The organism is Moritella sp. (assembly GCF_013215705.1).
Lineage (GTDB): Bacteria > Pseudomonadota > Gammaproteobacteria > Enterobacterales > Moritellaceae > Moritella.
In genome coordinates this window covers 1-57671 of the sequence record NZ_JABSQR010000028.1, presented here as the reverse complement: position 1 = coordinate 57671, position 57671 = coordinate 1, and the positions used below count along the sequence as shown (strand labels likewise).

General features: G+C 41.1%; 55 protein-coding genes and 1 pseudogene (1 of these 56 running past the window's edge). 27 read left to right on the top strand and 29 right to left on the bottom strand.

Features of this window, described 5'->3' with window-relative positions:
* From nqrF to HRT96_RS17125, 7 genes are all read right to left on the bottom strand, one after another.
* On the bottom strand, nucleotides 1–795 hold the 5' portion of the coding sequence (gene nqrF, locus HRT96_RS17155) for an NADH:ubiquinone reductase (Na(+)-transporting) subunit F (RefSeq protein WP_293159168.1). It extends 426 nt beyond the left edge of the window; the window shows 795 of its 1221 coding nt (coding positions 1–795); it begins with the start codon at nucleotides 793–795; the stop codon falls past the left edge of the window.
* Nucleotides 796–843: 48 nt separating this feature from the next.
* Complete coding sequence (nqrE, locus tag HRT96_RS17150; protein ID WP_293159166.1) at nucleotides 844–1452, bottom strand: NADH:ubiquinone reductase (Na(+)-transporting) subunit E; 609 nt, start codon at nucleotides 1450–1452, stop codon at nucleotides 844–846.
* A 3-nt stretch (nucleotides 1453–1455) separates the two neighbouring features.
* Nucleotides 1456–2085 carry an NADH:ubiquinone reductase (Na(+)-transporting) subunit D gene (locus HRT96_RS17145; protein ID WP_293159164.1) on the bottom strand — a complete coding sequence of 210 codons (630 nt, stop codon included), beginning with the start codon at nucleotides 2083–2085 and terminating at the stop codon, nucleotides 1456–1458.
* Nucleotides 2078–2851, bottom strand: coding sequence for a Na(+)-translocating NADH-quinone reductase subunit C (locus HRT96_RS17140; protein WP_293159162.1), 774 nt, complete (start codon nucleotides 2849–2851; stop codon nucleotides 2078–2080). Before HRT96_RS17140 ends, HRT96_RS17145 begins: the two co-directional genes overlap by 8 nt.
* A complete protein-coding gene (locus tag HRT96_RS17135) occupies nucleotides 2844–4052 on the bottom strand; it encodes an NADH:ubiquinone reductase (Na(+)-transporting) subunit B (protein WP_293159160.1) in 1209 nt (402 codons plus the stop codon). The genes HRT96_RS17140 and HRT96_RS17135 overlap by 8 nt, the downstream gene beginning before the upstream one ends.
* A 2-nt stretch (nucleotides 4053–4054) precedes the next feature.
* Nucleotides 4055–5395, bottom strand: a complete 1341-nt coding sequence (locus HRT96_RS17130) for a Na(+)-translocating NADH-quinone reductase subunit A (protein WP_293159198.1) — start codon at nucleotides 5393–5395, stop codon at nucleotides 4055–4057.
* A 413-nt stretch (nucleotides 5396–5808) separates the two neighbouring features.
* The gene (locus HRT96_RS17125; protein WP_293131431.1) at nucleotides 5809–6120 is read right to left on the bottom strand and encodes a BolA family transcriptional regulator; all 312 of its coding nucleotides are present in this window, start codon (nucleotides 6118–6120) and stop codon (nucleotides 5809–5811) included.
* A gap of 73 nt (nucleotides 6121–6193) precedes the next feature.
* On the opposite strand from HRT96_RS17125, the gene HRT96_RS17120 reads away from it, so the two are divergent.
* On the top strand, nucleotides 6194–7321 hold the full coding sequence (locus HRT96_RS17120) for a methyltransferase (protein WP_293159158.1): 1128 nt from the start codon (nucleotides 6194–6196) through the stop codon (nucleotides 7319–7321).
* A 1-nt stretch (nucleotide 7322) separates the two neighbouring features.
* Entirely contained in the window at nucleotides 7323–7883 is a 561-nt protein-coding gene (locus tag HRT96_RS17115) for a YajG family lipoprotein (protein ID WP_293159156.1), read from the top strand.
* Nucleotides 7884–8031: 148 nt separating this feature from the next.
* On the opposite strand, the gene HRT96_RS17110 is transcribed toward HRT96_RS17115, so the two are convergent.
* Nucleotides 8032–8556: a peptidylprolyl isomerase gene (locus tag HRT96_RS17110; protein ID WP_293159197.1), complete on the bottom strand. Its 525-nt coding sequence runs from the start codon at nucleotides 8554–8556 to the stop codon at nucleotides 8032–8034.
* A 350-nt stretch (nucleotides 8557–8906) separates the two neighbouring features.
* Here HRT96_RS17110 and HRT96_RS17105 point away from each other — a divergent pair, with 350 nt between their 5' ends.
* Both HRT96_RS17105 and HRT96_RS17100 read left to right on the top strand, forming a co-directional pair.
* Complete coding sequence (locus HRT96_RS17105; RefSeq protein WP_293159154.1) at nucleotides 8907–9248, top strand: hypothetical protein; 342 nt, start codon at nucleotides 8907–8909, stop codon at nucleotides 9246–9248.
* A 182-nt stretch (nucleotides 9249–9430) separates the two neighbouring features.
* A complete protein-coding gene (locus tag HRT96_RS17100; protein ID WP_293159195.1) occupies nucleotides 9431–10756 on the top strand; it encodes an MFS transporter in 1326 nt (441 codons plus the stop codon).
* An 85-nt stretch (nucleotides 10757–10841) separates the two neighbouring features.
* On the opposite strand, the gene HRT96_RS17095 is transcribed toward HRT96_RS17100, so the two are convergent.
* Nucleotides 10842–11324: a YajQ family cyclic di-GMP-binding protein gene (locus tag HRT96_RS17095; RefSeq protein WP_293146155.1), complete on the bottom strand. Its 483-nt coding sequence runs from the start codon at nucleotides 11322–11324 to the stop codon at nucleotides 10842–10844.
* 150 nt (nucleotides 11325–11474) lie between these two features.
* On the opposite strand from HRT96_RS17095, the gene HRT96_RS17090 reads away from it, so the two are divergent.
* Both HRT96_RS17090 and HRT96_RS17085 read left to right on the top strand, forming a co-directional pair.
* On the top strand, nucleotides 11475–11822 hold the full coding sequence (locus HRT96_RS17090) for a VanZ family protein (RefSeq protein ID WP_293159152.1): 348 nt from the start codon (nucleotides 11475–11477) through the stop codon (nucleotides 11820–11822).
* Complete coding sequence (locus HRT96_RS17085) at nucleotides 11815–12717, top strand: 2-dehydropantoate 2-reductase (RefSeq protein ID WP_293159150.1); 903 nt, start codon at nucleotides 11815–11817, stop codon at nucleotides 12715–12717. Before HRT96_RS17090 ends, HRT96_RS17085 begins: the two co-directional genes overlap by 8 nt.
* A 105-nt stretch (nucleotides 12718–12822) precedes the next feature.
* Here HRT96_RS17085 and thiI read toward each other — a convergent pair whose 3' ends face one another.
* Both thiI and HRT96_RS17075 read right to left on the bottom strand, forming a co-directional pair.
* A complete protein-coding gene (gene thiI / locus HRT96_RS17080) occupies nucleotides 12823–14277 on the bottom strand; it encodes a tRNA uracil 4-sulfurtransferase ThiI (RefSeq protein WP_293159148.1) in 1455 nt (484 codons plus the stop codon).
* Nucleotides 14278–14711: 434 nt separating this feature from the next.
* Complete coding sequence (locus HRT96_RS17075) at nucleotides 14712–15953, bottom strand: DNA ligase (protein WP_293159146.1); 1242 nt, start codon at nucleotides 15951–15953, stop codon at nucleotides 14712–14714.
* Between the two features lie 285 nt (nucleotides 15954–16238).
* Here HRT96_RS17075 and HRT96_RS17070 point away from each other — a divergent pair, with 285 nt between their 5' ends.
* Entirely contained in the window at nucleotides 16239–16472 is a 234-nt protein-coding gene (locus HRT96_RS17070) for a thymidylate kinase (protein ID WP_293159144.1), read from the top strand.
* A 126-nt stretch (nucleotides 16473–16598) separates the two neighbouring features.
* On the opposite strand, the gene HRT96_RS17065 is transcribed toward HRT96_RS17070, so the two are convergent.
* Entirely contained in the window at nucleotides 16599–17105 is a 507-nt protein-coding gene (locus HRT96_RS17065; RefSeq protein ID WP_293159142.1) for a hypothetical protein, read from the bottom strand.
* Nucleotides 17106–17422: 317 nt separating this feature from the next.
* Here HRT96_RS17065 and leuS point away from each other — a divergent pair, with 317 nt between their 5' ends.
* From leuS to lipA, 14 genes are all read left to right on the top strand, one after another.
* The gene (gene leuS, locus HRT96_RS17060; protein ID WP_293159140.1) at nucleotides 17423–20014 is read left to right on the top strand and encodes a leucine--tRNA ligase; all 2592 of its coding nucleotides are present in this window, start codon (nucleotides 17423–17425) and stop codon (nucleotides 20012–20014) included.
* A 218-nt stretch (nucleotides 20015–20232) separates the two neighbouring features.
* Nucleotides 20233–20907, top strand: a complete 675-nt coding sequence (gene lptE / locus HRT96_RS17055; RefSeq protein WP_293159138.1) for an LPS assembly lipoprotein LptE — start codon at nucleotides 20233–20235, stop codon at nucleotides 20905–20907.
* Nucleotides 20907–21944, top strand: a complete 1038-nt coding sequence (gene holA, locus HRT96_RS17050) for a DNA polymerase III subunit delta (protein ID WP_293146139.1) — start codon at nucleotides 20907–20909, stop codon at nucleotides 21942–21944. Before lptE ends, holA begins: the two co-directional genes overlap by 1 nt.
* Before the next feature lie 33 nt (nucleotides 21945–21977).
* Nucleotides 21978–22628 (top strand): nicotinate-nucleotide adenylyltransferase, encoded by a 651-nt coding sequence (gene nadD / locus HRT96_RS17045; RefSeq protein WP_293159136.1) that lies wholly within the window; start codon nucleotides 21978–21980, stop codon nucleotides 22626–22628.
* 101 nt (nucleotides 22629–22729) lie between these two features.
* On the top strand, nucleotides 22730–23059 hold the full coding sequence (gene rsfS, locus HRT96_RS17040) for a ribosome silencing factor (RefSeq protein ID WP_293146135.1): 330 nt from the start codon (nucleotides 22730–22732) through the stop codon (nucleotides 23057–23059).
* 4 nt (nucleotides 23060–23063) lie between these two features.
* Nucleotides 23064–23534, top strand: a complete 471-nt coding sequence (rlmH, locus tag HRT96_RS17035; RefSeq protein WP_006034552.1) for a 23S rRNA (pseudouridine(1915)-N(3))-methyltransferase RlmH — start codon at nucleotides 23064–23066, stop codon at nucleotides 23532–23534.
* Between the two features lie 5 nt (nucleotides 23535–23539).
* Nucleotides 23540–25396 carry a penicillin-binding protein 2 gene (gene mrdA, locus HRT96_RS17030; RefSeq protein ID WP_293159134.1) on the top strand — a complete coding sequence of 619 codons (1857 nt, stop codon included), beginning with the start codon at nucleotides 23540–23542 and terminating at the stop codon, nucleotides 25394–25396.
* Nucleotides 25396–26496 carry a rod shape-determining protein RodA gene (rodA, locus tag HRT96_RS17025; protein ID WP_293159132.1) on the top strand — a complete coding sequence of 367 codons (1101 nt, stop codon included), beginning with the start codon at nucleotides 25396–25398 and terminating at the stop codon, nucleotides 26494–26496. The genes mrdA and rodA overlap by 1 nt, the downstream gene beginning before the upstream one ends.
* Before the next feature lie 9 nt (nucleotides 26497–26505).
* Complete coding sequence (mltB, locus tag HRT96_RS17020) at nucleotides 26506–27501, top strand: lytic murein transglycosylase B (protein WP_293159130.1); 996 nt, start codon at nucleotides 26506–26508, stop codon at nucleotides 27499–27501.
* Nucleotides 27491–28282 carry a septal ring lytic transglycosylase RlpA family protein gene (locus tag HRT96_RS17015; protein WP_293159128.1) on the top strand — a complete coding sequence of 264 codons (792 nt, stop codon included), beginning with the start codon at nucleotides 27491–27493 and terminating at the stop codon, nucleotides 28280–28282. The genes mltB and HRT96_RS17015 overlap by 11 nt, the downstream gene beginning before the upstream one ends.
* Before the next feature lie 146 nt (nucleotides 28283–28428).
* On the top strand, nucleotides 28429–29595 hold the full coding sequence (locus HRT96_RS17010; RefSeq protein ID WP_293159126.1) for a D-alanyl-D-alanine carboxypeptidase family protein: 1167 nt from the start codon (nucleotides 28429–28431) through the stop codon (nucleotides 29593–29595).
* A gap of 93 nt (nucleotides 29596–29688) precedes the next feature.
* Nucleotides 29689–29958: a DUF493 family protein YbeD gene (gene ybeD / locus HRT96_RS17005; RefSeq protein ID WP_293159124.1), complete on the top strand. Its 270-nt coding sequence runs from the start codon at nucleotides 29689–29691 to the stop codon at nucleotides 29956–29958.
* 83 nt (nucleotides 29959–30041) lie between these two features.
* Nucleotides 30042–30698 carry a lipoyl(octanoyl) transferase LipB gene (gene lipB, locus HRT96_RS17000; protein WP_293159122.1) on the top strand — a complete coding sequence of 219 codons (657 nt, stop codon included), beginning with the start codon at nucleotides 30042–30044 and terminating at the stop codon, nucleotides 30696–30698.
* Nucleotides 30691–31656: a lipoyl synthase gene (lipA, locus tag HRT96_RS16995; protein ID WP_293159120.1), complete on the top strand. Its 966-nt coding sequence runs from the start codon at nucleotides 30691–30693 to the stop codon at nucleotides 31654–31656. Before lipB ends, lipA begins: the two co-directional genes overlap by 8 nt.
* Nucleotides 31657–31795: 139 nt before the next feature.
* Here the strand turns inward: lipA and HRT96_RS16990 are convergent, their stop codons facing one another.
* From HRT96_RS16990 to gpt, 5 genes are all read right to left on the bottom strand, one after another.
* Nucleotides 31796–32110 carry a hypothetical protein gene (locus tag HRT96_RS16990; RefSeq protein ID WP_293159118.1) on the bottom strand — a complete coding sequence of 105 codons (315 nt, stop codon included), beginning with the start codon at nucleotides 32108–32110 and terminating at the stop codon, nucleotides 31796–31798.
* A gap of 101 nt (nucleotides 32111–32211) precedes the next feature.
* Entirely contained in the window at nucleotides 32212–33468 is a 1257-nt protein-coding gene (locus tag HRT96_RS16985) for a glutamate-5-semialdehyde dehydrogenase (RefSeq protein ID WP_293159116.1), read from the bottom strand.
* A 10-nt stretch (nucleotides 33469–33478) separates the two neighbouring features.
* Nucleotides 33479–34582: a glutamate 5-kinase gene (gene proB, locus HRT96_RS16980; protein ID WP_293159114.1), complete on the bottom strand. Its 1104-nt coding sequence runs from the start codon at nucleotides 34580–34582 to the stop codon at nucleotides 33479–33481.
* Between the two features lie 187 nt (nucleotides 34583–34769).
* A complete protein-coding gene (gene crl, locus HRT96_RS16975) occupies nucleotides 34770–35180 on the bottom strand; it encodes a sigma factor-binding protein Crl (RefSeq protein WP_293159112.1) in 411 nt (136 codons plus the stop codon).
* Nucleotides 35181–35407: 227 nt separating this feature from the next.
* Complete coding sequence (gene gpt, locus HRT96_RS16970; RefSeq protein WP_293159110.1) at nucleotides 35408–35869, bottom strand: xanthine phosphoribosyltransferase; 462 nt, start codon at nucleotides 35867–35869, stop codon at nucleotides 35408–35410.
* Nucleotides 35870–36192: 323 nt separating this feature from the next.
* Between gpt and HRT96_RS16965 the strand changes: the two genes are divergently transcribed.
* Both HRT96_RS16965 and HRT96_RS16960 read left to right on the top strand, forming a co-directional pair.
* Nucleotides 36193–37650, top strand: a complete 1458-nt coding sequence (locus HRT96_RS16965; RefSeq protein ID WP_293159108.1) for an aminoacyl-histidine dipeptidase — start codon at nucleotides 36193–36195, stop codon at nucleotides 37648–37650.
* A gap of 278 nt (nucleotides 37651–37928) precedes the next feature.
* Nucleotides 37929–38330 carry a hypothetical protein gene (locus HRT96_RS16960; protein ID WP_293159106.1) on the top strand — a complete coding sequence of 134 codons (402 nt, stop codon included), beginning with the start codon at nucleotides 37929–37931 and terminating at the stop codon, nucleotides 38328–38330.
* Nucleotides 38331–38390: 60 nt separating this feature from the next.
* On the opposite strand, the gene HRT96_RS16955 is transcribed toward HRT96_RS16960, so the two are convergent.
* Genes HRT96_RS16955 through HRT96_RS16945 form a run of 3 tightly spaced genes read right to left on the bottom strand, consistent with a single transcriptional unit; the run spans nucleotide 38391 to nucleotide 42629 of the window.
* A complete protein-coding gene (locus tag HRT96_RS16955) occupies nucleotides 38391–39152 on the bottom strand; it encodes a phosphoadenylyl-sulfate reductase (RefSeq protein ID WP_293159104.1) in 762 nt (253 codons plus the stop codon).
* Nucleotides 39145–40833: an assimilatory sulfite reductase (NADPH) hemoprotein subunit gene (gene cysI, locus HRT96_RS16950; protein WP_293159102.1), complete on the bottom strand. Its 1689-nt coding sequence runs from the start codon at nucleotides 40831–40833 to the stop codon at nucleotides 39145–39147. Before cysI ends, HRT96_RS16955 begins: the two co-directional genes overlap by 8 nt.
* Nucleotides 40833–42629 carry an assimilatory sulfite reductase (NADPH) flavoprotein subunit gene (locus tag HRT96_RS16945; protein ID WP_293159100.1) on the bottom strand — a complete coding sequence of 599 codons (1797 nt, stop codon included), beginning with the start codon at nucleotides 42627–42629 and terminating at the stop codon, nucleotides 40833–40835. The genes cysI and HRT96_RS16945 overlap by 1 nt, the downstream gene beginning before the upstream one ends.
* Nucleotides 42630–42870: 241 nt before the next feature.
* Here HRT96_RS16945 and HRT96_RS16940 point away from each other — a divergent pair, with 241 nt between their 5' ends.
* Both HRT96_RS16940 and HRT96_RS16935 read left to right on the top strand, forming a co-directional pair.
* Nucleotides 42871–43644 (top strand): enoyl-CoA hydratase, encoded by a 774-nt coding sequence (locus tag HRT96_RS16940; RefSeq protein WP_293159098.1) that lies wholly within the window; start codon nucleotides 42871–42873, stop codon nucleotides 43642–43644.
* Between the two features lie 262 nt (nucleotides 43645–43906).
* Complete coding sequence (locus HRT96_RS16935; RefSeq protein WP_293159096.1) at nucleotides 43907–44257, top strand: DUF3802 family protein; 351 nt, start codon at nucleotides 43907–43909, stop codon at nucleotides 44255–44257.
* A gap of 82 nt (nucleotides 44258–44339) precedes the next feature.
* On the opposite strand, the gene ilvN is transcribed toward HRT96_RS16935, so the two are convergent.
* From ilvN to HRT96_RS16910, 5 genes are all read right to left on the bottom strand, one after another.
* The gene (gene ilvN, locus HRT96_RS16930) at nucleotides 44340–44834 is read right to left on the bottom strand and encodes an acetolactate synthase small subunit (protein ID WP_293134985.1); all 495 of its coding nucleotides are present in this window, start codon (nucleotides 44832–44834) and stop codon (nucleotides 44340–44342) included.
* The gene (locus HRT96_RS16925; protein ID WP_293159094.1) at nucleotides 44831–46558 is read right to left on the bottom strand and encodes an acetolactate synthase 3 large subunit; all 1728 of its coding nucleotides are present in this window, start codon (nucleotides 46556–46558) and stop codon (nucleotides 44831–44833) included. Before HRT96_RS16925 ends, ilvN begins: the two co-directional genes overlap by 4 nt.
* 359 nt (nucleotides 46559–46917) lie before the next feature.
* Entirely contained in the window at nucleotides 46918–48564 is a 1647-nt protein-coding gene (locus HRT96_RS16920; RefSeq protein WP_293159092.1) for a bifunctional diguanylate cyclase/phosphodiesterase, read from the bottom strand.
* Nucleotides 48565–48787: 223 nt separating this feature from the next.
* The gene (locus HRT96_RS16915) at nucleotides 48788–50596 is read right to left on the bottom strand and encodes a long-chain fatty acid--CoA ligase (RefSeq protein WP_293159090.1); all 1809 of its coding nucleotides are present in this window, start codon (nucleotides 50594–50596) and stop codon (nucleotides 48788–48790) included.
* A 223-nt stretch (nucleotides 50597–50819) separates the two neighbouring features.
* On the bottom strand, nucleotides 50820–50969 hold the full coding sequence (locus HRT96_RS16910; RefSeq protein ID WP_112715242.1) for a 2-isopropylmalate synthase: 150 nt from the start codon (nucleotides 50967–50969) through the stop codon (nucleotides 50820–50822).
* Between the two features lie 248 nt (nucleotides 50970–51217).
* Between HRT96_RS16910 and leuA the strand changes: the two genes are divergently transcribed.
* Nucleotides 51218–52783, top strand: coding sequence for a 2-isopropylmalate synthase (leuA, locus tag HRT96_RS16905; RefSeq protein WP_293159088.1), 1566 nt, complete (start codon nucleotides 51218–51220; stop codon nucleotides 52781–52783).
* A 36-nt stretch (nucleotides 52784–52819) separates the two neighbouring features.
* On the top strand, nucleotides 52820–53917 hold the full coding sequence (gene leuB, locus HRT96_RS16900) for a 3-isopropylmalate dehydrogenase (protein WP_293159086.1): 1098 nt from the start codon (nucleotides 52820–52822) through the stop codon (nucleotides 53915–53917).
* 162 nt (nucleotides 53918–54079) lie between these two features.
* Here leuB and HRT96_RS16895 read toward each other — a convergent pair whose 3' ends face one another.
* The 4 genes and pseudogenes from HRT96_RS16895 to HRT96_RS16880 form a co-directional block, all read right to left on the bottom strand.
* Entirely contained in the window at nucleotides 54080–54370 is a 291-nt protein-coding gene (locus HRT96_RS16895) for a PilZ domain-containing protein (protein ID WP_293159084.1), read from the bottom strand.
* Nucleotides 54371–54542: 172 nt separating this feature from the next.
* Nucleotides 54543–54753: pseudogene (locus HRT96_RS16890) on the bottom strand (urease accessory protein UreG); the annotation flags it as partial.
* A gap of 114 nt (nucleotides 54754–54867) precedes the next feature.
* The gene (locus tag HRT96_RS16885) at nucleotides 54868–56709 is read right to left on the bottom strand and encodes a hypothetical protein (protein ID WP_293159082.1); all 1842 of its coding nucleotides are present in this window, start codon (nucleotides 56707–56709) and stop codon (nucleotides 54868–54870) included.
* A gap of 90 nt (nucleotides 56710–56799) precedes the next feature.
* Nucleotides 56800–57671, bottom strand: an 872-nt coding sequence (locus tag HRT96_RS16880) for a hypothetical protein (protein WP_293159080.1), incomplete at its 5' end; no start/stop codon positions are given.

Here is a 57671-nt window from a genome sequence, read left to right as displayed (position 1 = left end):
CTCACCAAATGGACCTGAAATCGTTACTTTATCGCCAGCCTTTAAGCTAAAGATGTACGAAGACATCTTACCGGCAGGTAAAGAAAGATTACGCGGCGGTGGCGTAGCAATACGCACGTTAAGCATGATGATACCCGCTTCTTCTGGGCAGTTAGCCATAGAATAAGCACGGATAGTTTCTTCATCAACTTTAGACTCGATGTCAAAGAAGCCAAAGTGCTTCCAGTCACCACGATATTCTTCAGGAATATCATAATCTGAATATTTAACATGGTGAGCAGGCGCTTCAATTTGGATATAACCACCGGCGCGGAAAGGAACCACTTCGCCGTTTGGAATAGCCATTTTAAGCTCTTTAATGAACGTTGCTTTGTTATCGTTAGAGATAACTTCACATTCCCATTTCTTCACACCAAAGATCTCTTCTGGTAGTTCGATGTCCATGTCAACTTTTACGCTAACTTGACATGCTAAACGCTCGCCTTCACGAGCTTCACCTTTAGAGATGTGATCAAGTTCAGTTGGTAGAATATCACCACCACCCGATTTAACTTTCACACGACACTGGCCACATGTGCCACCGCCACCACAAGCTGAAGAAACGAAAATACCGCTCGCAGATAGTGAAGCTAGAAGTTTACCGCCTGCACCAGTAACCACCGACTTCTCAGGGTCACCGTTAATACTAATTGTAATATCACCTTCACTTACCAGTTTAGACTTAGCAAACAGAATTACTGTTACTAGTGCCAAAACGATAACCGTGAACATGACTACGCCGAGAATGATTTCCATCGACTTATCCTTTGCTCTTGAAACATGCTGACCGAAGCCAGCTGTTTGTTATAACTGAATACCAGAAAATGACATGAAACCTAGCGCCATAAGACCTGCTGTAATAAAGGTAATGCCTAGTCCACGTAGTCCATCTGGCACATCTGAATATTTCATTTTCTCACGAAGACCAGCCATCGCAACGATAGCTAACATCCAACCGAGACCACTACCAAAACCATAAACGACTGATTCTGTGAAGTTGTAGTCACGCTGTACCATGAAAGATACACCACCGAAGATTGCACAGTTTACTGTGATCAACGGTAGGAAAATACCCAGTGCGTTATATAGAGCTGGTAAGTATTTATCTAATACCATCTCTAAGATTTGTACTAGTGCAGCAATTACACCAATGAACGTGATGAAACCGAGGAAGCTTAAATCTGCTTCTGGGAAACCAGCCCATGCAAGTGCACCTGGAGCAAGTACGCCACTATAGATAACTTGGTTAACAGGGATTGAAATAGTAAGTACAGCGGTTACTGCTATACCAAGGCCAATCGCTGTTGTCACTTTCTTAGATACCGCAAGGAATGTACACATACCTAAGAAGAATGATAATGCTAAGTTTTCAATGAAAATAGCACGTACGAACAAACTAATATAATGTTCCATCGTTTACCCCTTTGGCTCAACTTGTTCTGGTTTCCACGTACGTAGAGCCCAAATCAATAAACCAATGATGAAGAATGCACTTGGCGGAAGTAGTAATAAGCCATTTGACTGGTACCAACCACCGTTTTGGATTAGTGGTAAAATTTCAATACCAAACCAAGTACCTGAACCAAATATTTCACGCACTGTCGCAACAGCAAGTAAGATAGCACCGTAACCTAAACCGTTACCGATACCATCTAAGAAACTTGGTAGAGGTTTATTCTTCATTGCATATGCTTCAGCACGACCCATTACGATACAGTTTGTAATGATCAGACCAACGAATACCGAAAGCTCTTTTGATAACTGGAACGCTACCGCTTTAAGTACTTGGTCAACAACGATTACAAGTGATGCAATGATCGCCATTTGCACAATAATACGCACGCTATTCGGGATCATGTTACGCACTAACGAGATAAAGAAACTTGAAAATGCTGTTACCAACATTACCGCTAGTGTCATCACTAATGCAGTTTCCATCTTAGTTGTCACAGCCAATGCAGAACAAACACCTAAGATTTGTAGTGCAATCGGGTTGTTAGTAACGATGGGTGAGGTAACAACTTCTCTTAACTCAGACTTAGCCATTGTTTAAGCCTCCGCTTTGCAATTTCTTCAAGAAAGGACCAAAACCATTGTCACCAATCCAGAACTGGAATGTATTTTCAACACCTTGGCTAGTTAGCGTCGCACCAGATAAACCATCAATACCAGACAAAGTCTTATCTTGACCACCACCTTTCACGACACGGATTGCAACATCACCATTCGCATCGAATAGTTGTTTGCCTTCCCATTTGGCTGTCCACAGAGGATTTAACACTTCGCCACCTAGACCCGGAGTTTCACCTTGGTCATAGTACTGAATGCGTATCACTGTTTTGCCATCTTTGTCGATTGCAACGAATGCATACATCGTTGACCACAGACCACGACCGTATACAGGCAGAACGTAAGATTCAACGTTACCTTGTGCATCTTTTACAAGATAAACATCAGCAACATTTGAACGTCGTTTAATACCAGCAACATCTTTACCTGTTAGGTCGGTACTTTTCGCTAGATCTTTTACGTTTTTAAGTTGATCAAATGTCGCAGCATTTTCTTCAACATACTCACCCGTACTTAAATCAACAAATTTAGCTTCAACAAACTGAGCGTAAATCTCGCCAACGTTCGCATTTTCTTCTAACTTGCCAGCAACAGAAAGTAAGTTAGTTTGCTTATCTAATGCCTTGTTAGCATTTTGAGCATCACGTAAGCCTACAGCTGCGCCAGATACGATGATTGAACATACTAAACACAGCGCCGTAACGACTGCGATAGTTTTCAGTGGAGTTTCTTTACTAGCCATTGCGTGCAAGTCTCCGTTTAATGTTAGCTTGAACAACAAAGTGATCAAATAGAGGTGCGAATAAGTTAGCAAATAAGATTGCTAGCATCATACCTTCTGGGAATGCAGGGTTAACTACACGAATCAGTACAACCATTAAGCCGATAAGAAGACCGTATGCCCATTTACCGTTTTCAGTAAATGAAGCTGATACCGGATCAGTCGCCATGAACATCATACCAAACGCAAAGCCACCGATAACTAAATGCCAATAGAATGGTACTTCAAACATAGGATTAGTATCAGAACCGATCATATTGAATAGTAAGCTTGTTGCTACCATACCAATAAATACACCAGCAACAATTCTCCAAGATGCAATACCTGCGAAAAGTAATACACTACCCGATAATAAGATAATTAACGCTGATACTTCACCTGTAGAACCTTGCATGTTACCAATGAATGCGTCAGCCCAAGTCAGTGAACTTGTTAGACCTTCGAGGCCGCCAGCAGCAGCAGAGCTTAGTGCTGTAGCACCAGAGAAACCATCAACCGCAGTCCAAACAGCATCACCTGAAATATCTGATGGGTAAGCGAAGAATAAGAACGCACGACCTGCTAATGCAGGGTTTAAGAAGTTCTTACCTGTACCACCGAATACTTCTTTGGCAATTACAACACCGAAAGTAATACCGACAGCGGCTTGCCATAATGGAATGTTCGCAGGCAGGATAAGTGCAAATAGGATAGATGTTACGAAGAAACCTTCATTTACTTCATGCTTACGCACGGCGGCAAATAAAACTTCCCAGAAACCGCCTACTATAAACACTGTCGCGTAAATAGGAAGGAAGTAAACCGCGCCATATAGCATACTTGCTATGACGCCGGCGCCCTCACCCATAGTCACGCCAAGCGCACTAAGTAAAGCAACATGCCAATCGTCGAATGGCGTTCCCGCACCTGATGCAATAGCCGTATTTGCTTGAGCACCAATATTGTACATACCCCAGAAAACCATAGGTAGGGCACACATCCACACTAAGATCATGATACGTTTTAAATCGATATTATCACGTACGTGTGTTTTACCTTTTGTTACAAAGCCAGGTGTAAATAAGCCAGTTGCAACAGCTTCATACAAGGCAAACCATTTTTCGTGTTTACCGCCTGGTTCGAAGTGATGTTCCATCCCTTCGATATAATTCTTAAGACCCATGCTTAACCTTCCTTCTCAATTGTCGCTAGACAATTACGTAGAATTGGACCAAAGTCGTACTTACCTGGGCAAGTAAAAGTACATAACGCTAAATCTTCTTCGTCTAATTCAAGACAACCTAACGTAATCGCTTCGTCTGTATCACCCGTTAACAATGAACGTAGTAACATCGTTGGTAAGATATCTAATGGCATAACGCGCTCATAGTTACCAATTGGCATCATTGCACGATCACTACCACCAGTGGTTGTAGTAAAGCTAAATTGACGTGCGCGGTTGAAAGCAGAAGTAAATACGTTAGTTACTGAGAATTTATCACTACCTGGTTTCATGTAACCAAGGAATTCTTTCTCACGGCCTTCAGCTAATACACTGATTTGGTTGTGGTAACGACCAATATAAGCATGTACACCGTCAGATTTAACACCGTTTAATACAGAACCTGAAATAATGCGATTGTCACCAGCATTAAGTTCACTTGCAGTTAATTCTGTAATTGATGCACCTAGACGAGTACTAATTAAACGTGGATTTTTCACCGCAGGGCCTGCGAGTGAAATAACACGGTCAGTATGTAGTTCACCAGTAGTGAATAACTTACCGAAAGCGATAACATCTTGATAGCCAATAGACCAAACAGTACGGTTTGTACCTGCTGATTCTAATAAATGGATATGTGTACCAGCAAGGCCAGCAGGATGAGGGCCAGAAAATGCTTGCTCTTCAACATTTGATGCCGTTGATTTAGGTAATATACCTTCCGCTTTACAAACGTAAACTTTACCGCTTGTTAAAAGTGAAATAACATTTAAACCATCAACAAATGCATCACTGTTTTGATTAATAATTAATGCAGCATCTGCAGCTAATGGATTAGTATCCATTGCCGTAACGAAGATTGCTGATGCGTTACTATCAATTGCAGGAACACGGCTAAACGGACGAGTGCGTAATGCAGTCCATAAACCTGAGTCTACAAGATTTTTAACCACTACATCGCGGTCAAGATTAGCAATTTCAGTTGAGTTGAACTGAGCGAACTTCTCACTCTCGTTACCGTCTACGTCAATCACTACCGATTGTAAGACCCGCTTAGCACCACGGTTAACTTCAGCAATTGTTCCTGCAGCGAAGGCAGTATATTTTACGCCTGGTGTCTTTTTGTCTTCAAAAAGAACCTGACCTTTCTTAACACGATCACCAACTTTAATTTTCATCGTTGGACGCATTCCAATATACTCTTCACCTAGAACAGCAACTCGTTTGATAGCAGGGCCATCATGAATCACTTGCTCAGGTTTACCTGCGATAGGTAGATCCAATCCTTTTTTTATCGTAATCATACTCACATGCACTACTTTTTTTAGGAAGATAAAGAACACTTCTGCTAACAAAAACCACACACGAAAATACCCACAAATAGGCATTCACAAGGTAGTGTGTTTTTATTAACAAAAAATTTGGGGTTATTCTAGCACTAATTTAAGACGATTGCTTGCACTTCATCATGTAACGGGCACTTACTAAAACAAACTTATTCCTGCATAACGAAGATCAATATAAAACAATTTAAAACAATAACTTAAGATTAATTAGAATATACTAAAAAATCCATTCAATGGAAAAAACTGTTTTGTTAGACTGATTTTAGTCATATCTAACCATATCTCAATTAATTGAAAAAACACGTTTGAAAATTAACATTCACCCACAACCGTTAACATATAATTAATCATTTATGTAAATTAAATGATTATTAGCCTAAACAATCAGGAGATTCTGGTATTTTTTGATCTTGATCATTTTTTTTAGCCCATTGTTCCGGCGTATAGGCATGAATTGATAGCGCATGGATACCCGCTTCAAATTGAGCTACCAGCGCCGTATTCACCATCCGATGACGCGCAATTAACATTTTACCGTCAAATTCGGTGGCGACGATCACTACTGAAAAGTGAATTTCAGTTCCTGGTGGCACATTGTGTTTATGGCTGTCACAAATCACGTCTAAATGTTGAATATCAAAACTCGCCAATAATTGCTGTTTAATATCGTTACCTAATGACATTTAAAACCTCTTCTTTATATATTTAGTAAAATAACAGTGTAAAATGCACGATCAACCTTAACTGGAACATACTATGAACACTGAACTATCTCTTGAAAGTACCGAATTATCTTTGTACCGCTACCCTAAACGTAGCGTTGAGCAACTGCAAGCATGGGATTCTGCCGATGAATATATTATTAATACCGTTGCAGATTTAACGCTTGCTAAACAATCTTCAGTACTTATCTTTAATGATAGTTTTGGTGCACTTACGTGTGCTTATAATCAGCATAACGTCACCACCGTGAGTGACTCATGGATCAGCCACGCGGCAATCGCGCAAAATCTAGATGAAAATGAGTTAAACACAGAACAAGTAAAAGTCCAAGACTGTCTTGCAGCCTTACCAGAAAATGTTGATTTAGTATTAATCAAGATCCCACGCACTTTGTCTCTATTAGAACACCAACTTGCCATGCTTAGCCACGTTGTTACACCAAACACGACGATTATTGCGGGTGCAAAAGCCAAAGATATTCATAATTCTACCTTAGCGTTATTTGAAAAATACCTTGGCGAGACGAAAACATCATTAGCGAAGAAAAAATCGCGTTTGATCTTCGCGACGATCACAGAAACGAAAGCATTAGAGATCCCAGCACCAGTGACTTGGGATGTGGCAAAAACAAATATCTCGTTATCTAATCATGCCAATGTATTTTCACGTAACAATTTAGATATTGGCGGCAACTTCTTTATGCAGTATTTACCAAAAGGTGAATATCAACATATTATCGACCTAGGTTGTGGTAATGGTGTTATCGGTATTACCGCTGCCCGCTTAAACCCACAAGCTAAAATCACTTTTGTTGATGAATCATTCATGGCAATTGCATCAGCGAAAGAAAATGCAGCGGCCAATATTGCCAGCCACGAACCGGATGTTGAATTCTTAGTAAATAATTGTCTTTACGATTACGAACCACACAGTGTGGATTTGGTGTTATGTAATCCTCCATTTCACCAAGAAAAAGCCATTACAGACCATATTGCATGGCAAATGTTTAAAGATGCCCACCGAGCATTAGCTTGGGGCGGCGCACTTTACATTGTTGGTAACCGTCATCTTGACTATCATATTAAACTTGACCGTTTATTTGATAATCATGAAGTTATTGCATCAAACGCCAAGTTTGTGATCATTAAGGCGCAAAAATAACATGCTGAAAAAACTACTATTAACTGCCAGTTTAGTATTATTAACCGCCTGCACCAGTGCGCCTCAACAAGTTAATATTACGACTGAGCTAGCACCACTGACAACGCAATATAGCGACACTCAGGTTAGCCTAACGAGCAAAGATATTCGTGATGCAAATTACTTGATTGCGATCCACAAAGTCGGTGAACCTGCACAGCTACTGAATAACCAAAGCTCACTGATTAACCTGACTACAGCCAAGCTACAACAAGGCTGGGAGCAACAAGGGTTACGGTTTTCACCACAAGCAGATATCGCCATTAATCTTGAGTTGCAAACGGCGCGGATCGATGTGCAACAAGATAGCTTCGAGCATCAAGCAGATTCAACGTTAGTTTTGATTATCTCAATTGAGAATCAAGGTCAAACACTGACAAAACAATTTCGTAGTGCATCGATATTAACGGGCGCGTTTAGCCCATCAATGAGTGATTTGGAAGCTAAGTTTTCTCAGCAATTATCGTCCCTACTAAACGATGTATTTAATGATCAACAAATCAGTGATTACTTAACGCATTAATGCTACTGATGACGTAATAGTTTTTACTATAATACGATACCAAAAAGCCTCGCAATTGATGCCTTATAGTAAGACACCCTGCGAGGCTTTTTATTTTCTTACGCTGTACTTGTAAGTATCGCTGTAACTCTATCTGTAATGCGCAAGACTACTTCAACATCGTAATGCTCTCAATCACAATGTTTGTTAATGGTACATCACTGTAATACTTCTTTTTACCTGTTGGTTGTTTTGCTATTTTATCCACCACATCCATTCCACCTACCACACGACCAAATACAGCATAACCCGCTTGTGATGGGCTTGAACCCGAACGATTTAAAAAGTTATTATTTTTGAGATTAATAAAAAACTGTGATGTCGCCGAGTTAGGATTGTTAGTACGTGCTAACGCCAGCGTGCCACGCTCATTACTTAAGCCATTATTTGCTTCATTAATGACTGGCTTTCCTGATATCTGCTTTTCTAGATTTTCATTAAAACCACCCGTTTGAGCCATAAATCCAGGGATCACACGGTGAAAAATAATGCCACTATAAAAATCACTTTCAACATAGTTGATAAAGTTAGCAACAGATACAGGCGCTTGTTCTGGGTATAGCTCAACCGTAATATCACCCAGATTGGTTTTGATTAGGGCTTTAGTCTCAGCTGCAAATGCAGTATTAACCATAAATGTTGAGCACAAAATTAACAGTAATTTGGTAAAAAAATGATTTAATCGCATGATGTAACTTCCATTCCGTGATAAAAATAAGCGTATTACTCGCACTATATCAGATGTTTGATATATATATCCAAGCTACCTCAAAGTGCACAATCAATAAGTTAAAAATTGTTGACCGAGTTTATGCCATAAAAACGAAATGTTGTTAATTTTTTAAGTTGATCGCTGACTAAAACCAATTTTTTGAGATCATTCACACTTTTCTCATCAGTCTGCATTAACAATACGCTACTTAATGACAGTGTAACTTTTTAGTCTAGGATTAAAATCAGATACTAACAAATAAGGATATTGGCATGGCAGCGAAAAAGTTCATTGACGAGAAATCTGGCATTTTAGCTGAATACCTAGACTTTTTTCTAATGAGGAAACTGAGTTATTCGCAATTAAACCATTTTCTATGGGATACATTACGAGAATGGGACAATTTGGATATTTACGATGAGTCTACCGATAGCTGCAAGGAAGAGGTTTTTTGGTTCCTGCTATTTGAGCTAAAAAATTGGTCAAGCCAACAGATTTTTGCCAACCGTATATTGCGCCAGCAATTACATACCGGTGCTTTATTTTTACAAGGTCAAGGCGTTAAACCATACAACTGTATTGGTATTCGACCTATCACGGAATACTTGGACTGATTTCGCTATTACTCATAGTTAATGATTACATACATAGAATAAACCAAGCCCAGTCTGCTGTCGGGCTTATTTAATTCATAAAAATACGGTAGTATCAGCAAATACTTACGTTAGATGGACTGCTGACATTGCCGACTATTCTTCAAACCTTATCTATTTACCTTAATCCCCGAGTACTGTTTATGGGATTATTTGGTTTCTCCTCTGGATTACCTATCCTGCTGGTCTTTTCGACATTGTCATTTTGGCTACGTGAAGCAGGTGTAGAACGTGCCAGCATTGGTTTCTTTAGTTGGATAGCCCTTACTTATAGCTTTAAATGGGTTTGGTCACCGTTGATCGACCAATTTCAACTGCCCTGGCTGCATAACAAACTCGGACGACGTCGAAGCTGGCTGCTGTTTACTCAAATCATGATCATTGCCATGTTAATGATTATGGCGACTCAAGATCCGCAACAAAGTGTGATCTTATTCATTATCGCCTCACTTGGCTTAGCCATCTTTTCCGCAACCCAAGATGTTGTTGTCGATGCCTTTCGAATTGAAAGTGCCGATACGCACTTACAAGGGGCAATGGCTGCCACTTACATGACAGGTTATCGTATTGCCATGATAGTGGCTGGTGCGGGTTCATTAGCCATTGCCGCATTTTATGATAATAGCGCAGTCTACAATGCGGCGGCCTGGCAGTTCGCTTATGCTTGTATGGCATTGTTCATGTTATTTGGGGTATTGGCAACTTTACTGTCTAAAGAACCCATCGCCAAGCATCAGATCCAAGCTGTTCACAATGTCCGTGAGTTTCTCATCACTGGCATAGTGAACCCGCTTACCGACCTATTTCAACGTTACGGTAAAACCTGTCTACTGCTACTTGGCATTGTTATCACTTATCGTATCAGTGACATTGTCATGGGGATCATGGCCAATCCGTTTTATGTCGATATGGGTTATTCAAAAGCCGAAGTTGCAGCAATATCAAAAGTCTTTGGTGTGATAATGACATTAATAGGTGCTGGATTAGGCGGCCTATTAGTTAGTGGTTTCGGGTTATTGTCGATCTTATTACTCGGCGGTGTACTTTCTGCATTAACCAATGTGCTGTTTCATTGGATGGCCGGCAGTATGGCAACCAGTCAATTAATGACGGTACTGGCGTTGGTGCTGCCAGATACTTGGTTGCAAACACAAGACCCTGCCCAGCTGTTATTAACCTTGGTGATCAGCGCTGACAACTTAAGTGCGGGTATTGCTACTTGCGCGTTTGTGGTGTTTTTATCACGCTTAACCAATACCCAGTTTACCGCAACTCAATATGCGCTATTCTCATCAATCATGGTTTTACTACCGAAATTTATTGCTGGTTTCTCTGGCGTGATTGTTGATGCGTGGGATTATTCCGCCTTTTTTATTGGCACCGCGGTATTAGGCATAATCCCAGTGGTCTTTATTGTCGTGCTCATGTACATGCAGACGACTAAGCGCTTTAAATGGATTGAATCATAGCCATAAAAAAAGCCTAACGCGTATCCACGCATTAGGCTTTTATGACTATTTTCACTCAGTCACTTTAAAATTTAACGCTCAGCGCCTAATCTCTTTGGTTATCAAACTGGAACGGTTGACCTAGTTCAGCAGCTCTGATGTGTTGCATAACAGCTTGTAAGTCATCACGCTTTTTACCTACAACGCGCACTTTGTCGCCTTGAATAGATACTTGCACTTTAATCTTGCTGTCTTTAATTGATTTTACAACTTTCTTAGCAACTGCGCCTTCGATACCTTGTAAAAACTCAACGTCTGCACTGCAAGTTTTACCTGAAAATTCAGTTTTACCTACGCTCATCGACGATGAATCAATATTACGTTTTACTAAAGCACTGCGTAAAATATCAGCCATTTGACGAAGTTGCATATCTTCATCTGTGCGCATTTTTACTTTTTCTTTAATTAGTTCAAAACTTGCATCAACACCACGAAAATCAAAACGTGTGCTTAATTCACGGTTTGCATTGTCGGTTGCGTTCTTCACTTCAACCATGTCAACTTCAGAAATAATATCAAATTGAGGCATCTTCATATCCTATCATTTATAATGGGTTGATTATCTAATAGATACTAGCTGTAATTCAACCATTAACTACAGAAGTAAGCGACTAGGTTGCATTAACTAACGATTAACTGACTATAATGGCTATTACGTTCATATTTTATTGAGATAAATATGCCCCTGTACAAATATAAACTCTGGTTTCGCCTGCTATTTGTCATTGTTATACTCGTCATCTGTCTGCTTGCTTTTAGTAAACCTTCGAGTAATATCCCACACTTCGGTTACGATAAGTTGAATCACTTAATGGCTTTTGTAACATTAGCATTACTGTTTGATTATAGTTTCCCAAACAGAACCATAACGCTGTTTATGACATTACTTGGATTCGGTATTTTTATTGAATTCATTCAAGGTATGATACCTAGTCGCACCACAAGCCATTGGGATATTGTCGCCGATTTAGTCGGTATTACCAGCTACTTAATTCTTCAACCATTACGGGCAAAAATACATGGCTAATTGGAACATTCTCGGTGCCGGTGCTATCGGGCATTTCTTTGCAGAAAAATTACTAAAATCAGGCCAACATGCCGCCTTTGTATTACGTCCCGAGAGTGATGCGCATATTCGCAGTTTCAACTTTGAAAACTTAGCGGGTGAGAACACCACTAATACCGTCATGGCACAAGGCAAACTCACGCCTAAATGTGACTTTTTACTGGTCACCCTCAAAGCGCAAGATGTGTTGCCGGCGCTGACCTTATTACAATCACAAATTGATAAACATTGCTGTATCGTGCTGTTACATAATGGTATGGGCACAGCCGAACAAACCGAAAAACTGTTCCCACGCCACGCTATCATGGTGGGCACCACATCCAATGGGGTATTAAAGGTCTCTGACGATCATATTCGCCACACGGGCGCAGGCGTGACTTGGTTAGGGCCATTTAATAACCAAGCTAAACGTTATAAGGATATTGCCAACCAATTATTCGCACTTGAAGAATTAGCATGGTGCGAGGACATACGTGCGAAATTATGGCTTAAACTCGTGATTAACTGTGCGATAAACCCATTAACCGCCATTCATCAATGCAAGAATGGCGAATTGGCCAGCCCTGCGTTATATCCACATGTGGTTAAGGTGGTGCAAGAGTTAGCCCTTGTTTGTGAAAAAGCCCGCTTACCTTGGTCTTATGCCGAGCTGCAAGCACACGTGGATTATGTGATAAACCGCACTGCTGAAAACTATTCTTCGATGCATCAGGATCAGCACTTCAATCGTCAGTCCGAAATTGATTATATTACCGGCTATGTATTGAAGGTGGCGAATGCCTACAGTATCCCGGTGCCAGCGAACCAAGCCCTGTATGCGCAAATCAAACAGCAAGAAACTAAACTAGTCTCGTAACAATAGAGTATATTGAACATCACGATCAAAAAAGCCAGCAATCTCTTGCTGGCTTTCATCAATCATTGAAGGCAAAGTTAAATACTAACCTTACCTAAATAATCATTAAGGACGGTAAACTTTCACGTTACCATAACCTTTTTCAATCAAGTAAAGCGCTTGTAGTTTACTCATCACGCCACGATCACAGTACAGTAAGTACGTCTTGTCTTGATCTAATTCACTGAACTGATTACCTAACTTAAAGAAAGGCATGTGCTGAACTTCAAGTCCATCAACGTCAAGTGGTGAATCTTCAACTTCGTCAATACTACGAATATCTAAGATCACTTCATTGGCGGCAATTTCAGTTACTGCTTCAACATCGCTTACTTGCTCTTGTGCTTCTGCGGCGATTTGACGAATATCAATCACTTTAGCATCCATAACAACTTGATCAATCAAGCTCATGTCAAATTTAGCTTCTTCCGCTTCAATCTTCTCTTTCACTGCTTTTACGGTTGGTTTTTTTGAAATAACACCACAGTATTCAGGAATTGTTTCAGAGAATTCAGCAGTACCAATTTTACGCGCTGTATCGATAATGTCTTGTTTATCAGCAACGATCAACGGACGTAAGATCAGCGTATCGGTAACAGAATCGATTAACGATAAGTTACGGATAGTTTGACTTGATACTTGACCAACCGCTTCACCTGTTACCAAAGCTTCAATACCTAAACGTTCTGCTATTTTAGACGCGGCACGCATCATCATACGTTTAAGTACCACACCCATTTGTGAGTTATCTACTTTTTCTAAAATCTCTGCAACTACTGGATCGAACGGTACGCTGACAAATTTAACTTTATGTGATGAGCTATATTTGTTCCATAGGAAATATGAAATTTGTTTTACACCAATCTCATGCGCATCACCGCCTAAGTTGAAGAAACAGAAATGCGTTCGGCTACCACGTTTAATGGTTAAGTAACTTGATACCGCAGAGTCAAAACCACCTGACATTAATGACAGTACATCTTCTTGTCCTGCCATCGGAAAACCACCTAAACCTTCATGACGTTCAGTCACCAAGTAAAGTTTATCATTTTCAACTTCAATTTTAATCGTTTCTTGTGGTTTTTTTAATTGTACACGCGCAGCTTCTGTATGCTGATTTAAGCCACCACCAACATAACGCTCTAAATCAATCGAGGTAAAGTCATGCTTACCGTTACGTTTTGCACGTACACAAAAGGTTTTTCCAACTAAAATATCTTTATAAACAGGTAATGCTTGCTGGAAAATATCATCAAGATCGGTAAAAGTTGACTCTTGAACTTCGAGTGAATGGGCAATCCCTGGGGTATTTCTTAATACTTCACAATAAAAATCGCGGTTTTTCTCACTGTCATCTGTGGTGCGGACAACAATCTTATCCCATTCAAGGATCACGCGTGCATGTTCATCTTCACGGCGTAGAATATTACGTAAACTCGATTGCAGCATTTTACTAAAACGCTTGCGTACAGATTTACTTTTCATCATTACTTCTGGGAATATTTTTACAATAAATTTCATGGTTTTGCCTACATCATAGTTCAAACAAACAGGTGGCCCAGCATTTCATCGAGCAGGGTGTTTCGCTGATATATTCGATCATTTCAATCAAAATAAAAACGGGCCAACCTATATACCCAAGTTACTTCAAGATGCTATATCAGAGACGAGCAGGGATATCAGAACAAGGCGCAATATGTAGATAATGGTTATTCCATTTTCAAATATTGCAACGCGGTGCTGTTATTCCTGCTCGCCTCCCGCAGGGCAAAACGAATGAAGGTATCTTCGGCGTTATGAAGCCTTGATTTAGAATAACTAAATCCTCGACTTCATGCCTTGAATATACTCTTCATTCGGTTTGCTGATTGTGCATCTTGAAGTAGCTTGGGTATAGTGAACCCGTTGCAGTTACTCGGCAGCAGTATACTCAAAATGCCTAAATATGCAAGATACTAACGACCGCTCACTAACCGAATTAATTGCGGTATTGCATTCCCTACCAGTTCAATTTCGACCTGACTCCCGACTTCGATCTTAGACTGTAATAACCAAGGCTGAGAGCGTCCCGAAACACGAGTTACTTGACGCCCAGACAGCGCTAATGGTTGCACGTGAATAATCGGGGTAACACGACCGCTTTTACCCACCTGATAAGTAATATCAATAACATTGCTTAACCCTTTGGGACCGGTAAATTTTAACGCCAGCGCCCAACGTGGTGCATGCTGAGTGTGACCATATTGACGTTGCAGTGTATTGTTCGCTAATTTAAGCACAATACCATCGAGTAAGAACGCCTCTGTGTTTTGATAGTGCGCGAACCAATAATCTATGTCTTGAGGCCGAACGATGACATGACTCATTTTCGACATATCAGCAAAGCCAAGCATGGCTAATTGTGCCAACCCCATAAGCTCATTGTTATAGGGCGAATCTATCCAACGCCAAGGTATAAAGCGCAAGCTCATAACATCTGCTTGGGCTGGCGACAATTGGCTGGCAATACCGGCCGTCATATGACGCGAAGACACATATTTACCACGTAACAGCCAATCTTGTTGTCCAACATATAGCTCACCATGGATAACTAATGTATGCGGATAAGCAATAATACTATTGACTGCATTACTGCGTAACATCAGCGCCAGCAAGTCCTTACCCTGTTTGCCGTCGCCTCTGCTTGATGCACCCACTAGCATGCCTTTTTCGTAGACTAACTCAATAGCCATACCATCAAATTTAGGTTGGATCAGTAACTGCTGATCTTGATGCAGCTGGTAAAATTTATCCACGGCGGTTCTTGCTCGCACTGAATTTAAACTTAACATTTGTTGTCGATGCGGCTGTCGATCACGCAGGCGCGTATCATTACGTTGCTGGTCTTTGCCTTCGATCTGAGTTAATACCGGGGATAAACAATGCGATAACACCGTTAATTCATCCACCAATAAATCAAACTCACCATCATGTAATAACGGCGTTTGACCAGCGTAATAAATACGCCGATGTTTAATAATTTGCGTTTCTAAATAACTAATACGATGCTGATTAAGTACACTTGGACAGCGGGAATGTGTCACTGTACTTGCTGTTGATGGATGACTTGATGACGGTGGAACTATATCAGCGGCTAACAGTTGCTGAGTGCTTGAGGCGAATAACGAGACGAGTAATGAATAAGTGCGAATGAACATCCGAGTTCCAAACAATATGATGATACAACTCAGTATGATAAAGAGAATGGAAGTTAACGGATTAATTTCAAAGCAGTCGCCAGAAGTATCGTAAACAATCGATAATAACGAGTAATAATCGTAGTGCATCACACATCACTATTAAAATAGCCAAACAGCTAGCGACAGATTAACGCTCTGCTACGGCTTAACCAAGCATGCAAAAAATAAGCTTGCTTGAAGTTACTTTGTTATCGACTAAACTGACAATATGGATCCTAATGTTCTGCCGAGGGAGGTGTTGCTATGCAACTTTCAGATATCAAAAGCATGTATCACAGACATGAATTAGTCGAAGCAATTGTCGAGCCATCATTAATTGCTAATGGTTGGATTGTCGAATTTAAAACAGAAAATGGTGATATTATTCCACTAACCGATTTTAGTGGTCACGAAAAATGTTACCGTAATTTAGATATCGCCACAGCAACAGCTCAACAAGTCGGATTTTCCAGTGTTAGAATAGATGAGCCATTTTAGTTCATCTTACTTATCTGCCGTACCTCAATCAATATAGCCAGACATCAATCGATATAGCCAGCGCCCATTGCGAGCTGACTATATCGTTGAATAACCACACGGCCATAAAAACCTAACGAGTATAATTTACGGTTCAAAACTTTCACGCATAAACTCGTCACCGTCGCAATTAGCACAAGAAAGGACCTTGGTCGGATGAAATAATTCTTTTTTATAACCACAACGAACACAGGTCAATATTCCGAATCCGACTTCATCACCAACGCAGTAACGTCCTTGATGTTGCAAATCATCCCCTACCTCGGTCCATTCAACTTGGGTCTTATCGGTAATTGATGCTAACGTACCCCAGGTTATTTTGTCCCAAGCCTGATACCAAGCCGAGAGTTTAAAATTATCGATGCTCGAATGGTAATCTTTGCTAAGTTCATCTATATCATGACGAATATAAGCGGATGCTTCGGCTAACTCTTTTTTCGTCAAGTCGCCCGCAGCACCTAAATACGCCTCTGTTTTAACCACAAATCGGCGAGTAAAACGATTCTCAATAAGCGGATGCAGTCCTTTAAAACCCAAAGGGTGCACAGATAATTTACTCACTGAATTTTGATACTGAGTGTTAGATTTAGCCATATAAACCTCCGAATTAATTTAAGTTAATTATACAATCAAGCTGTATTAATCAACCAAAAGTTATCATTACCATATCCGATCTAGTCGCTGATATAGCACCTTAAAGTAGTTTGGGTATATATTAAGTATATGCCAAAAAGCCTAGTCAACAAGCGGGCTAACTCACAAGTTTAACGGTAAAATAACTAAATATGAGTGCCTGTTCAGGAATAACTTATCGCTATCTGCAAATGAAACTTGTTGCCCTTAGTCTGCTAAGGTATTCTATGGCAAAATTTTGTTTATAAATCCTACCAAGAACAGACTGGATATTACCCATGCAAGAACAATATACTCCAAGCAGTATCGAACCTCAGGTTCAACAACACTGGCAAGAAAATAAAACATTCGAAGTACAAAACGACGAAACTAAAGAGAAATTCTACTGCTTGTCTATGTTCCCATACCCAAGTGGTCGACTGCACATGGGCCACGTACGTAACTACACAATTGGTGACGTAATCGCACGTTTCCAACGTATGCAAGGCAAAAACGTATTACAACCTATCGGTTGGGATGCATTTGGTCTGCCTGCTGAAAATGCTGCAATCAAAAACAACACGGCTCCAGCGCCTTGGACGTATGAAAACATTGATTACATGAAAGGTCAGCTAACGTCTCTAGGCTTTGGTTATGACTGGAAGCGTGAAATCGCAACATGTACACCTGAATACTACCGTTGGGAACAAGAGTTCTTCACTAAACTGTTCCACAAAGGTTTAGTTTATAAGAAGACGTCATCAGTGAACTGGTGCCCGAACGATGAAACCGTACTCGCTAACGAACAAGTAAATGACGGTTGTTGCTGGCGTTGTGATACCCCTGTAGAACAGAAAGAAATTCCACAGTGGTTCATTAAAATCACTGAGTACGCAGACGAACTACTTACGTCAATTGATGATCTTGACGGCTGGCCAGAGCAAGTTAAAACAATGCAACGTAACTGGATCGGTCGCAGTGAAGGCATCGAGTTAGACTTTGTAGTTGAAGGTCAAAGTGACGAGCTAAGTAAGCTATCTGTATACACAACACGTCCAGACACAGTCATGGGCGTAACGTATGTAGGTATCGCAGCAGGTCACCCACTGGCAGAACAAGCTGCACAAAACAATCCAGAATTAGCTGCATTCAACACTGAATGTAAAAACATGAAAGTGGCTGAAGCTGATCTAGAAAAAATGGAAAAGAAAGGCATGGCTACTGGCCTATACGCTATTCATCCATTAAATGGTCATAAAGTACCGGTATACGTAGCAAACTTCGTATTGATGGGTTACGGCACAGGTGCTGTTATGGCGGTTCCAGCTCATGACCAACGTGACTATGAATTCGCAACCAAATATGGCATCGATATTGTGCCAGTAATTAAACCTAGCGATGGTAGCGAACTAGACGTATCAGAAGTAGCGTTCACTGAAAAAGGTGTGCTGTTTAACTCTGGCGAATTCGACGGTTTAGAATTTGCTGCAGCTGTAGATGCTATTGCGGCTAAATTAGAAGCAAACGGCCAAGGCACCAAAAAAGTTAACTTCCGTCTACGTGACTGGGGTGTTTCTCGTCAACGTTACTGGGGCGCGCCAATCCCAATGTTAACACTTGAAGATGGTACTGTGGTGCCAACACCAGCAGACCAACTGCCAGTGATCCTACCTGAAGATGTGAAAATGGACGGCATTCAAAGTCCAATTAAAGCAGATTTAGAATGGGCTAAAACAACGTACAAGGGCCAACCTGCACTACGTGAAACAGACACATTTGATACCTTCATGGAATCATCTTGGTACTATGCACGCTACTGTAGCGCCACATCAGAAACTGAAATGCTCAACCGTGATGATGCAAATCATTGGTTACCAGTTGATCAGTATGTGGGTGGTATTGAACACGCATGTATGCACCTACTATATGCTCGTTTCTTCCACAAACTATTGCGTGATGAGCAAATGGTTGATAGCAACGAACCGTTCAAACGTCTGCTTTGTCAAGGTATGGTACTTGCTGATGCATACTACTACACTAACGAAAATGGCGGTCGTGTTTGGGTTTCGCCATTAGACGTTACCGCTGAGCGTGACGAAAAAGGTCAAGCAACGAAATACATCGATAATGAAGGTAACGAACTTGTTCACACCGGCATGACTAAAATGTCTAAGTCTAAGAACAACGGTATCGACCCGCAAACCATGATCGATCGTTTTGGCGCTGATACAGTACGTCTATTCATGATGTTTGCAGCACCCGCTGACCAAACACTAGAATGGCAAGACTCGGCAGTAGAAGGCGCACACCGTTTCCTACGTCGTATCTGGACACTTGCTTACAATCACATCAGCAAAGGTGACGTTGCCGATCTAGACGTTGCAGCACTTAACGGCAAACAAAAAGAACTGCGTCGTGAAGTCCATAAAACAATCGCTAAGGTATCTGACGATATCGATCGTCGTCAAACGTTCAACACTGCGATTGCCTCGGTGATGGAATTAATGAACAAGCTAACTAAAGCACCGCAAGCGTCAGAACAAGATCGTGCGCTGCTTCAAGAAGCATTAGTCGCGGTTGTTCGTCTACTTGCACCTATCACGCCACACATCAGTTTTGAACTGTGGGGCAAACTCGGTCAAGAAGGTACCATCGACGAAGCACGATGGCCTGTAGCAGACAAAGCGGCTATGGTTGAGTCTGAAAAACTGATCATTGTACAAGTGAACGGTAAGCTACGCGCTAAATTAACGGTACCAGCAGACGCAACACAAGAATCTGTTGAAGCATTAGCAAATGCAGATGTAAACGTGACTAAATTTACCGATGGTAAAACAGTACGTAAAGTAATTTTCGTACCCGGTAAACTACTTAACATCGTTGCAAACTAAGGTATCGAACTAAGACTATTGATGGTGATGAACGCCAGCGTTAAAAGCTAATCAATTAACGCTGTATTTTGTCGATTAATAGCCCAGTTAGATGTAAATAGTACACAAATAATAGGCCCTGTATTCTGCTTTTATTTTTATAGTAGAGTCTAGGGCTTTTTTGTTTTTAGATTACGTGTAAAATTAGCTACAATTAACTTATTTATTTTGTAGGCATTATGATCGCATCGGCACTAAGACCACGTTTTATTAGACTAACTTGCATCTTTCTGGTTACTGCAGTGCTCGGCGGCTGTGGCTTCCATTTAAAAAATGGCAGTGGCATTCCAAATGAATTACGTAATTTAACCTTAGTATCGAGTAAGTATTCAGATCTAACACGCCTCATCAAACAAGAATTACGCTACAACCAAATCAATCTCGTTGAACCGGAAGTTACGAGTATGGCATCGCTGACAACAGAAACCGATGATGCTGCTGATGTGATGGGTGAAGATTCAACCCAAACGAGAACCACGGCAATGGACCCCGCGTTATTAAACTCGCAAACACCCATACTCAGAATTATGTCAGAAAGTACCGAATCACGTACTGTGTCACTCTACTCTGATGCAACGGCAGCCGAGTATGAACTTAGCTACGTCATCAAAATAGAAGTACGCTTACCCGAGCAAGAACCACAATACTTCACCATTGCCCTACAACGTGATCAGCTAAATAACTCACAAGAAGCACTTGCTCGTTCACGCGAATCTGAATTATTAATACGAGAACTGCGCGAAGCGGCGGCACAACAAGTTGTTCGAACCCTAAGCCAAGTTATTATCGAACCAAAAACAATCGGTAATAGTGATAATAAAATAGAGCTAAATACAGAGTTTGAAGCTAACTAATGCGCGTTTATCCAGAGCAACTCGATCAATACTTAAAAACTGAACTCAAACCTTGTTATTTAATATTCGGTGAAGAGCCATTATTAAAAATGGAAGCGATTGACCAGATCAAAACCGCCGCTAAAAAAGTCGGCTTTGATGAACACCACAAGTTTCATGCCGAACCGCTCATGGATTGGCCTGCGGTTTTTAATACCTGTCAATCAATGTCACTGTTCTCTAGTCGTCAAACGGTCGAGCTTATCTTCGAAAAACGACCAGCAAAAGAAGATATCAGCCAGCTTAATGATGTATTTAAGCTGCTAAACCCTGATCTTATTTTAATACTCAGTGGTCCATATTTGACCAAAGCACAGCAAAATGCGAAATGGTTTACCCAGTACTTCAAAAACGCCCTTTACATACCCGTCGGACATCCCGAAGGGCGCTTTTTTGCCAACTGGATGCGCAATCGCCTTAAACGTGCAAATTTAGAACCGCAAGCGGACGTGATCACCCTACTGTGCCGGAGTTTTGAAGGTAATTTACTCGCGGCCCAACAAGAGATAGATAAATTATCTCTGCTCTACCCTGGTCAGACATTAAGCTTGGCACAATTGCAGCAATCAATCACCCAGCATTCACACTTCACTAGCTTTCAGCTGGTTGATGCCCTGCTCGCGGGTAAGGTCAACCGAGGCCAACGGATCCTGCAACAGCTACAGGCAGAAGGTGTCGACCCTATCGTCATTAACTGGGCACTAAATAAAGAGATCAATCAGCTTTATCATTACAGTTTGATGCAGCAGCAAGGGCTGTCTGTTATTGACGAAATGAAAAAACAGCGTTTATGGGCAGGTCGACAACAGATTATAAATGCCTGTTTAAGCCGCTTATCATTAAGTAAAATAGAGCAAATGTTAATCCTGTGTTCAAGTGTTGATAGTGCCATTAAAACCAGTACCAGTGTTGATCCTTGGTTATCGTTACAAATGTTGAGCATCAGCTTTGCCGATTCAACATTGTTACCCAACTTTCATCATTCCGACATTAATTAATGTTATGTCAGGAATAATAACGAACGGCTACTTATGACTGATTTTACCCCGACTCGCGCTATCGGTATTTTAGGCGGTACATTTGATCCGATACATTATGGCCACCTTCGTCCTTGCTTAGATTTATTACAGCAGTTAAATTTAGCTGAAGTAAGGCTGATGCCCAACCATATTCCGCCACACCGTGCAGCACCGGGATCAAATTCAGCGCATCGCTTAGCGATGGCGACATTAGCGGTAGAACATTGTGATGAACTGAGTGTAGATACCCGGGAGTTAAACCGTACAACACCGTCTTATACCATAGATACGTTAATTGAACTTGCAGCAGAGAATCCAACCACGCCAGTGTGTTTTTTGATTGGTCTTGATTCACTCAACAGCCTACATACCTGGTATCGTTGGCAAGAACTGCTCGATTATTGTCACCTTGTCGTCAGTTATCGCCCTAATTACGCGCTTACATTAACGCCAGAAGTGCAAAAATTATTTGAACAAGTGCAAACAATGGATGTCAAAGTTCTACAGCAACAAAAACAAGGCCGGATTTTACTCTGGCCAAGCACGCAATTAGAAATATCGGCGACACGGATCCGTCAGTTGATTAAACATCAGCAAAGCCCTCAATATCTACTGCCTGATAATGTTCTGTCTTACATACATAAAAATAGCTTATATAAATAAACTGCAAGAGATACTCACTCAGATACAAGCTAGGTATATATTTAGGCATTATTCACTGTTATAATTCGCGGTTAACTCGATAAAGTTCCTCTGGAGGACCCTTGCAAATTTCTGACCTGCAAGCATTTGTAATAGATAAAATTGAAGACATGAAAGCCCGCGACATCCAAGTTGTTGATGTTAAAGGTAAATCACCAGTAACCGATATAATGATCGTATGTACTGGCACATCAAAAACTCACGTTAAATCGATTTCTAACCACCTTTACCTTGAAGCTAAACGTAACGAAGTATTCGTTATGGGTATTGAAGGTAAAGAAGATAGTGAATGGGTTTTAGTTGATATGGGTGACATCGTCGTTCACATCATGCAACAACAAACACGTGATCTATACCAACTAGAAGAACTTTGGCAGTCTGTAGGGGCATAGTCAAATGAAAATTCAGCTAGTTGCCGTTGGCACTAAGATGCCAGCATGGGTAGAAACCGGGTATAAAGAATATGCACGTCGCTTCCCTAAAGATATGCCTTTTGAATTACTTGAGATCAATGCGGGTAAGCGTGGTAAAAACGCTGACATCAAACGGATCTTAGAGCTAGAAGGTGTAAAAACGATGCAAGCGATCCCGAAAGGTAATCGTATCGTGACTCTGGAAGTGACCGGCAAACCTTGGACTACTGCACAACTAGCCGTTGAACTAGATAAGTGGAAGCATGATGGTCGAGACGTTAGCCTATTGATTGGCGGCCCAGAAGGACTTGCACCAGAATGCATCGCGGCATCAGAACAACGCTGGTCGTTGTCACCACTGACCTTACCACATCCGATGGTACGTGTAGTGGTAGCCGAAGCGTTATATCGCGCTTGGAGTGTTACAACAAACCATCCTTATCATAGAGAGTAATATTGGTGGCAAGGAAGCGTATAACCTTACGAGACCATTCTGCGGAAACAGCATTATTTAGCCGTCGCATCATGGTCTCATTTATTTTTGTCCTCAGTGTACTTGGCTTGTTATTGAGTAATCTTTATTACTTACAAGTCGATTCATATCAAGCTTACAAAACCCGTTCTAACGAAAACCGTGTCAAGTTAGTGCCTATCGCCCCCAACCGTGGGCTTATCTATGATCGCAACGGTATACTTTTAGCGGAAAATAAACCCGTTTTCAGCTTAGATATGGTACCGGAAAAAATTACCGATATTGACGCCACCATCGTCAAATTAACCAGTTTGTTAAACCTAACTGAAGATAACATTGACGATTTTCATACTCGCTTAAAACGCCAACGTCGCTTTAAGCAGGTTTCAATATTAACCAATTTATCCGAATCTCAAGTGGCCCTCTTTTCAGTTCAACGGCATAACTATCCCGGTATTTCCGTCAATGCCCGATTAAAACGTTATTACCCATTTGGGGATGCGCTTACGCATGCTCTCGGCTATGTAGCCAGAATTAACAGAAATGATCTTAACCGTTTAGCAAAGAAAGGTTTACGTGCAACGTATGCTGCGACCCATGATATCGGTAAGCAGGGCATCGAACGCTATTACGAAAATACGTTACATGGCAAGCCTGGATTTAAAGAAGTTGAAGTCAATAATCGCGGTAAGATCATCCGTACGCTGAAAATAACACAGCCCGTACCAGGTAATGATCTGTATTTAAATATCGATATTCGTTTGCAACTGAAGGCACAAAAAGAGCTAGCCGGTCGCCGTGGTGCGATAGTCTTACTCGCCCCTAAAACAGGTGAAGTATTAGCAATGGTCTCTAGCCCGAGTTATGATCCTAACTTATTTGTACACGGTATTAGCAGTAAAGATTATAATCGCCTATTACAATCAAAAGATCACCCCTTGATCAACCGAGCAACACAAGGACGCTATCCGCCCGCTTCCACAGTAAAACCACAATTAGCGATCTTGGCTTTAGAAGACGGCGCAATCACAGCAAATACCCTTATCAATGATCCTGGTTGGTTCCAGATCCCAAATACTAAACGGCGCTTCCGAGACTGGAATCGCTGGGGGCGCGGTAAGATTAATGTCTATACCGCCATCGCACGATCGTCAGATACCTTCTTTTATAACCTCGCTTATAACGTCGGCATTGATAAAATCAACCATTTTATGACTGAGTTTGGCTTTGGTGAATATACCGGTATTGATGTTAAAGAAGAAACCAATGCTATCTTGCCATCTCGAGAATGGAAACGCGCACGTTACAACCAACCTTGGTATCAGGGTGATACTATTTCAGTGGGTATTGGTCAGGGTTACTGGTCTGCGACACCAATCCAACTTGCGAAAGCGACAGGTATTGTGGCAAGCCGAGGGCTGCGCCCAGTGCCACAGCTTGTTCGGGATATAAAATATACCAATGGTGATCAATTTGAACCGGTCGTTGAATTACCACCGCTGAAACTCAAAGATCCCGCGAACTGGCAAGTCGCTAAAGATGGTATGCGCGGTGTTGTAACCCAAAATGGTACTGCACATCGTGCGTTTGCTAACACCAGCTACACAGTCGCCGGTAAATCAGGTACTGCACAGCTATACCAACTCGGTGAAGAAAAATACGATGCCAGTAAGATCCGCGAACGATTACGTGATAACGCCATGTTTGTGGCTTATGCACCGTTTGAAGAACCAGAAATATCAGCGACTATCATTCTAGAAAATGCCGGTGGTGGTAGCTCACAAGCGGCACCATCAGCACGCCGTTTATTTGATGCCTACTTTGAAAATAAAAAGGAAAATTAATGCCAGATCGTCGTCATAATCAGAGTGTTTGGTATAAATTACATATCGATTTCCCGTTATTATTTGGCCTGCTAAGTCTGATGGGTGTTAGCCTTGTCGTGCTTTATAGCGCAGGTGGATCGGACATCGCACTAATGGAAAGACAAGTCGTGCGTATGTTTCTTGCGTTAGCGGTAATGCTTACGCTAGCACAAATCCCCCCTTCCACTTACCGACGCTGGGCATTTCCCATCTTTGTTATCGGGACCATTTTATTAATCGCGGTATTGTTGTTTGGCCATGTCGGCAAAGGTGCACAGCGCTGGATTGATCTTGGTTTTACCAAGTTTCAACCATCTGAAATAATGAAAGTAGTCATGCCATTAGCCGTGGCGCGTTACATGAGTAACCAAGCTATACCACCGAGTTTTAGAACCATCATAACCGCGTTAATCATGGTCTTAATCCCAACATTATTGATCGCCAAACAGCCCGATTTGGGCACTTCATTACTCGTGGCTATTTCAGGTGTTTTTGTTATTTTCTTAGCCGGTATGTCATGGCGATTAGTGATGATGTCTTTTGGACTGGTGGCAGGTTTTGCGCCTGTTCTGTGGTTCTTCTTAATGCACCCTTATCAAAAACAACGGGTATTAACCTTCCTCAATCCAGAAACTGATCCATTGGGTTCTGGTTACCATATTATTCAATCTAAGATTGCCATTGGTTCCGGGGGGTTTTGGGGCAAAGGCTGGTTATCAGGCACCCAGTCACAACTGGATTTTTTGCCTGAACGTCACACCGATTTTATTTTTGCGGTATTTAGTGAAGAATTCGGTTTATTCGGGGTGATCTTACTACTGTCACTTTATTTATTTGTGATCAGCCGCGGTTTAGTGATTGCGATGCAGGGCCAACGGGTATTTGAACGCCTCATTGCGGGCAGTATTACCATGACATTCTTCATTTACTTGTTCGTAAATATCGGCATGGTCAGCGGATTATTACCGGTAGTGGGCGTACCACTGCCTTTAATTAGCTATGGTGGCACTTCGATGGTGACATTGATGGCTGGATTTGGCATTCTAATGTCTGTAAGAACACACCGTCGCTTAAGTTGAGGAATCCAGATGCTAGGTAAAAGAGTAATATTTCTGCTAGGTTTAGCAGCATTTCAAGCTAATAGTGCTGAGTTAAGCAGTGAGCACAAGACCTGGGTTGAAGAGTTAAGTACAAAATATGACATATCAGAACAAGTACTTACCGATGCCATCGGCCAAGCAAAGTTCGATGAAAACGTCTTAACCAAGATCCAGACCCCTTGGGAAAAAAAACCTTGGTATAAATACGCGCCAATCTTTATTACCGAAAGTCGTATTAACAAAGGTGTCGAGTACTGGCAGCAATACGAAGATACCTTTGCTAAAGCCGAAGCTGAATATGGCGTTCCAGCCCAAGTTATCGTCGCTATTATGGGTGTTGAAACCTTCTATGGTAAATACAAAGGTAATATTTCGGTCTTAGACTCTCTTTATACACTGGGTTTTAATTATCCATCCCGGGGTAAATTCTTCCGTCAAGAGTTCGCGCAATACATTAAATTAAGCGAACAACAAGGCTGGAAACTGACAGAAACACAAGGCTCATATGCGGGCGCGATGGGCTTAGGTCAATTTATCTCATCAAGTTACAGCCATTACGGTGTTGATTTTTCGGGTGATGGTAAAGTTGACATGATCAACGATCCTGTTGATGCGATCGGCAGTATTGCCAATTACTTTAGCAAGCATAAATGGACTACCGGTGCATCCGTTGCTTATCCAGTCAAAGCCGACAGTGAAAAAATAGCGGCATTACTGAATTCATCATTAAAAATTAAACATACATGGGCAGACTTAACCGCTGCAGGAGTGGAATTAAAAGAGTCTGATGAACGTGTACCAGCCATAACAATTGAAGACTCAAGCCCGGCAAAACTACTCAAACTACAACAACTTGATAGTGATGAGTATTGGGTTTACCTCGATAACTTCTACAGTATTACCCGTTACAACCACAGCCCCTTATACGCAATGGCGGTATTCCAGTTAAGTGAAAAGATTAAACAAGCTAAAAATGCGCAATAAACAGCGTTTAACTCTACTGTGTATCTGCGGCTTGTTGGCCGCATGTTCTTCATCGCGTTATCAGTACAGTGATGATCACGCGCCGGAGAACATCCCACAACTTGATGATATTGCCGATGCGGTACCAACGCCGCAAACCTATAGTCGTTATGCCAATCGCGACTATCAGGTACGTGGCATTAATTATGAAGTATGGCGAGACATCAAAATCTTAACGCAAGAAGGTAAAGCATCTTGGTATGGTAATAAATTTCATGGTCACAAGACTTCAAACGGTGAAATTTATGACATGTTTTCGATGTCTGCAGCACACAAAAACTTACCATTACCGAGTTTTGTCAAAGTAACAAATTTAAGTAATGATAAAACAGTGATAGTTCGGGTTAATGATCGTGGACCGTTCTATTCCGAACGGATTATTGATTTGTCTTATGCTGCTGCGTATAAATTGGATATGTTGCAATCTGGCACGGCCAATGTGCGTGTCGAGTTAATCATTCCAACTGCCAGTAACAGCAGTTTGTTTACCCCGAAACCACAGTGGTTTATTCAAGTCTTAGCATCCAGTAGTGAAGCCAAAGCGCAACAGATTGCCGATAGTTTAGGGGCGAAATACAGCACCGAAAATCGCTTAGTCATCAGTGGTAAGTATCATCGAGTACAGCTGGGGCCGATCTCAGATACTGAACAAGCACAGGGATTATTAGTTAAAGTTCAACAACAATATACAAATGCTTATATTTTGAAGGAACTTTCCAGTAAAATCGTATCTAATAAATAAACTTTAAATAGTAAGACAACCATTCAGCTAGTTTGATAGACTAGCTGTTATCTATCGAATAAACTTGATTAAAAATCGTTTAATCAAGTTTATTTACTTAAGTTATCAATGACTTAATTCCAACTTTAATTATAGCGAAGTGAAACGTGGCCAATCAATTTAAAAACCTTATCCTAACGAGCCTCGCAGTGGCGAGTTTCTCCTTAAGTGCAGCACCGAGTGTGATTCCCGATACACCCGTTGTTGCAGCTAAAGCATTTATATTAATTGATTTTGATTCAGGCAAAGTGATCGCAGAAAAAAATGCCGACGATTCATTAAAACCTGCCAGCCTAACTAAAATGATGACCAGTTATGTTATTGGCCAAGAAATAAGATCCGGTAATATCAACCTTGATGATCAAGTAACTATCAGCAAAAATGCGTGGGCAAAAAACTTCCCAGACTCATCAAAGATGTTTATTGAAGTTGGCAAAACCGTCACCGTAGAAAAGCTCAATCAAGGCATCATCGTTCAATCTGGTAATGATGCTTGCGTGGCGATGGCAGAGTATATTGCGGGCACAGAAGGTGCCTTTGCGCAGTTGATGAACTCATGGAGTAAACAACTCGGTATGGATTCCACTCATTTTGCTAATAGCCACGGTTTAGATAGTAAAGATCAATACACCACCGCGCGTGATATGGCGACATTAGGGCAAGCACTTATCCGTGATGTGCCTGAAGAGTATCGCATTTACTCGCAAAAGAAATTTAGCTATAACGGCATCACCCAATACAACCGTAATGGCTTATTGTGGGATAAAAGCATGAACGTTGACGGCATTAAAACCGGTCATACCTCAGGCGCAGGTTACAATCTCGTTTCTTCAGCAACGAAAGATAACATGCGTTTAGTTGCTGTGGTACTGGGTACTAAAAGTGCCGATGCGCGTAAAGCAGAAAGTAAAAAACTGCTTAACTTCGGTTTCCGCTTCTATGAAACAGTGACACTGCATGAAGCCAATTCAAGCATAGTGGCAGAACGTGTATGGATGGGAGAACAAGAGCAGATTGAACTGGGTCTAGCGAATAAATTAACGCTGACAGTACCACGTGGCCAAGCAAAAAACTTAACCGCTGATTTTGAGATCCAAAAAGAGCTAAGCGCACCTATCGCTAAAGGTGATATCGTCGGTAAAGTATTCTATAAACTTAACGATGAAGAAATTGCTCAGGCTGATTTGATCGCACTTGAAGACGTTGAATTAGGTAGTTGGTTTAGCCGATTAATTGATTATTTCAAATTATTATTTGCTGGTTGGTTTGGTTAATCCTTTCCCTGACACCGTTACCCGATTATAATGACGAATACAAAGGAGGCAATGGCCTCCTTTGCCATTATTTCTAAGGTACGGGAAAAACTAATGTCTTTAAATACTAAATTCGACGAACTGCTTGATTTTCCTTGTCAACTTAACTTTAAAGTTATCGGTACTACGGATCCTAAACTCGAAGATAGCATTGTTGCTGTGGCACAAAAATATGTTCCAGGTGACTATGCCCCTAGTTCTAGAAAGAGCAGCAAAGGCACTTACAACTCTGTATCTATCAAAATTAAAGTCCAAGACAAAGATCAAATAGAAGGCTTATACGTAGCGTTCGGTGCAATCCCAGGTGTGATCCGCGTTTTATAATAACTAATACCAATATCAAAAATCTAATTAGTGTGACTAATTAGATTTTTTTCGTTGTTGTTAATCATATAGAAGAGCATATTTTGTCAGAACATAGCATTATAATTCGTCAACTTAATCGCCAACCTTACAGTACTGTGTTTGACGCGATGAAGTCGTTTACTGATAACAGAGACGACAACACAGAAGATGAACTTTGGTTTGTTGAGCATGATCCGGTATTTACCCAAGGTCAAGCTGGTAAAGCTGAACATATACTCGCCACAGGCGACATTCCAGTGGTGCAAGCCGATCGCGGTGGCCAAGTGACTTATCATGGGCCTGGTCAGCAAGTAGTGTACTTCTTACTCGATATCAAACGCCGTAAACTTGGCGTACGAGACCTTGTCAGCCACATCGAGAATGGTATTGTTGCCACACTGGCAGAAACAGGTATTGAAGCCTACCCTCGTGCAGATGCACCCGGTGTTTATGTTGCTGACAAAAAAGTTGCTTCATTAGGTTTAAGGATCAGAAAAGGCCGTTCGTTCCATGGTTTAGCGCTTAATGTAAACATGGACTTATCGCCTTTTCTGCGTATTAACCCTTGTGGTTATGCGGGTATGGAAATGACCCAAACAAGTGATCTGGGTGGTGCTACCAGCTTAGAAGAGATACAACCTAAGCTAGTCGAACACCTATGTTCCCTGCTAGAATACACCCAATTAACTTTCAAAGATGGATTAACAGAGCATGAGTAATACCGTTCGATTAGAGCCTGGCGTTAAACTTCGCGACGCCGATAAAATGGCTAAAATTCCAGTAAAAATTATTGCTACTGAGAATGATGAGATCCTGCGTAAGCCATCGTGGCTGAAGATCCGCCTACCGAAAAGCTCTGCTCGTATCCAAGAAATTAAAGCTGTTATGCGTGAAAACAACCTGCATTCAGTGTGTGAAGAAGCATCTTGTCCAAACCTTACTGAGTGCTTTAACCACGGTACTGCGACCTTTATGATCATGGGCGCAATCTGTACTCGTCGTTGCCCATTCTGCGATGTTGCTCATGGTAAACCATTACCACTCGTTGCCGAAGAACCGCTTAAATTAGCGCAAACGATTGCCAAAATGAAGCTAAAATACGTGGTTATTACCTCTGTAGATCGTGATGATTTACGTGATGGTGGCGCACAGCATTTTGTCGATTGTATCCGTGAAATCCGCTTACTGAACCCTGAAATAAAAATCGAAATTTTGGTTCCAGATTTCAAAGGCCGTATGGATAAAGCATTAGAAATATTCAAAGATACACCACCAGATGTATTTAACCACAACCTAGAAACTGCACCACAGCATTACAAAATGGCGCGTCCAGGTTCTGATTATCAGTGGTCTTTACGTTTACTTAAACGCTTTAAAGAAATGCACCCGAACGTTCCAACTAAGTCAGGTCTAATGATGGGTTTGGGTGAAACCAACGAAGAGATTGAAGAAGTAATTAAAGATCTTGCTGAGAATGGCGTAACGATGCTGACACTAGGTCAATATTTACAACCTAGCCGTCATCACTTGCCTGTGAAACGCTACGTTCACCCAGACGACTTTGATGCACTTGGTGTACTTGCAAAAGAAGTTGGCTTTGAGCATGCTGCTTGCGGTCCATTCGTGCGTTCTTCATATCATGCAGACTTACAAGCACAAGGCAAAGAGGTTACTTAACCTTACCTGTGTTTTATCAACGCTAACACGATAATATATTTTCGCTGTTAGCGTTGATTACTTACTTCAATAACAGACATAAAATGACCCAGGCATTCGCTTACAACACCTCAGTAATCCTCCGTAACGACTCGACTGTTTATTCAGTCATCTTTTTTTCATCACTGTTAAAATAAGCACCCGGCGCGCTAAGTAACCGTTTCGTCGCATCAACCGGCATTTCTAAAATACCTTTAATTGCCCCTTTTACCGCCACTATCGCCGGCATTTGTAGCGAAATATCATCGATCTTTTGCAATATATCCGGTATAGCCTGTCGTACTTCAGCCACTTCTTTGGTCAAGTTCAGTACCGCATAAGAAAAATAGCTTAAACTTGCTGCAACCAAAGCGGCAGCTAATACTGTTGAAGTATTAAACCGTGAAGCGACTTTGTTTACCGCTTGTTGAGCCATAAGTTCCTCCTTGCATGTCACTCTAGGCGACTATAAAAAAGGCAGTCACATATTACGGGACTGCCTGAGCACTTAATCAAATTAGCAACACCGTAAGATGCTTATGGTCGAATTAAACCATCACCAATTGCAATCCATTTATACGTTGTTAACTCTTCTAACCCCATCGGACCACGTGCATGTAATTTTTGTGTTGATACCGCAACCTCAGCACCTAAACCAAACTGGCTGCCATCAGTGAAACGCGTACTTGCATTCACGTAAACCGCCGCTGAGTTAACCGCATTCAAGAAACGCGTCGCATTGGTTAAGTTATCCGTTAAGATCGCATCTGAGTGCTCTGTTGAATGCTCACGAATATGAATAATCGCTTCTTCAACATCAGCGACAACTTTAACGCCTAACACCAGCGCTAGCCATTCTTGATCAAAACAATCAGCGGTTGCCACATGTAAATTCTTTGCATTCACATTTGATAATGCAATATGCGCTTTTGGCTCGGCACGTAATTCCACTGCATTTGCAGCTAAACGTTCAGCTAATAATGGCAAGAAGCTTTCAGCTATGTCTTTATGCACTAATACCGTATCTAATGCATTACAAGCCGAAGGACGTTGGACCTTGGCATTTTCAATAATCGCCAGTGCATCTTCAACATTAGCAGATGCATCAACAAACGCATGACAAATACCCATACCACCGGTGATCACCGGGATCGTACTCTGCTCTTGGCATAAACGATGTAAACCTGGACCACCACGGGGGATGATCATGTCGACATATTTATCCATTTTCAATAAAGCAGTTACAAGCTCACGGTTTGGATCGGCAATTACTTGGATCGAGTCCGTTGGTAACTGCGCTTTTGCTAACGCGGCTTGGATCACACTTACCAACGCAAGATTTGAATGAACGGTTTCTTTACCGCCACGTAAAATAGCCGCATTACCTGTTTTTAAGCTTAACGCCGCAATATCAATCGTCACATTGGGACGCGCTTCATAAATCACGCCAATCACGCCTAATGGTATGCGACGTTTTGATAAACGTAGACCGTTTTCGAGAACCTTGCCTTCAGACTCAGCGCCAACTGGATCAGGTAAGGCTATCACACCACGTACATCAGCAATGATCGCAGTCAGTCTTGTTTCTGTTAATAATAGACGGTCTAGCAACGCATCTGTTAAACCACTAGCTTTACCGGCAGCAATATCTTTTGCATTCGCGACTAAGATCTCTGCTTGGCTATTTTCTAGTTCACACGCAATACATTCGAGCGCGTAATTCTTCTGTGCCGTGGTTAATGTGGCTAATTCATAACTCGCAAGCTTGGCTTTTTTTCCTAATTCTTGTAACACGTTATCTTCCTTAAAATAAAACTAAATCATCACGATGGATGGCAACAGCACCGTAGCCGTAACCTAACTTGCTTTCGATATCACACGAATGGCAACCTGCAATTGTTGCAAGCTCATCACTGGTATAACGGCAGATGCCGCGCCCAAGTAATTTACCCTGCAGTGATTGTAATTGGATCACATCGCCACGTTTAAATGTTGCCGAGACTTCGGTAATACCTTTCGGTAATAAACTACTGCCATTTTGCGTTACCGCATTCACGGCGCCATCATCAATAATAACGATACCCGATGGTGTCGGTCCTGCTAAGATCCATTGTTTACGGCTTTCTAGTGGACTGATATGCGAAGGGAATAACGTACCAACACGTTGCCCATCAGCAACACGTAACACCACATCTTCAGCAATACCCGCCGCAATCACTACATCAATGCCTGATCGGCAAGCAATTTCAGCCGCTTGTAACTTGGTCGCCATGCCACCGGTACCTAGACCGCCGACAGTGCCACCCGCTAATTTACGCAGTTCATCATCAATCACATCAACAACTTCAATCAATTTCGCATCTGGGTTATTACGTGGGTCAGCGGTAAACAAGCCTTCTTGATCGGTTAACAGCATTAACATATCTGCGTTCGCTAAAATAGCCGCAAGTGCCGATAAATTATCATTATCACCCACTTTAATTTCAGCTGTAGCGACCGCATCATTTTCATTAATAATCGGCACAATACGGTTATCTAATAATGCCCGCATGGTATCGCGCGCATTTAAAAATCGTTCACGATCATCAAGATCAGCACGTGTTAATAACATCTGTCCGACATTGAGGCCGTAGATATTAAACAGGCTCTGCCAAATAAAAATAAGCTGACTTTGACCAACTGCGGCCAACATCTGCTTATTTGCCATGGTGGGGGCCAATTCAGGAGCACCTAAATGTTCACGTCCAGCAGCAATCGCGCCAGACGTTACAACTATAATATCATGCCCTTGCTTGTACAATTGCGCACATTGACGAACCAATTCAACCATGTGGGCACGATCTATTTTTGCCGTGCCACTGGTTAATACACTGGTTCCTAACTTCACCACTATGGTTTTCTTAGCCATTTAACTCATTCTCGTTACTAACTTAATGAGTATTTTGACCTGAGAAGCACTTTTATACAATAGGGGGAAGCTTGATAGACGGGGAAAGTACAGTGAAACACTGTACTTTTATCAGATCTACAGCTGCGTTTATGATCAGACCGAGTAATCAGGTTGAATTTATGAAAACAACGACATAATCAGGATGTTATGCCGCAGATAAGATCAAGGTCTTCGCCAATATAGAGGACGGTTTTAGGTTAAAGCTCAATTGCTCTGTCAGACAAACAGATAACTTCTCATAGAATACAGTAAGTGATGTTGTGACATTATGTTGCAACGCTTTAGGGATTGGCGTTACGATCCACTCACCGGCTTTATTATACGTGCCAAACTGATATTGATATTCAAACGTATCATCGACTAAATTCATTTCTAGCCACCAACCATAAAACTCACGTTCATCAGGTTCAATGTTGGCATCAATACAGACACTAAAGCAATCGAAGTAAAAAGAGGTAGGTTGGCAATTATGTTCTCTTAAATAAGGGCCTAGAGCATTTAAAATACGAATACGTTTACGAAAATAAATCAAATTTGGGTCAGTCGCTATTACCATAATGATTATCTCTTATGTGCTGTTCGTGATGAGTTATACGCTATAAATGATTCACTATAAATGTTGGGGGATAACTACTAAGTATAGTTAACAATAGATGCAGGTCAAATAATACGACTGAAAAACAAGTCTTTTACAGTGTATAATATCGACAAAACTCAGTGTCGCAAGTTACGACACTGTTTAATAACAAGAATGCAGACTGACCTATATTCTCGGTAGTTTAATTAACCTTGTTTGCAGATTGGTTCTACAAATTCAATTGCCATATCCCAAGGTAACTCAATCCAAGTATCCTGGCTAATAGCAGTAACAAAATCATCAACTAAATGCTCACCAAGAGGCTTCGCATAGACAGTAACAAATTTACCTTTAGGGTACATCTGGCGAATTTTCTTCGCTGTTTCACCACTATCAACTAAATCATCAATAATAATAAAGCCCTCACCATCACCCGGTGCTGATTTTAATACCGTCATATCACGCTGATGATCGTGGTCGTAGCTTGAGATACATACAGTATCAACATGACGTAAGTCTAATTCACGCGCAAGAATGGCTGCAGGTACTAAACCACCACGACTAACCGCAATGATACCTTTCCACTGTGTTGTAGGAAGAAGTTTACGAGCAAGTTTACGCGTATCACGCTGTAAATCATCCCAAGATACTATAAATTTATCACTCATTTAACCAACCTCTATATACACTTAGCGAACGAACTAAGGTATAGCTATATAAAATCATCAACGAAGGGTTACGTACAAAAAATTCGACTTTGCACACGCAATTTGCAACCCGTAAAGATACCAGTACTTGACCATCAGGACAAGTTATTAGCTAGCGATTACCTCTTATGGAGTGTGATAATGCGACAACTTGTTTACGGTATCGCATAACTATAGATTAACACAGTGGATTTAGAATATTACGCTTTACTATCTCAATAAACTGGAACATCCTTTGTCTCATGCTAAGTATGATGATTAATTCCAACTAAGGAGCTACTGTAGTGGCAAATTTAAGTAATTTAGAACCGCAAGTTGTCTGGAATATTTTTGAGCAAATGTGTGCCAATCCACGTCCTTCAAAGCATGAAGAAAAGGTCTCTGCGTGGATCCAACAATTAGCGAAAGATCATAACGTTGAATGTAAAGAAGACAAAGTGGGCAACCTTATCCTACGTAAACCCGCGACCGCTGGTATGGAAGATCGTAAGGGTGTGGTATTACAAGCGCACATGGACATGGTTCCGCAAAAAAATTCTGACACCGAGCATAACTTTATTACTGACCCTATCGATGCCTATGTTGATGGCGAATGGGTAACAGCCCGCGGTACAACACTCGGAGCTGATAATGGTATTGGTTTAGCTGCAAGTCTTGCCGTCATCTTTTCAAACGATATTGAACATGGTCCACTCGAAGTCCTTGTCACTATCGATGAAGAAGCAGGTATGACTGGCGCGTTTGGTCTTGAAGCTGGTTGGTTAGAAGGTGACATCCTACTAAACACCGATTCAGAAGACGAAGGCGAAGTATACATGGGTTGTGCGGGCGGCATCGATACCACAGTGTCTTTTTCTATCGAACGTGAAGACACGCCGACGGATCACCAAACATTTGAAGTATCTATTTCTGGCCTAAAAGGCGGCCACTCAGGTGTTGATATTCACCTTGGTCGCGGTAATGCCAACAAATTACTGGCTCGTTTTTTAAAAGAAGCGGGTCGCGATATGGGTGTTCGCCTTGTTGAGATTAACGGCGGGTCACTACGTAACGCAATTCCACGTGAATCTTTTGCAGTTATTACTGTTGCGCCAGCACAACGAGAAGAGTTTAAAGCGTGTTTAGAATTCTTTGCTAAAACAATTAAAAAAGAGCTTACAGCGACAGAACCTGATTTCACAATCTCACTGATCCCAGTTCCAAATGAACCAACAGTGATGACTCAAGATTGCCAGACTCGCCTTATCACTGCACTTAACGGTGTATTCAATGGTGTACTGCGCATGAGTGATGAGATTGAAGGTGTAGTTGAAACATCATCTAACCTTGGTGTAATTCAATCACGCGGTAAAACAGTGCATATTCAATGCTTGATCCGTTCTTTAGCTGACTCTTGCCGTCTTGATGCACAAGAAATGATCGCATCGGTATTTGAACTTGCGGGGGCCGACGTGAAATTTGACGGTGCTTACCCAGGTTGGAAACCAGATACCAGTTCACCAGTGATGCAGATCATGCGTGACGTATATGAAAAAGAGTTTGGTTCTGTACCAAAAATCATGGTTATCCATGCAGGTCTAGAATGTGGTTTATTCAAGACTTCATACCCAACGATGGACATGGCATCATTCGGTCCAACCATTTGCTTCCCACACTCACCTGATGAGAAAGTAAATATCGCCACTGTTGATATGTTCTGGAAATACTTACTGGCGATCTTAAAAGCGATCCCAGTTAAGTAAGCTAAAACACGCTATATCGATTGACTCGTTTGCGTTGAGTCTGCGAACCATTATCAAAAAGCCAAGTCTCGTACTTGGCTTTTTTTGTAGCTAACATACTAATATAACGTCATCAAACGCGACGCGATAGACAACAGCTGTAGTGCAACGTACCGATTGCATTTTGCATTAATCCCATCACAGTAATAATAAGTGTATATCCATTGAGGGATGACGCTGGCCAGCAATATTTGCTACAATTTAGTTATATAAACAATCCTATGAAAGATAAGCGAGTGATGATGAAAAAAATGGCCATTTTAATAATCAGCCTAGCCAGTTGCTTTTCGACATTTACGACGCAAGCCAGTAGCGCAGACGACGCGTGGGATGCCTCTAAAGAAGCGATGGGAGAAGCATGGGATAAAACCAAAGTAGCAACAAATAAAGCCATGGAAGCCGCGAAGAGTAAAACAGATGAACTATTAGAAGAAAGTGCGGAACACGGCGATGAGTGGTTCGAATCCTTAAAACAAGGTGCCGAATCAGGCTGGGATAAAACCAAGAAAAAAATAGAAGAGTTGCAGAAAGAATTAGATGAAGCACAGAAATCAACAGCAGAAGATGAAAAAGAGCAAAAACAATCGGCACCTCAAGCAGCGCCGATTGATAACGCGATCCCTGAATGGCAAAAAGCTTAGTTCTAACGAGTCAGAACTAAGCTTTATTAACAACCAAGCGATATCAGCGGCAGCTTGAACTTAAATTCCGCTGCCAGCCACTTCATCATTTTCTTCATGTAGACCACACTCACGCTTTAAACCAAAGAAGCGTGTTTCTTCTTCCGTCATGCCTGCTTCCAGTGGTCGTGATGTATGCACATCACCGACTGAGACATAGTTCTGTTCCCACAACGGATGATAACTCAACCCGTTATCTTGCAGATAATAATGAATGTCTTTATTGGTCCAATCAATAATAGGCAAAAATTTAAAACAGCCATTTTGAATAGACAATACCGGTAACGCTTCGCGACTTGATGACTGACTACGACGTAAACCAGAAAACCATACTTGTGCACCCAATTCTTTCAGTGCGCGTTTCATTGGTTCAACTTTATTAAGCACATTGTATTGGGTAATGCCCTCAACACCTTGTTCCCACAATTTACCATAACGCGACTCCTGCCAAGCAGCAGACTGCGGCGCGCTATATATCTGTAAATTAAGGCTGAGTTGTTGAGTTAACTTATCAATAAACTGATATGTCTCCGGGAATAAGTGCCCGGTATCGGTTAAAATCACCGGAATATCAGCTTTAAACTGCGTTAGCAAATGTAAACTCACGGCAGCTTGAATACCAAAGCTCGATGACAATACTAATTTGTCACCCAGCTCAGTAACAGCCCAATCAACACGTTGCTGCGCGGTCATCTCTTCTAACTGAGCATTAACCACGGTTAAAGCTGCTTTCTGGCCTGCCTTATCTAACGTTAATAATTCATCTAAGTTCAATTTAGCCATGGAAATCTCTCGACGCAATAATCACAGGTTTAATCACGTCACTGCGCACCACAAAATCACCAAAACGTTCATCAGGTAAGGCATTACTTGCCCATTCTGCAATTAATGTATCAAGGATCGCTAAGATCTCTGCTTCACCAATATTTTCTCGGTACATCTTGTTCAAACGCATGCCGTTATTCTTCGCGCCCAAATACATATTGTATTTACCAGGCCCTTTACCAACAAAGCCAACTTCCGCTAAGAATGGACGACCACAACCATTGGGACAACCGGTCATACGCATCACAAAGTGTTCATCAGGAATGCCGTGTTTTGTTAGTAAACCCTCAACTTTAGTCACCAATGATGGTAAATAACGCTCTGCTTCAGCCATCGCTAACGCACATGTCGGCAGTGCAACACACGCCATTGAGTTCAAGCGTTGCTGACTTATTTCATCTGAATACAGGCCATATAAACGTGCCAGACGTTCGATTTGTTCTTTATCTTGCTCTGCCACACCAGCAATGATTAAGTTTTGGTTGGCGGTCATTCTAAAATCACCTTGGTGGATCTTAGCAATTTCAACTAACCCGGTTTTAATCGGATGGGTTTCGGTATCAATGATACGACCATTTTCAATAAATAGCGTTAAATGCCATTTATTATCAATGCCTTTGATCCAACCAAAGCGATCACCACGAGTGGTAAACTCAATGGCTTTTGGTGTTTCAAATTTAATACCTGAACGTAATTCGACTTCTGCACGGAATTTATCCACACCATGGTCTTCCAGGGTGTATTTCAAACGTGCACGTTTACGATCAGTACGGCAACCCCAATCACGTTGTACCGTTAATACCGCTTTCGCGATTTCAACTGCATCTTCTGGTTTTACAAAACCAAAATCATCCGCTAAACGCGGGAAAGTATTCACATCACCATGGGTTGTCCCCATACCGCCGCCCACTAATATATTGAAACCAGCGAGCTTACCGTTATCGCCAATCGCCACAAAGTTTAAATCATTGGCATGAATATCCACGTCGTTGTGTGGTGGAATAGCGACGGCAATCTTAAATTTACGTGGCAAGTAAGTTGGCCCATACATAGGTTCAACTTCATTACTATGCACTTTTTCACCGTCTAGCCATAATTCTGCATAGGCATTGGTGTTTGGTAATAAATCATCACTTAAACGAATAGCCCACGCATAAGCTTCTTGGTGTAATGCAGATTCAACCGGGTTCGGTGTACACATTACATTACGGTTCACATCACCACAGGCGGCAATCGAATCCAAGTTAACCGAGCCTAATGCTTGGATCAATGGCTTCACTTGTGGCTTTAAAATACCATGGTACTGAAATGTTTGACGTGTCGTCAGACGGATACTGCCATAGATAGTTAAGTCACTGGCAATACGATCTATCTCTAACCATTGCTCAGGAGTACAAATACCACCCGGGACACGCGCTCGTAGCATAAAGCTATGACGAGGTTCTAACTTTTGTTTCTGACGCTCGGCACGAATATCACGATCATCTTGCTGATAAAAACCATGAAATTTCGTTAATTGCATATCATCATCTGACAGTCCGCCAGTGATTTGATCTGCTAAGCCTTCAGCAATGGTGCCGCGTAAAAAATTACTTTCTGTTTTAATGCGTTCATTAACCGCTAATTTCTTGTCGCTCATCAGTAAACATCCCTCTGATAACGTTTATTTCGACGTAGTTCAGCAACATACTCTTCTGCTTCGCTACGCGCTAATTTACCTTGCTCTGCTACAATCTCGATCAATGCTTCATTGACATCTTTCGCCATTCTATCGCCGTCACCGCAGACATAAACATGAGCGCCTTGCTCTAACCAGGCATACAGCTCTGCGGCATTTTCACGTAAACGGTCTTGCACATAAACTTTCTCTGCTTGATCGCGTGAGAAAGCCACATCCATCTTAGTCAATAGACCCGATTTCAAGTACCCCTGCCATTCAGTTTGATACAGAAAATCATCAGTAAAGTGCTGGTTACCAAAGAATAACCAATTATTACCTGCGGCTTCACGTACGTCGCGCTCTTGTACAAAAGCACGGAATGGTGCGATCCCGGTACCAGGACCAATCATGATCACAGGTGTGTCATCGTTACTTGGTAGACGGAAGTTATCGTTGTGTTCAACAAAAATCTCAATCTCAGCGCCTTCTTCAAGACGTTGAAGGAAACCAGAAGCACCACCAATACGCTGTTCACCGTTTTGCTGATAATCAACTACAGCAACAGTCAAATGCACTTCACCTTCCGCTTCATTAGGACTTGAAGCAATGGAGTAAAGACGTGGCGTTATCTTGCGTAGTCCACTCAGTAGTTGCTCGGCGGTTAATTTTGCTTTCTTTTCATCAATCACATCTAAGATTTGACGACCATAACAATAGTGACGTAAGGCTGCTTTATCATCGAGTAATTTAGCTAATTTCTTCGAACCAGATAGTTCAGCATAAGTCTGGATGAAACTTGGATAACTCTGGGTTAATTCGAAACGATTAATCAGAGCATCGCGTAAATTGTCAGTTTCATTTGCGACGGTAACCGTTTCGGTACCATCTAATTCCAGTTGGTCTAAAATAGCATCGACAAGCACAGGATCATTCTTAAACCAGATCCCTAACGCATCGCCAGCTTGATAACTAATACCAGAATCATCTAATGCAATTTCAACATGACGAATATCTTTAGCAGAGAAACGCCCAGTGATCTTTTGATTCACTAATAGTTCGGTTTTAAATGGCTTCTTTTTTGTATAGGTATTAGCAACATGATTTGACGCCACAGCAGCAATCGGTGCTGCCGTCGTTGTTGCTTCTTCTAGCGTTGCTTTAACTGCGGCAAGAGCCTGTTCGCTCCACGCAGCAACCATATCATCATAATCAACATCACAGTCAGCACGTGCGACAACCGCTTCAGCACCCAGTGCAGCTAAGCGCTCATCAAACTCCAAACCGGTTTGACAATAGAACTCATAACTTGTATCGCCTAATGCGCAGACACTGTATTTAAGCTCTGGTACTTTAGGGGCTTTTTTAGAGGCTAAGAACTCATGGAAAGTAACAGCATCATCTGGCGCTTCACCCTCACCATTGGTACTCGCGACAATCAGCAAATGCGATTCTGTTTTCAATTCTTTGGCTTTATAATCTGCCATATTCACAAGTCGGGCTGCGATACCTTGCGCTTGCGCTTGCTGATAAAGTTCTTCCGCTACGCCTTTGGCATTACCGGTTTGTGAACCAAATAAAATAGTGACACGTTGCGCAGGTTGAGAAACCGCGCCTTGTGCCTGTACTTGAGTTCCAGATGCTTGGCTTATCCCTGCCAAATACCCACTCACCCACGCGGTTTGCGTTGGTGACAAATCATTAAGTGCTAATTGCAATTGTGATAACTGCGGTCCACTCAACGGACTCGTCAATGATGATAGTTCCTTTAATAGCATATTACGGCTTCCACTGTGCTGAATTAGGTAAAGATTAACGACTGTTAACGATAACCACAAAGAATAAATAATGATTTTTTATTCCTTTTCGTTATATGCAAACTCACCACCTCGAGTCTATACAACAAATAAAACAAACCTTACCAACAAAATTAACACCTAACTTTAACATTTATAGTGTAATTCGACATACTTACATGGCAAAATAGTTATTCCAAAAAACCATTAGCAGGAACATAAAATGGCAACTTATTTACTGACACAGTTAAATGAACAAGGCGTATTAACGTTAACCCTCAATCGATTAGATAAACTCAATGCATTTAACGGCGCGTTTTATACCGAGCTAGCGGAGGCTTTTCGTCAGGCTGATAACAACCCAGCTGTACGAGTGGTGATACTGCGCGGTTCAGAAAGTTGTTTCAGTGCTGGTAATGACATGGCTGATTTCATGAATGGTATGGGCTTCTCTAAAGATCAGCCACTGGTGCAGTATATGCTGGCATTATTACACTTCTCAAAACCAGTCATTGCCGCAGTAGCGGGGCCAGCTATCGGTATTGGTACCACGATGCTCATGCATTGTGACCTCGTGTACCTAGCCGATAACACCGTACTGCGCCTGCCATTTACTGACCTTGCCGCCGTACCAGAATATGCCGCTAGTCTTATATTACCGCGTCTTGCCGGTCATCAACGCGCCGCCGAATTGATGTTGCTTGCAGATAAATTTGATGCGCAAACCGCATTAGAAATCGGTCTGGCTAACAAAGTACTTCCCGCTGATGAATTATTTGCAATGGCTGAAAAAAGTGCACTAAAGCTAGCGGCGAAAGCGCCTGCATCGTTACGTAATACCAAAAAATTGATGAAAGCCGAGTTGATTAACCAAATCGAAAAAGTCATCGACGTTGAGCTTGAGTACTTCTCAGCAGCACTCGAAAGTGAAGAATCAAAAGAAGCAGTAAGCGCCTTTATGCAAAAGCGTAAACCTGATTTCTCACGATTTAATTAATCGCACCCCATATACCGATTTATAACTATTAATATGAATCTGTTGACAATTATCTGACCAAATTATTGATATTACGCAAAGTAGAACAAAAAACAACGCTTTGTTTTCTGTTCTACTTTACCTATCAAAGTGGTCAGCGCATAATCAAACCTTATACATGTTTATACGCACGTAGCGCCATCATGCCGCGAGGGCGATGAGTGCGATGAGTGCGAAGCTGTACCATAGCATGTGATATTTATATTTTAAGCGGTAGATAATTATGATAACAAACAGTGATGGTTATATTCAGCTAATTCACTTTTTAGCTGATAACTTAGCTATTTTTGAACACCATAGCCAGCAAGGCACTTCAAGCACTGACACGATTGGGGATATCTTTTCCGAACATATCGCCAATAATACCATGACGGTTTGCAGTCAACATCAGCAGCTTACTGAAAAGCATCGCTTTGTTATTATTCGTGAGATAGATGCTATTGTCGGTGATTTAGAAGAAGTATTATCGAGTGCTTGGAATGTATCACCAAGCCATGAGCAAATGGCGTTTATCGAAGAATTCGTTGGTTTAATGAAAAATTTATTTGATAGTGAAATATCTAAATTAGTATAAGTGACTTTAATATAAAATTAAGAAAAATAAAAAGCCAGCCCACATAACATGGGCTGGCTTTTTTATACACATAAAAGCGAGATTATGCTTTTAGACAACGCTCACCACGAGCGATACCACAAACACCACTTCGAACAACTTCAACAATTTCAGTGCTCGATGCTAATGTTTTAATAAAGGCATCAAGCTTATCGCTATCACCGGTCAGTTGTACGGTATATAAAGAATCAGTGATATCGACAATTTGACCACGGAAAATATCCGATGTACGCTTCACTTCAGCACGGACAAAACCGGATGCTTTTACTTTAATTAATAACAGCTCACGTTCAATATGCGGACCTTCGGTAAGATCACTCACTTTTAGCACATCAATCAGCTTATTCAATTGCTTCATGATCTGCTCGACAACAGCCCGATCACCATTTGTAACCAAGGTTAAACGCGAAAGCGTGTCATCATCAGTCGTTGATACAGTCAAAGACTCAATATTGTAACCACGTTGTGAAAATAAACCAACGATTCGGGACAAAGCACCTGATTCATTTTCTGTTAATACTGAAATTATACGTCTCATGAGGTGGTTTTCTCCGTCTTACTTAAATACATATCGTCCATTGCGCCATATTTAATTTGCATCGGATATACATGCTCTTCTGGATCAATAATAATATCCATGAATACAACACGATTTTTGTTTTCTTCCGAGAAGCACTCAGCAAAGGCTTTATCAAGATCTTCAGGTTTACTCACCTGAATACCAACGTGATGATAAGCTTCCGCTAACTTAACAAAATCAGGCATAGACTCCATATAAGAGTGAGAATGACGGCCATCATAGAACATTTTCTGCCACTGTTTAACCATGCCTAGCGCACCATTATTCAGGGTGATAATCTTCACGGCAATACCGTATTGCAGACAGGTAGATAATTCTTGGATGTTCATTTGAATAGAACCATCACCAGAAATACAACATACTATCTTGTCTGGGTTGGCAATTTTAGCGCCCATAGCTGCAGGAAAACCAAAGCCCATCGTCCCTAGACCGCCGGAGTTGATCCATTGGCGTGGTTTATCGTACGGGTAATACAAGGCACCAAACATTTGATGTTGGCCTACATCCGAGGTAATAATCGCTTTACCCTCTGTATGTTTATATAAGCCTTCGATAACCGCTTGCGGTTTAATTGACAACCCGGTTTCATAGCTAAGGCATTTTTTAGTACGCCAGCTATCAATTTGTTTCCACCAAGCAGCACGTTCTTCTTCGTTCGCGGTAACATCCAACTCTTCAATAACCTCAAGCATCTGCTCAACAACCACTTCGATAGAACCAACAATGGGAATATCAGCGTGTACTGTTTTAGAGATTGATGTAGGGTCGATATCAACATGAATAATTTTTGCTTCTGGACAGAATTTATCAATCGCATTGGTGACACGATCATCAAAACGTGCGCCTAAACAAATGATAAGATCTGAGTTGTGCATGGTTTTGTTCGCTTCAAACGTACCATGCATACCTAACATACCGACATTTTGTGGATGCGTACCAGGGAAGATACCCAGCCCCATCAAGGTATTCGTTACTGGTAGGTTTAACTGTTCTGCAAATTTAAGTACTTGTGTTTCAGCATTCGCAATTACCGCGCCGCCACCAACATAAAGTACTGGTTTTTTAGCCGTTGCAATCGCTTTAACGGCTTTACGCACTTGTCCTTTATGACCCGATGTAACTGGGTTATATGAACGCATAGATACGTTTTCAGGGTATTTGTACGGAAATTTAGCTAACGGGTTTTGCGTATCTTTTGGTAAATCGATGACCACAGGTCCAGGACGACCTGTTGACGCGATATAATACGCTTTTTTGATTGCTTCTGGGATCTCAGAAGCTGTTTTACATAAAAAACTGTGTTTTACAACAGGGCGAGATACACCCATCATGTCCGTTTCCTGGAATGCATCGTTACCGATCATTGACGTAGGAACCTGACCCGATAAGACAACCAGCGGAATTGAATCCATATACGCGGTAGCAATACCAGTAATACAGTTTGTCGCCCCCGGTCCTGATGTAACTAGGACGGTACCAACTTTCCCTGTTGAACGTGCATAACCATCTGCAGCATGTACTGCAGCTTGCTCATGACGTACTAAAAAATGTTCAATTTGACTTGATTCGAATAACGCATCATAAATATCAAGAACAGAGCCACCAGGATAACCGAAGATATGCTCAATACCCTCATCTTCCAGTGAGCGGATTACCATTTCGGCACCAGACAACATTTCCATAAGCAGGCCCTCCCGGCCCATTTCCTAATTCTAGTTTGACAACTGTCGACATTGTAACAAATTAGTTACAAGTTTAAACTTCCCATTGAATTAGATTTAACTTTATTTTTATTGGTTTATTTATTAAAATTAACAAAATAAAATCATCTTTAAAAGCAATATAAGAAATTAAATATTAAAAAAATTCATCATCATTACTTAGAACGATATATTTCGGCCGGAAACACGGAGGAAATAAAGAGATACACACCAGCAACACATTGATTTAAAATCAAAAAATATCGCCTACGGTAAGTTACCCATGTGATAACACACAGCTATTTTAAAACAAACAATTTATCGAACAACGATATAATTAACTATACTGATGGCTGGTCTATCATTTCAGCCGCATAATTTTCATTTCGATTCGCCAACCACATATGTAACGTTGATAACGACATAGGTTTTGCGTACCAGTATCCCTGTACCTTAAAACAACCTTGTTTAAGTAAGAATTCTGCTTGCCCTGGATGCTCAATGCCCTCACCCAGCAACTCTAACTTTAAAGCCTCAGCCATAGCACAAATACCTTTCACTATTTTTTGACTACGTTCCGACTCAACGACACCTTCAATAAAGCTACGGTCCAACTTAATACCATAGAACTTAAATTTATGCAGATAGCTAAATGAAGAATAACCAGTACCAAAATCATCAATCCATAACTTGATGCCTAAATTATTTAATTCGCGTAATACGCGCAAGTTATCACTATCTGCATTCATTAATGTGGTTTCAGTTATCTCAAAATGGATCTGAGCGGCGGATAAAGAATAACTCGCTAAAATACTCCTGACGTTATGTACGAAAGCATTATCTGCAAGTTGTTGTGGGGCGATATTGATCGCAATGAAGTACTCAGGATTGTGAATCTGTAATAACGCTAAATCACTGCAAACTTGTTTAATGATCCATTGACCTATAGTCACGATAAGACCCGTTTGTTCAGTCACAGGAATAAAGTCATCGGGGGGCACTAAACCACGAACAGGATGATTCCAACGAATTAACGCTTCAAAGCCTAGTTCTTTTTCTGTTGATATATCAATGATCGGTTGATAATAGATTTCAAATTCACCATTGATAATCGCCTGATTAAGTTCTTGCTCAAGATGGACTCGGTATTCCAATTCGCGCATGTACTCAGGTTTAAAAAAAGCCACACCATGCTTGCCTGACTCTTTGACTTTATACATAGCCATATCCGCTTTTTTCAATAATGAGTCTCTACACGTACCATGCTCAGGACTAATACTGACACCGATGCTGACACCGATAACGATACTCTCACCAGACAATTGAATTTTGCGACGGATATTTTTAAGCAATTGGTTCAAGATAGGCGCGATATCTTCAGCATCTGAAAAACCCATTATTAATATGGCAAATTCATCGCCACCAATACGAAAGATATCGGTTTTATACATGTTAGGTTGCAGAGGGTAATCTAACGATAATTTAATGCGTTGCGCGATAATAGCGATGACTTGATCGCCGACATTATGACCTAAAGTATCATTAATATCTTTAAGGTCGTCGAGATCTAAAATACATAACGCGGTATTACCTTGCCCTTCTGCCATTCTGCTATCGAGCATTTCTAGAAATTTAAATCGATTGGCGAGTCCTGTGCAATTATCTAAATATACCGATAAATCCAGCTCTACAAGTCGCCCTTGTAAGCGGGATAACTCCAAATTAGTTTTTCGCAGACTCGTCCTGTAGTTACTTGTTTTATAGATACAAATAACACTAATAACGCTGACAAAAATAGTAATGAATACGGAAGTAGGCGTTAAGATGATCGTATGGCGTAATGCTAATAAAAAGAACCAGATTGCATTACTCGAAAACGCGAAAAGATAGATACAAAAAAACAGTGCTAGTGAGCTACCAACCGCAATGAAGGTAAGAACAATTTTACGCCATTGATGTGAAGTATTCCCAGTATTGAACTTGTCCATAATTAGCACTATCCGTTGTTACCAATCTGCTTAATCCATATTCAATTAAGATTAGTTCAGATCAATAACAATGGGGTGAATATTTTACTAGGCTCAGTAATAAATGGAAGAAAGTGCTAGAGCAGTAAAGGTTCACTCAGTAATAAATGTGATCTAGACATAACAATCCCGTTGTAAGTCACCTTAACAGTGCATAACGGGATTATTATGGTAGGAAAAAAGCTTAAGGTTTTATATTTTTTCCTTTTTTAACAGTGCTATACATACTTTCGATCAAGCTACTATAACGCTGTTGAATCACTTTACGTTTTAACTTAAGCGTCGGTGTTAGCTCACCTTTTTCATTGGTAAACGGTGAGGCCATGAGCTTAAATTTCTTCACTTGCTCAAATTTAGCCAACTCTTTCTGCATTTCTTTAACACGCTCATCAAGCAATTCAACTATCTTAGTATGCTTAAGTAATTCAACATATGATTCGTATTTTAGATTCAGTGTTTTAGCATATTCTTCAATTGCTTCTTGTGCAGGCACAATCAAGGCCGAGGCATATTTTCTGGCATCCGCAAATACGGCGACTTGTTCAATGAAACGATCACGACCTAACGTACCTTCGATTAATTGTGGGGCAATATATTTACCACACTCTGTTTTCATTAAATCTTTCAAACGGTCGGTAATATACAAGTAGCCATTTTCATCAATCGCCCCTGCATCACCCGTTTTCAACCATTCACCGTCAAAGGTTTTTGCCGTTTCTTCTGGCTTGTTGAAGTAACCGCGCATGACAGTCGGGCTTTTAATCAAGATCTCGTTTTCAGCGCCCAGTTTCACTTCAATACCCGGTAACACCGAACCAATCGATCCGAGTTTAAAGTCTTTCGAATAACAGCTCACTGTCGCCACAGTTTCTGTCATGCCGTAGCCATATTTAATGTGGATACCGATTGATTGGAAAAATAAGTTAACTTCATCATCGAGTTTTGCACCCGAGCAAGGGAAGAAGCGTACATTGCCACCAAATACGGCGCGCAATTTAGTAAATACCAATTTATCAGCGATCGCATGTTGCAGTTGCAATAATGGCGACACAGACGTACCCGCTTGTTGTGCTGCAAAGCGTTGCTTACCGACGCGAACAGCCCAATGAAATAATTTTTTACGGGCTGCCGGGGCATTCTCAACTTTATTCATCATCGTTGTATGGATTTTCTCATACAGACGAGGCACAGCACACATCACAGTAGGCTGGGTATCGGTTAAGGCTTTTTGAATGCGCGCAGGATCTTTCAGGTAAGTATTTTCGGCGCCCCATAACAATGTATTAAACGTCCAAATACGTTCAAACACATGGCTTAACGGTAAGAATGCTAATGAAACATCATTTTCTTCTAAACGCGTTTCGGACTCATTCGCTGCTAATGCAGCTTTAATGTTAGCATAATCAAGCATCACGCCTTTCGGTTCTCCGGTGGTACCAGAGGTATAAATCAAGGTCACAAGATCATCTGATCTAGCTTGTTCAATACGTTGTGATAGCGCTATAGATGATGAGCTATTAGGTGTGAACGCGAGCATATCGGCATAAGCAACAACACGAGGATCATCAGGTAAATTAACAGTCGAAGAAAACACAATAAGGGATTGCAGCGATTCACATTTATCAAGTAAGGGTAAGGCGAGTTTTAACTCCGCTTTATCACCAATAAACATGCAGGTAATATTAGCATCATTAATTATATATTCAGCTTGTGATGAAGTACTGCTTGGATAAAGTGGTACCGAAACGGCTCGACACTGCTGCAGCGCTAGATCGGCAATCGTCCATTCTGGTAAATTATTTGACCAAATACCCACGCTATCCTGAACTTTAAGCCCACGATTAAGTAAGTTATTTGCCAGACCTTCGATACGTTCACCCATCTGTTTCCAGCTAACGCGATCCCAACCGGTTTTCGTTTTACTCTTCAGGGCTGTTTTATCTTGATACTTCTCAATCCTTGCAAGGATCTGATTTACGAAATGCTGACTCATGTCTATTTCTCATGTTAATTCGGGCGCAAACGAAATTCGGCTTACACTTGTAAGCCAGAGAGGGTAGCCTGTAAAATTTCATTTGTAAAATAAATGAAGATTTTATAATCTATTTAACACTAAACAATCCAATAATATCGTCATTTTAGTTATACACTGGTGGTTTAACCACAAGTTACAACTTATTTAGTCATTACGCTCGAAAATAATAAGTTAAATGTCGCTAGTGACTGGCTAAATGCGACCAACTGTCTAATGGTTCATCACAGTCTCTTTCAACTAAAGATATATCAATCCCCATATCAGTTAATTCTTTCAGTGTTAAGTCATCTGCAAGCTCAACCATCTCGCCTTGTTCATTTTTAAATAACATATCTCACTCCACGATAAAATACCTAATTTAAGTGTGGCATAGATCAAAGAAAGGTCTAATTTCGCTATGTGATAAAGTAATATAGCCACGCTGGTCTTACGGCTTGCCTATATTGTGTATCTGCCAGTAGCTGGGGATAAATCAATTGACAAAAAACAACCAAGCCTGTAATGATTAAAGCATAAAATTAATTTATACATATAGATGGCTAAAGCGAGTCTATATAACGGCAAATTGAAGGATTCATAATGTCAGACCAGGTTATTATTTTTGATACGACCTTGAGAGATGGAGAGCAAGCATTATCTGCAAGCTTAACCGTAAAAGAAAAATTACAAATCGCCTTTGCACTTGAGCGCCTAGGTGTTGATGTAATGGAGGTTGGTTTTCCAATTTCATCACCTGGTGATTTCGAATCCGTGCAGACGATTGCACGTAATATTAAAAATAGTCGTGTTTGCGCCCTTTCTCGCGCGCTTGAAAAAGATATTGACGCTGCAGCCCAAGCGCTGTCAGTTGCTAAAGACTTTCGTATTCATACCTTTATTTCAACATCTGATATTCATGTTAAAAGTAAACTAAAACGTAGCTTTGACGATGTGCTCCAAATGGGTCGCCACGCCATTAAACATGCCCGTCGCTATACAGATGACGTTGAGTTTTCTTGTGAAGATGCCGGCCGTACCCCAATCGATAATCTATGTCGTATGGTTGAAGAAGCCATTAAAGCCGGAGCCACCACGATTAACATTCCAGATACCGTTGGTTATACCGTGCCATCGCAATTCGGCGGCATCATCACCGACTTATTCAATCGTGTGCCAAATATTGATAAAGCAGTGATCTCGGTACATTGTCATGATGACCTTGGCTTATCGGTAGCGAACTCCATTGCTGCCATACAGCAAGGTGCTCGTCAAATCGAATGTACTATCAATGGTATTGGTGAACGCGCAGGTAACTGTTCATTAGAAGAAATAGCCATGATCTTGCACACACGCCAAGATTTATTAGGTAAAACCACCAATATTAACGCACACGAAATTTACCGAACCAGCCAGCTAGTCAGTCAACTCTGCAACATGCCAGTACAGGCGAATAAAGCGATTGTGGGAGCTAACGCATTTTCACACTCCTCAGGTATTCATCAGGATGGCGTACTGAAAGCAAAAAATACTTACGAAATTATTACCCCAGAAAGCATTGGTCTAACGCAAAACAAGTTGAACCTAACCTCACGTTCTGGTCGTCATGTGATTAAACATCGTATGGCAGAGCTGGGTTATACCGACAATGATTATAATCTTGAAGAGCTGTATGAAAGCTTCTTACAACTGGCGGATAAAAAGGGCCAAGTATTCGATTATGACCTTGAAGCATTAATTTTCTTTAATAACTTGCACGAAGATGAAGCACATTTTAAATTAGATTATCTCAGTGTTCAGTCCGGTTCTGGTGTGAAAGCAACCGCAACAATTAGCTTAATTTCACGATTAGAAACAACGGGGGAATCTCGTACAGATACTGAAGCGGCGATAGGTAATGGTCCGGTTGATGCTGTTTATAAATGTTTAAGCCGTATTTCTGGCTTCGATATCGATATTGCCGATTATCACATCACTGCAAAAGGTGAAGGTAAAGACGCGCTGGGTCAAGTCGATATTGTCGCAACGTATGAAGGCCGTAAATTCCACGGTATCGGCTTAGCAACAGATATCATCGAATCGTCGGCGCTGGCTTATATCCACGTAATGAATAATATCCATCGCGCCAACGCGGTAGAACAACAGAAACTTAAAAAACAAAATCAATAATACAAATTCGATAATAGATAGAAAAGGCGGCTAAGGATGACTGTAACAAAACACAATATTGCTGTATTACCAGGTGATGGTATCGGTCCAGAAGTAATGGCGGAAGCAATTAAAGTACTTGCTGCTGTACAAAGTAAGTTTAATTTAGAACTAACGTATGATTTTAATGATGTTGGTGGTATTGCGATCGATAACCACGGTACACCATTACCAACAAGCACACTAACGGCGTGTGAAAATTCAGATGCGATCTTATTCGGCTCTGTCGGTGGTCCAAAATGGGAAGGACTACCACCACAAGAACAGCCTGAACGAGGCGCATTATTACCATTACGTGGGCATTTCAAACTATTTTGTAATCTACGTCCAGCTAAAATTCATGCGGGTTTAGAAAAATTCTCACCACTGCGTGAAGACATCTCAAGCAATGGTTTTGACGTAGTTGTCGTACGTGAATTAACTGGCGGCATCTACTTCGGCTTACCAAAAGGTAATAAAGGCGAAGGCGCTGACGAAACTGGTTTTGATACCATGCTTTATAGCCGCGCTGAAGTTGAACGTATTGCTCGTATTGCCTTTGAAGCGGCAAAACTACGCGGTAAAAAAGTAACGTCGGTTGATAAAGCTAACGTACTCGCGACCTCTGTATTATGGCGTAAAGTGGTCATTGAAATTGCCCAAGAATACCCAGAAGTTGAACTAGAACATATCTATGTCGACAACGCAGCAATGCAGTTAATCAAAGATCCATCGCAATTTGATGTGCTGCTTTGTGGCAACTTATTCGGCGATATCATCTCTGATGAATGTGCAATGATCACAGGTTCGATGGGCATGCTGCCATCAGCAAGTATGAACGATTCTGACTTTGGTTTGTACGAACCAGCAGGTGGTTCAGCACCCGATATCGCAGGTAAAGGCATTGCCAATCCAATTGCTCAGATCTTATCTGCTGCAATGATGTTACGGTATTCATTAAAACAAGAAGAAGCGGCACAAGCGATTGAACAAGCCGTTTCATTTGTATTAGAAGAAGGTTATGCGACAGGCGATCTGCACAGTGATGCCAATGCGAAACCAGTGCAAAATACCGCACAAATGGGTGATTTAATTGCCGCTAAAATTGGCGCTTAATTAGCACCACATTAACCATGCAGTTTAACTTTTCTATACATGTCTTCGATTAAAGTAACGGGTTATAACAACAAGGCCGATAGTGAAAATACACTATCGGCCTTTTTATTGGAGCGTAATTACATCTCTTTGAATTGATGGCGCGAATATAAATCTCCAAGACTAAGTCAAACTGGTAAATTCCACCCCTATTTGATAATTATCACCACTATTATCGATCCGAGTTACCTTTGCTTCGGCTTGTAACGGTGGGACGCGGCTATCGCCAGTCGGTAGAAAAATACTCACGCTATCGTTTAAAGAAAAATAATTTTCAGATATATCTAACGACATGCCACTCGCGCTTAAATCACGACAGATAGCAGTAATATTACGCTCTTCATCCGTCACCTGCACCGGTGAATCGATTAACATTCGGTGATAACTACGTCGTTCCAAATTAGCTTTTAGCACATCAATATCCCTCTTATGACTCTAATTTATAAATGCTGATAAAAGTATAAATCATTCAAATATCTAAATGATCCATTACTTTTTTGAGTATAGTCATCATTTACTAACCCGGGATAGAGCAACTCGAATAATGCGATCTCAACAACTATTTCACTAGTCATTTAGCCACTATCTACTCGCAATCCAGCATGCCTTTATCCACAATAAAATCAATAATCTGTTGTAAGCCAATGTGCTTTTTCATATTAGTGAACACATACGGTTTATCAGAACGCGTAATACCTGGACCGCCTTTACGGGGGATCTTTTTCACCTTCGGCAACATCAATTACATAAATAGTTAAATCGGCTAACTCAGGACTAAAAGTCGCACTTAAATTATCTATATGCACCACTCAAAGGATAATTAAATGTAGATTAGTGAAAGTCAGGGTAAGCGTTGCGGTAAAGCCAGATTTTATGGTTCTACCGCAACCTAAATGGTAAGATCTTCTCAGTTAACCGGTATGAGCATGCGGACTAGAATATTTCCATAACGGTGTCCAGTACGATTTAAGTAACTCGCCGACCGCATCACCTTCAATAAGATAATTAACTTCAGAAAGATTCCCTGGGTACATATTGTCAGACCCAACAATACATACCTCATCATCAACAATCATAATCTTGGCATGATTCCCAGGCGCAGCATCCACGCGACCATAAAAATAACCACTGGCACTAATAGTCGTCCAGAATGGATGACCAATAATCCCTTTTTCAGGCGGTTCTTCCGATAACGATTTACCTTTTAAAGTCGCCGTTCGACCTTCGATTGGTAATTCTGGCCACTTATATGTTTCCCCTTCGTCTTGCTTATCGAACGGTACTTGATCCGTATAAAAGAATGGCGCAACAAATAATCGCGATAATGTATTGGCACGTTTTCCATCACTATCATCAAGCAGGGTATCAGTATCAACATCGTGAGTGATGTAATATTTAATTAATTCAAATGTGCGAACGGCACCCGATCCAAATGAGTATTGATCACCCCCTGCACCCGCTCCTGCATCTAATGGAGAAACGACAATCTGAACATTCAGATTTTCATTTTTTAATAATGCTTCAATGATCCAATGACATACAACATGATCTTTCCAGTTCTTTTTCCAAGCACTAATGACATCCTGCTGTGACATGCGAATACTACTTTTAGCATTTAAAATAAGGCTTTTCTTCATAATTTCAGAACCTATTTTAAAATCAGTATCTCGGTTAGGACCCGTCCAATATTTACCTACCGTTAAAATTCGACTGGCCTTTTTATATTGATCTAACTGAGCATAAGAATTGTAGACGCTGCGTTCTTCGAATACATAGGCCTTCAGATCTGCTATTGAGCGTAAATCAAAGTCTTTAATATTACTGGTTGGTGGCTGTGGTGCTAAATCTGGTCTTACCGGATCTGAGCCTGGTTGAACACCCGTCTCATGGACCGTTAAAACATTACCTTGTTTTTCTTTTATATAATCCTGAACATAGCTTAGTGCTAACGGATCACTTGGGTAGTCAGGTTCCGCATCTCTGTTATTCCAATTGAGTGTATCAACATCTAATGATTCTTTAGTTAACAGAGCAATATCTGCTTTCCACATCTCATTTAAAAATAACTGAGATCCATAACTTGCATCACCATGAACCACCACTGATACATCATGAACTGGCGGATAACTTCTGAATAAATCCATATTTAGATTATGACCACCAACCAAAGACTCAACACCATCGCTGACGATAATTTTGGTATGATTCCAGGTCATTTTTGTATCTGAGTCAGATATTAATGCAGCAGGTAAAAACTTCTTTTGCGCCGACATCCAAGAACCTGATACACGCTCAAAGAAACGACCCACCACAAATTCTGGCATGACTTCCCAATATTGAGAACGACTGCGTATAAGACGAACCAATGCAGATTTAAAATCAGTTAAATTCTCAGGTTCATTGATCGGGTATAAGGGTGTTTGTCCAAATAAAAATCTAAATTGCGTCGGTTCACTTCTACCCATCTGCTTTGTTAATGATGTATCGATTGCACCTAAGATAGCTTTAGCCCAATCAGGATCAGGACTATTAAGAGACGACACATCACATCGGTAACGTGTTTTTTGAACAATTTCAACGATTGCTCGTTCAAACTCACCTTGACGTGCAATCGCCCTCGGCATTATCGCAGGTCCAAAAGACATCCCCCAAATATTTGGGGTATCCAGTAACCTGACATAATTGTTTTCGCTATCATGATAAAAAAGCTTGTTTTCGGACAACTCACTTTTAATATCGTCTATTTTACTCATATTTATTCTCATCTATTGGCGTTATTTTAAAAACTAAGGAATGCGGAAACCTAACCAAAATACAAACATTTGAATTAAGTTGAAATTTATTTATAAGAACTTCCAATCAACCCAACCTTTATTTTTTCGTTCCGTAGTAACAGGGTATGAAAGCTTATAAGGTGGATCGCCAACCACATCATCCATGTAATAAGTATCATTTGGATTTCGTCCCCAAATAGATGAAATACGTCGAACATAAGGCCTATTCGGAAAAGAGGTGCTGTTTCGAGTTGCCCCGCCGCCCATTACGTCAAACTCACGATGGAAGGTATGAATTTCCTGTCGTAACTCTAATACGCCTTTTTCAACAGCGCAGGGAGTAGAAAACCTCGAGCCCCATTCAGTCAAATAACCTCTGGCTATTTTGTATATCAATTCGGGTACAGGCGCGACAGTCGAACTCGTATTTGTTGGATCATAGTTACCATCGGCAGTCGTATTCCCCGCAATTGTGCTATGTCTTCCTCGACAAGTATAAAGTTCATAGCCTTTAGGCTGAGGGCGATTTTCGTCAGGTAATAATGGATCTACCTGCTGTACTTCGTTTGCCATTACCCCCCATCCAGGATATCTTTTAATCCAATCTAACCACGATTGCGAATGGATCGTTATATTATTATCCTCGCCTCTCATTCGTCCATTTGGTCGAGGTACTAGAGCCTGAAAAGCATGGTCTTGAACATTTAAATTGTACGACTGATCCCACGAGTAAATACCAACATAATTAACAACATTCGGAGGTAGTTGCGTCAAAATACTCCACCAAGTTCCAGGTCCTGGAACAGGGTCAATCGCGAGGATATTAACTGGTGTATTTCTTGTCTTTTCATCACCGTAAGCGTAAAGAAACCAAGCGGCCATAATACATTCACAAGCACCTCGGCTGTGGCCAATAAAATTAAATGTATCCGCTTTACTCG

Coding starts and splice junctions, on each gene's coding strand:
- nqrE (WP_293159166.1), bottom strand. CDS start 1,452: ATGGAACATTATATTAGTTTGTTCGTACGTGCTATTTTCATTGAAAAC.
- HRT96_RS17145 (WP_293159164.1), bottom strand. CDS start 2,085: ATGGCTAAGTCTGAGTTAAGAGAAGTTGTTACCTCACCCATCGTTACT.
- HRT96_RS17140 (WP_293159162.1), bottom strand. CDS start 2,851: ATGGCTAGTAAAGAAACTCCACTGAAAACTATCGCAGTCGTTACGGCG.
- HRT96_RS17135 (WP_293159160.1), bottom strand. CDS start 4,052: ATGGGTCTTAAGAATTATATCGAAGGGATGGAACATCACTTCGAACCA.
- HRT96_RS17130 (WP_293159198.1), bottom strand. CDS start 5,395: ATGATTACGATAAAAAAAGGATTGGATCTACCTATCGCAGGTAAACCT.
- HRT96_RS17125 (WP_293131431.1), bottom strand. CDS start 6,120: ATGTCATTAGGTAACGATATTAAACAGCAATTATTGGCGAGTTTTGAT.
- HRT96_RS17120 (WP_293159158.1), top strand. CDS start 6,194: ATGAACACTGAACTATCTCTTGAAAGTACCGAATTATCTTTGTACCGC.
- HRT96_RS17115 (WP_293159156.1), top strand. CDS start 7,323: ATGCTGAAAAAACTACTATTAACTGCCAGTTTAGTATTATTAACCGCC.
- HRT96_RS17110 (WP_293159197.1), bottom strand. CDS start 8,556: ATGGTTAATACTGCATTTGCAGCTGAGACTAAAGCCCTAATCAAAACC.
- HRT96_RS17105 (WP_293159154.1), top strand. CDS start 8,907: ATGGCAGCGAAAAAGTTCATTGACGAGAAATCTGGCATTTTAGCTGAA.
- HRT96_RS17100 (WP_293159195.1), top strand. CDS start 9,431: ATGGGATTATTTGGTTTCTCCTCTGGATTACCTATCCTGCTGGTCTTT.
- HRT96_RS17095 (WP_293146155.1), bottom strand. CDS start 11,324: ATGCCTCAATTTGATATTATTTCTGAAGTTGACATGGTTGAAGTGAAG.
- HRT96_RS17090 (WP_293159152.1), top strand. CDS start 11,475: ATGCCCCTGTACAAATATAAACTCTGGTTTCGCCTGCTATTTGTCATT.
- HRT96_RS17085 (WP_293159150.1), top strand. CDS start 11,815: ATGGCTAATTGGAACATTCTCGGTGCCGGTGCTATCGGGCATTTCTTT.
- thiI (WP_293159148.1), bottom strand. CDS start 14,277: ATGAAATTTATTGTAAAAATATTCCCAGAAGTAATGATGAAAAGTAAA.
- HRT96_RS17075 (WP_293159146.1), bottom strand. CDS start 15,953: ATGTTCATTCGCACTTATTCATTACTCGTCTCGTTATTCGCCTCAAGC.
- HRT96_RS17070 (WP_293159144.1), top strand. CDS start 16,239: ATGCAACTTTCAGATATCAAAAGCATGTATCACAGACATGAATTAGTC.
- HRT96_RS17065 (WP_293159142.1), bottom strand. CDS start 17,105: ATGGCTAAATCTAACACTCAGTATCAAAATTCAGTGAGTAAATTATCT.
- leuS (WP_293159140.1), top strand. CDS start 17,423: ATGCAAGAACAATATACTCCAAGCAGTATCGAACCTCAGGTTCAACAA.
- lptE (WP_293159138.1), top strand. CDS start 20,233: ATGATCGCATCGGCACTAAGACCACGTTTTATTAGACTAACTTGCATC.
- holA (WP_293146139.1), top strand. CDS start 20,907: ATGCGCGTTTATCCAGAGCAACTCGATCAATACTTAAAAACTGAACTC.
- nadD (WP_293159136.1), top strand. CDS start 21,978: ATGACTGATTTTACCCCGACTCGCGCTATCGGTATTTTAGGCGGTACA.
- rlmH (WP_006034552.1), top strand. CDS start 23,064: ATGAAAATTCAGCTAGTTGCCGTTGGCACTAAGATGCCAGCATGGGTA.
- rodA (WP_293159132.1), top strand. CDS start 25,396: ATGCCAGATCGTCGTCATAATCAGAGTGTTTGGTATAAATTACATATC.
- mltB (WP_293159130.1), top strand. CDS start 26,506: ATGCTAGGTAAAAGAGTAATATTTCTGCTAGGTTTAGCAGCATTTCAA.
- HRT96_RS17015 (WP_293159128.1), top strand. CDS start 27,491: ATGCGCAATAAACAGCGTTTAACTCTACTGTGTATCTGCGGCTTGTTG.
- ybeD (WP_293159124.1), top strand. CDS start 29,689: ATGTCTTTAAATACTAAATTCGACGAACTGCTTGATTTTCCTTGTCAA.
- lipA (WP_293159120.1), top strand. CDS start 30,691: ATGAGTAATACCGTTCGATTAGAGCCTGGCGTTAAACTTCGCGACGCC.
- HRT96_RS16990 (WP_293159118.1), bottom strand. CDS start 32,110: ATGGCTCAACAAGCGGTAAACAAAGTCGCTTCACGGTTTAATACTTCA.
- proB (WP_293159114.1), bottom strand. CDS start 34,582: ATGGCTAAGAAAACCATAGTGGTGAAGTTAGGAACCAGTGTATTAACC.
- crl (WP_293159112.1), bottom strand. CDS start 35,180: ATGGTAATAGCGACTGACCCAAATTTGATTTATTTTCGTAAACGTATT.
- gpt (WP_293159110.1), bottom strand. CDS start 35,869: ATGAGTGATAAATTTATAGTATCTTGGGATGATTTACAGCGTGATACG.
- HRT96_RS16960 (WP_293159106.1), top strand. CDS start 37,929: ATGATGAAAAAAATGGCCATTTTAATAATCAGCCTAGCCAGTTGCTTT.
- HRT96_RS16955 (WP_293159104.1), bottom strand. CDS start 39,152: ATGGCTAAATTGAACTTAGATGAATTATTAACGTTAGATAAGGCAGGC.
- cysI (WP_293159102.1), bottom strand. CDS start 40,833: ATGAGCGACAAGAAATTAGCGGTTAATGAACGCATTAAAACAGAAAGT.
- HRT96_RS16945 (WP_293159100.1), bottom strand. CDS start 42,629: ATGCTATTAAAGGAACTATCATCATTGACGAGTCCGTTGAGTGGACCG.
- HRT96_RS16940 (WP_293159098.1), top strand. CDS start 42,871: ATGGCAACTTATTTACTGACACAGTTAAATGAACAAGGCGTATTAACG.
- HRT96_RS16935 (WP_293159096.1), top strand. CDS start 43,907: ATGATAACAAACAGTGATGGTTATATTCAGCTAATTCACTTTTTAGCT.
- ilvN (WP_293134985.1), bottom strand. CDS start 44,834: ATGAGACGTATAATTTCAGTATTAACAGAAAATGAATCAGGTGCTTTG.
- HRT96_RS16925 (WP_293159094.1), bottom strand. CDS start 46,558: ATGGAAATGTTGTCTGGTGCCGAAATGGTAATCCGCTCACTGGAAGAT.
- HRT96_RS16920 (WP_293159092.1), bottom strand. CDS start 48,564: ATGGACAAGTTCAATACTGGGAATACTTCACATCAATGGCGTAAAATT.
- HRT96_RS16915 (WP_293159090.1), bottom strand. CDS start 50,596: ATGAGTCAGCATTTCGTAAATCAGATCCTTGCAAGGATTGAGAAGTAT.
- HRT96_RS16910 (WP_112715242.1), bottom strand. CDS start 50,969: ATGTTATTTAAAAATGAACAAGGCGAGATGGTTGAGCTTGCAGATGAC.
- leuA (WP_293159088.1), top strand. CDS start 51,218: ATGTCAGACCAGGTTATTATTTTTGATACGACCTTGAGAGATGGAGAG.
- leuB (WP_293159086.1), top strand. CDS start 52,820: ATGACTGTAACAAAACACAATATTGCTGTATTACCAGGTGATGGTATC.
- HRT96_RS16885 (WP_293159082.1), bottom strand. CDS start 56,709: ATGAGTAAAATAGACGATATTAAAAGTGAGTTGTCCGAAAACAAGCTT.